49 protein-coding genes are annotated in these 47,992 nt (G+C 64.1%); 25 read left to right on the top strand and 24 right to left on the bottom strand.

Going from position 1 to position 47,992, the window contains the following annotated elements; genetic code table 11:
- Positions 1-45 precede the first annotated feature (45 nt).
- The 3 genes from AC22G6_RS20065 to flgA all read right to left on the bottom strand — a co-directional run bounded on the left by AC22G6_RS20065 (position 46) and on the right by flgA (position 1,693).
- On the bottom strand, positions 46-525 hold the full coding sequence (locus AC22G6_RS20065) for a flagella synthesis protein FlgN (protein ID WP_487368233.1): 480 nt from the start codon (positions 523-525) through the stop codon (positions 46-48).
- 24 nt (positions 526-549) lie between these two features.
- Positions 550-849, bottom strand: coding sequence for a flagellar biosynthesis anti-sigma factor FlgM (gene flgM, locus AC22G6_RS20060; protein ID WP_487368232.1), 300 nt, complete (start codon positions 847-849; stop codon positions 550-552).
- Between the two features lie 124 nt (positions 850-973).
- Positions 974-1,693 (bottom strand): flagellar basal body P-ring formation chaperone FlgA, encoded by a 720-nt coding sequence (gene flgA / locus AC22G6_RS20055; RefSeq protein WP_487368231.1) that lies wholly within the window; start codon positions 1,691-1,693, stop codon positions 974-976.
- A 235-nt stretch (positions 1,694-1,928) separates the two neighbouring features.
- On the opposite strand from flgA, the gene flgB reads away from it, so the two are divergent.
- The 12 genes from flgB (at position 1,929) to AC22G6_RS19995 (ending at position 13,171) form a co-directional block, all read left to right on the top strand.
- On the top strand, positions 1,929-2,333 hold the full coding sequence (flgB, locus tag AC22G6_RS20050) for a flagellar basal body rod protein FlgB (RefSeq protein ID WP_487368230.1): 405 nt from the start codon (positions 1,929-1,931) through the stop codon (positions 2,331-2,333).
- A gap of 23 nt (positions 2,334-2,356) precedes the next feature.
- Positions 2,357-2,761, top strand: a complete 405-nt coding sequence (flgC, locus tag AC22G6_RS20045; protein ID WP_487368229.1) for a flagellar basal body rod protein FlgC — start codon at positions 2,357-2,359, stop codon at positions 2,759-2,761.
- Between the two features lie 42 nt (positions 2,762-2,803).
- Positions 2,804-3,478 (top strand): flagellar hook assembly protein FlgD, encoded by a 675-nt coding sequence (locus AC22G6_RS20040; RefSeq protein ID WP_487368228.1) that lies wholly within the window; start codon positions 2,804-2,806, stop codon positions 3,476-3,478.
- A 15-nt stretch (positions 3,479-3,493) separates the two neighbouring features.
- Complete coding sequence (gene flgE / locus AC22G6_RS20035) at positions 3,494-4,828, top strand: flagellar hook protein FlgE (RefSeq protein WP_487368227.1); 1,335 nt, start codon at positions 3,494-3,496, stop codon at positions 4,826-4,828.
- Between the two features lie 28 nt (positions 4,829-4,856).
- Positions 4,857-5,591 carry a flagellar basal-body rod protein FlgF gene (gene flgF, locus AC22G6_RS20030; protein WP_487368226.1) on the top strand — a complete coding sequence of 245 codons (735 nt, stop codon included), beginning with the start codon at positions 4,857-4,859 and terminating at the stop codon, positions 5,589-5,591.
- A gap of 159 nt (positions 5,592-5,750) precedes the next feature.
- Positions 5,751-6,533: a flagellar basal-body rod protein FlgG gene (flgG, locus tag AC22G6_RS20025; RefSeq protein ID WP_487368225.1), complete on the top strand. Its 783-nt coding sequence runs from the start codon at positions 5,751-5,753 to the stop codon at positions 6,531-6,533.
- Between the two features lie 10 nt (positions 6,534-6,543).
- The gene (locus AC22G6_RS20020; protein WP_487368224.1) at positions 6,544-7,221 is read left to right on the top strand and encodes a flagellar basal body L-ring protein FlgH; all 678 of its coding nucleotides are present in this window, start codon (positions 6,544-6,546) and stop codon (positions 7,219-7,221) included.
- Positions 7,222-7,279: 58 nt separating this feature from the next.
- Entirely contained in the window at positions 7,280-8,350 is a 1,071-nt protein-coding gene (locus AC22G6_RS20015; RefSeq protein WP_487368235.1) for a flagellar basal body P-ring protein FlgI, read from the top strand.
- A 13-nt stretch (positions 8,351-8,363) separates the two neighbouring features.
- On the top strand, positions 8,364-9,389 hold the full coding sequence (gene flgJ, locus AC22G6_RS20010; protein WP_487368223.1) for a flagellar assembly peptidoglycan hydrolase FlgJ: 1,026 nt from the start codon (positions 8,364-8,366) through the stop codon (positions 9,387-9,389).
- Positions 9,390-9,476: 87 nt separating this feature from the next.
- Entirely contained in the window at positions 9,477-11,465 is a 1,989-nt protein-coding gene (gene flgK / locus AC22G6_RS20005) for a flagellar hook-associated protein FlgK (RefSeq protein ID WP_487368222.1), read from the top strand.
- Positions 11,466-11,475: 10 nt separating this feature from the next.
- Positions 11,476-12,711, top strand: coding sequence for a flagellar hook-associated protein FlgL (gene flgL / locus AC22G6_RS20000; RefSeq protein ID WP_487368221.1), 1,236 nt, complete (start codon positions 11,476-11,478; stop codon positions 12,709-12,711).
- Positions 12,712-12,718: 7 nt separating this feature from the next.
- Complete coding sequence (locus AC22G6_RS19995) at positions 12,719-13,171, top strand: hypothetical protein (RefSeq protein WP_487368220.1); 453 nt, start codon at positions 12,719-12,721, stop codon at positions 13,169-13,171.
- A 97-nt stretch (positions 13,172-13,268) separates the two neighbouring features.
- On the opposite strand, the gene fliR is transcribed toward AC22G6_RS19995, so the two are convergent.
- The 12 genes from fliR to AC22G6_RS19935 form a co-directional block, all read right to left on the bottom strand.
- A complete protein-coding gene (fliR, locus tag AC22G6_RS19990; RefSeq protein WP_108951115.1) occupies positions 13,269-14,060 on the bottom strand; it encodes a flagellar biosynthetic protein FliR in 792 nt (263 codons plus the stop codon).
- A 13-nt stretch (positions 14,061-14,073) separates the two neighbouring features.
- Positions 14,074-14,343, bottom strand: a complete 270-nt coding sequence (gene fliQ / locus AC22G6_RS19985; RefSeq protein WP_108947694.1) for a flagellar biosynthesis protein FliQ — start codon at positions 14,341-14,343, stop codon at positions 14,074-14,076.
- Positions 14,344-14,367: 24 nt separating this feature from the next.
- Positions 14,368-15,117, bottom strand: coding sequence for a flagellar type III secretion system pore protein FliP (gene fliP / locus AC22G6_RS19980; RefSeq protein ID WP_108947695.1), 750 nt, complete (start codon positions 15,115-15,117; stop codon positions 14,368-14,370).
- The gene (fliO, locus tag AC22G6_RS19975) at positions 15,107-15,544 is read right to left on the bottom strand and encodes a flagellar biosynthetic protein FliO (RefSeq protein WP_487368219.1); all 438 of its coding nucleotides are present in this window, start codon (positions 15,542-15,544) and stop codon (positions 15,107-15,109) included. Before fliO ends, fliP begins: the two co-directional genes overlap by 11 nt.
- Positions 15,545-15,593: 49 nt before the next feature.
- The gene (fliN, locus tag AC22G6_RS19970; RefSeq protein WP_108947697.1) at positions 15,594-16,067 is read right to left on the bottom strand and encodes a flagellar motor switch protein FliN; all 474 of its coding nucleotides are present in this window, start codon (positions 16,065-16,067) and stop codon (positions 15,594-15,596) included.
- The gene (gene fliM / locus AC22G6_RS19965; protein WP_487368218.1) at positions 16,060-17,070 is read right to left on the bottom strand and encodes a flagellar motor switch protein FliM; all 1,011 of its coding nucleotides are present in this window, start codon (positions 17,068-17,070) and stop codon (positions 16,060-16,062) included. Before fliM ends, fliN begins: the two co-directional genes overlap by 8 nt.
- A 10-nt stretch (positions 17,071-17,080) precedes the next feature.
- A complete protein-coding gene (locus AC22G6_RS19960; protein WP_487368217.1) occupies positions 17,081-17,644 on the bottom strand; it encodes a flagellar basal body-associated FliL family protein in 564 nt (187 codons plus the stop codon).
- Positions 17,645-17,737: 93 nt separating this feature from the next.
- Positions 17,738-18,955: a flagellar hook-length control protein FliK gene (locus tag AC22G6_RS19955; RefSeq protein ID WP_487368216.1), complete on the bottom strand. Its 1,218-nt coding sequence runs from the start codon at positions 18,953-18,955 to the stop codon at positions 17,738-17,740.
- Between the two features lie 63 nt (positions 18,956-19,018).
- The gene (fliJ, locus tag AC22G6_RS19950) at positions 19,019-19,465 is read right to left on the bottom strand and encodes a flagellar export protein FliJ (RefSeq protein WP_487368215.1); all 447 of its coding nucleotides are present in this window, start codon (positions 19,463-19,465) and stop codon (positions 19,019-19,021) included.
- A 69-nt stretch (positions 19,466-19,534) separates the two neighbouring features.
- Positions 19,535-21,379 carry a GGDEF domain-containing protein gene (locus AC22G6_RS19945; protein ID WP_487368214.1) on the bottom strand — a complete coding sequence of 615 codons (1,845 nt, stop codon included), beginning with the start codon at positions 21,377-21,379 and terminating at the stop codon, positions 19,535-19,537.
- Positions 21,380-21,455: 76 nt separating this feature from the next.
- Positions 21,456-23,255: a GGDEF domain-containing protein gene (locus AC22G6_RS19940; RefSeq protein ID WP_487368213.1), complete on the bottom strand. Its 1,800-nt coding sequence runs from the start codon at positions 23,253-23,255 to the stop codon at positions 21,456-21,458.
- 148 nt (positions 23,256-23,403) lie between these two features.
- Complete coding sequence (locus AC22G6_RS19935) at positions 23,404-24,291, bottom strand: cobalamin-binding protein (RefSeq protein WP_487368212.1); 888 nt, start codon at positions 24,289-24,291, stop codon at positions 23,404-23,406.
- Positions 24,292-24,503: 212 nt separating this feature from the next.
- Here AC22G6_RS19935 and AC22G6_RS19930 point away from each other — a divergent pair, with 212 nt between their 5' ends.
- From AC22G6_RS19930 to AC22G6_RS19910, 5 genes are all read left to right on the top strand, one after another.
- Complete coding sequence (locus tag AC22G6_RS19930; RefSeq protein ID WP_487368211.1) at positions 24,504-25,418, top strand: ATP-grasp domain-containing protein; 915 nt, start codon at positions 24,504-24,506, stop codon at positions 25,416-25,418.
- A gap of 232 nt (positions 25,419-25,650) precedes the next feature.
- Positions 25,651-26,439 carry an ABC transporter substrate-binding protein gene (locus AC22G6_RS19925; protein ID WP_487368234.1) on the top strand — a complete coding sequence of 263 codons (789 nt, stop codon included), beginning with the start codon at positions 25,651-25,653 and terminating at the stop codon, positions 26,437-26,439.
- A 24-nt stretch (positions 26,440-26,463) separates the two neighbouring features.
- Positions 26,464-27,150 carry an ABC transporter permease gene (locus tag AC22G6_RS19920; protein ID WP_487368210.1) on the top strand — a complete coding sequence of 229 codons (687 nt, stop codon included), beginning with the start codon at positions 26,464-26,466 and terminating at the stop codon, positions 27,148-27,150.
- Complete coding sequence (locus tag AC22G6_RS19915) at positions 27,147-27,872, top strand: ABC transporter permease (RefSeq protein ID WP_487368209.1); 726 nt, start codon at positions 27,147-27,149, stop codon at positions 27,870-27,872. The genes AC22G6_RS19920 and AC22G6_RS19915 overlap by 4 nt, the downstream gene beginning before the upstream one ends.
- A gap of 27 nt (positions 27,873-27,899) precedes the next feature.
- Positions 27,900-28,664 (top strand): ABC transporter ATP-binding protein, encoded by a 765-nt coding sequence (locus tag AC22G6_RS19910; RefSeq protein WP_487368208.1) that lies wholly within the window; start codon positions 27,900-27,902, stop codon positions 28,662-28,664.
- 19 nt (positions 28,665-28,683) lie between these two features.
- Here the strand turns inward: AC22G6_RS19910 and AC22G6_RS19905 are convergent, their stop codons facing one another.
- From AC22G6_RS19905 to AC22G6_RS19875, 7 genes are all read right to left on the bottom strand, one after another.
- Positions 28,684-29,466, bottom strand: coding sequence for a DUF2894 domain-containing protein (locus AC22G6_RS19905; protein WP_487368207.1), 783 nt, complete (start codon positions 29,464-29,466; stop codon positions 28,684-28,686).
- Positions 29,459-30,115, bottom strand: a complete 657-nt coding sequence (locus AC22G6_RS19900; protein WP_487368206.1) for an OmpA family protein — start codon at positions 30,113-30,115, stop codon at positions 29,459-29,461. Before AC22G6_RS19900 ends, AC22G6_RS19905 begins: the two co-directional genes overlap by 8 nt.
- A gap of 2 nt (positions 30,116-30,117) precedes the next feature.
- On the bottom strand, positions 30,118-32,328 hold the full coding sequence (locus tag AC22G6_RS19895) for a DUF802 domain-containing protein (RefSeq protein ID WP_487368205.1): 2,211 nt from the start codon (positions 32,326-32,328) through the stop codon (positions 30,118-30,120).
- Between the two features lie 2 nt (positions 32,329-32,330).
- Complete coding sequence (locus AC22G6_RS19890; RefSeq protein WP_487368204.1) at positions 32,331-33,098, bottom strand: DUF3348 domain-containing protein; 768 nt, start codon at positions 33,096-33,098, stop codon at positions 32,331-32,333.
- A gap of 185 nt (positions 33,099-33,283) precedes the next feature.
- Complete coding sequence (locus AC22G6_RS19885) at positions 33,284-34,462, bottom strand: MFS transporter (RefSeq protein WP_487368203.1); 1,179 nt, start codon at positions 34,460-34,462, stop codon at positions 33,284-33,286.
- 151 nt (positions 34,463-34,613) lie between these two features.
- Positions 34,614-35,606, bottom strand: coding sequence for an endonuclease/exonuclease/phosphatase family protein (locus AC22G6_RS19880; protein ID WP_108947714.1), 993 nt, complete (start codon positions 35,604-35,606; stop codon positions 34,614-34,616).
- A gap of 24 nt (positions 35,607-35,630) precedes the next feature.
- On the bottom strand, positions 35,631-36,491 hold the full coding sequence (locus tag AC22G6_RS19875; RefSeq protein ID WP_487368202.1) for an SIR2 family NAD-dependent protein deacylase: 861 nt from the start codon (positions 36,489-36,491) through the stop codon (positions 35,631-35,633).
- A gap of 372 nt (positions 36,492-36,863) precedes the next feature.
- Here AC22G6_RS19875 and AC22G6_RS19870 point away from each other — a divergent pair, with 372 nt between their 5' ends.
- The 5 genes from AC22G6_RS19870 to AC22G6_RS19850 all read left to right on the top strand — a co-directional run bounded on the left by AC22G6_RS19870 (position 36,864) and on the right by AC22G6_RS19850 (position 43,798).
- Positions 36,864-38,411: an SLC13 family permease gene (locus AC22G6_RS19870; RefSeq protein ID WP_487368201.1), complete on the top strand. Its 1,548-nt coding sequence runs from the start codon at positions 36,864-36,866 to the stop codon at positions 38,409-38,411.
- A 77-nt stretch (positions 38,412-38,488) separates the two neighbouring features.
- Positions 38,489-39,277, top strand: a complete 789-nt coding sequence (locus AC22G6_RS19865; RefSeq protein ID WP_487368200.1) for an ABC transporter ATP-binding protein — start codon at positions 38,489-38,491, stop codon at positions 39,275-39,277.
- Complete coding sequence (locus AC22G6_RS19860; protein WP_487368199.1) at positions 39,261-41,774, top strand: ABC transporter permease; 2,514 nt, start codon at positions 39,261-39,263, stop codon at positions 41,772-41,774. The genes AC22G6_RS19865 and AC22G6_RS19860 overlap by 17 nt, the downstream gene beginning before the upstream one ends.
- Positions 41,775-42,208: 434 nt before the next feature.
- The gene (locus AC22G6_RS19855) at positions 42,209-43,528 is read left to right on the top strand and encodes a permease (protein WP_487368198.1); all 1,320 of its coding nucleotides are present in this window, start codon (positions 42,209-42,211) and stop codon (positions 43,526-43,528) included.
- Positions 43,529-43,567: 39 nt separating this feature from the next.
- A complete protein-coding gene (locus AC22G6_RS19850; protein WP_487368197.1) occupies positions 43,568-43,798 on the top strand; it encodes a thioredoxin family protein in 231 nt (76 codons plus the stop codon).
- A 242-nt stretch (positions 43,799-44,040) separates the two neighbouring features.
- Here AC22G6_RS19850 and AC22G6_RS19845 read toward each other — a convergent pair whose 3' ends face one another.
- The gene (locus AC22G6_RS19845; protein ID WP_487368196.1) at positions 44,041-44,187 is read right to left on the bottom strand and encodes a hypothetical protein; all 147 of its coding nucleotides are present in this window, start codon (positions 44,185-44,187) and stop codon (positions 44,041-44,043) included.
- A 328-nt stretch (positions 44,188-44,515) separates the two neighbouring features.
- Positions 44,516-45,442, bottom strand: a complete 927-nt coding sequence (locus AC22G6_RS19840) for a LysR family transcriptional regulator (protein WP_487368195.1) — start codon at positions 45,440-45,442, stop codon at positions 44,516-44,518.
- 143 nt (positions 45,443-45,585) lie between these two features.
- On the opposite strand from AC22G6_RS19840, the gene AC22G6_RS19835 reads away from it, so the two are divergent.
- The 3 genes from AC22G6_RS19835 to maiA are packed head-to-tail and all read left to right on the top strand — an operon-like array spanning position 45,586 to position 47,793.
- The gene (locus tag AC22G6_RS19835) at positions 45,586-46,137 is read left to right on the top strand and encodes a VOC family protein (RefSeq protein WP_487368194.1); all 552 of its coding nucleotides are present in this window, start codon (positions 45,586-45,588) and stop codon (positions 46,135-46,137) included.
- Complete coding sequence (locus tag AC22G6_RS19830) at positions 46,134-47,144, top strand: fumarylacetoacetate hydrolase family protein (protein WP_487368193.1); 1,011 nt, start codon at positions 46,134-46,136, stop codon at positions 47,142-47,144. The genes AC22G6_RS19835 and AC22G6_RS19830 overlap by 4 nt, the downstream gene beginning before the upstream one ends.
- A 4-nt stretch (positions 47,145-47,148) precedes the next feature.
- Entirely contained in the window at positions 47,149-47,793 is a 645-nt protein-coding gene (gene maiA / locus AC22G6_RS19825; protein WP_487368192.1) for a maleylacetoacetate isomerase, read from the top strand.
- Positions 47,794-47,992 lie beyond the last annotated feature (199 nt).

Raw genomic sequence — 47,992 nt, 5'->3', positions numbered from 1 at the left:
CCCGAACACACGACTCTGACCCCTTTGAAAGGCTTCTCGGAGCTGTCAGGCGCTGCCGAGGATGCGGCCGCCGCCGGAGGGGCGTGACTGGCCGTCGGCGTCGTACAGTTGCGGATGGTTTGCGGCGGAGAGCAGGACCGAGAGTGCGGCCTGGTTGTGCTGCATGCGTTCGTTGATGAGCTTGCCGTTGAGCTCGTTGCGTGTGCGGGCCTGGCGGGCGAGTTCGATGACTTCGTCCCATCGCTTCAGTACGCGCGGAAGCTGGGCGCACACCTGCCGGATCGACGCATCCTTGTTGGGCAGGCCGAGGCGGCCGAGCAGCAGGGCACGGTCGTCGTGCAGACGCTGGAGCTGCCGGTAGCGCTCGGTCTTGGCGGTCGTGAGCGCCAGCAGCCCCTCGGTGTCGCCGCTGACGAGCAGGGCTTCTTCGCGCTGGAGATGGTCGACGAATTCCCTCAGCTGAATCGCTTCAGCTTCGATCAGGAGCGCGATGCGCTGTATTTCGGCGGGTCCGGGTGTCTGCATTCGCGAAGTCTAGCGCGAAACCGCTCAGCTGCGTGCCTGCCCGTCGAGGAGGTCGCGCACGCTGTCGATCAGGCCATCGGCGATACGGTTGGCGTCGATCGTGAACCGGCCTTCACTGATGGCGAGCTTGATCTCTTCCACGCGGCTCTTGTCCGAGACCGGGGTGTTGGCCATCGCGGTTTCGGCCTTCTGCATGCTCGAGGACAGCGACGAAAGTTCGACCTTGTCGCCCCCGGCTGGCGGCGGTGTGCCCGCTGCGGGTTTGGGCCTTGCGTCCGCTGTCTGTACCGACCCAAGCGGCTTGCCCGTGCTTTCGATCTTCATGGTGAAGCTCCAGATGAAACTTGTCTGAGTGTTAGATCGGCAGCTTTGCCGAAAACTTTAGGGTATTTAACACATCGTCAGTGCGACGGATCCGCACGCGAGGCTGCCTTGTCGCGCTTCCGGTTCAAAAGCCGACCTCGACGTTGCCATCGGTCGTGGCGGTGCCGGTGATCACCTGGTTGTTGGGCATGCGCACGCGCACGCTCTCGCCCGGCGCGGCGGTGTTCATGGCGCGGCCTTCGCTGGAAACCTGAAAGCCTTCCCCGCGGCTGATGACCTTCACGTTCTGTCCCTGCTTGACTGCAGCCGGGATGCGCAACATGTCGCCGCGAATCGGATTGCCGCTGGTGAGCGCATAGCGGGTGCGATGGCCGACCACCTGCGCCGGGTCGGTCAGGGTGTTGTCGGGCAGGGCGGTCAGGTCGCCGTTCCGTCGCGCGATATCTGCCGGGCCGACAATCTGGCCGGCGCGCAGTGGGCGGGCGGTGACCAGGTAGTCGTTGATCACCGCGACACGTGCCTGCAGGTACACCTGCCACGTTACCGGCGATTCGCAACGCACGCCGACGCTGATCGCCCCCCAGGGGCGTGTGCCACCCGGGATGAAGGCTTCGAGCTGGGCGCAAGGCGGCAGCTGGTTGCGCGCATCGAGTGCGCTGATCTGCAGCTCGACGCGACCGGGCAGGCCGCGTGTCTCGAGTTCGAGCAGTTGCTGTGCCACGGCAGTCACCGGTGCAGGCGGCTGCTGAGCGTGCAGGGGCGATGCGGTCAGCACGAGGCCGGATGCGGCCAGCGCGAGGAGGAGGCTTCGGCTTGAGCGCAGGGCGGGAGGTGGAATCTTCATGTCGCGATTGCAGCACGTCGCTTGCACGCAGGCAACTGCAATCGCCGGCAAGTTCTGCCGTGTGCCGGCAGCATGCGCCGGATAGCGGTGAAATTGGCCGGACTTTTCCGGTCTTATCTGCGCCAGGGCCTTGATTGCAGGGGGCTACCATCGGTGGCATGGAAGGTGCAATGCAGGCAGTGAACGCATTTTTCCGTTGCGCTTGCAGCGACAACCCAGTTTCCGAGGTGATGAGATGAGAACCCAGCTAGATCGGCAGATGCAGATTCACCAGTCCGCACTGAATCTTCAGGCCCAGCGTCAGCAACTGCTGGCATCCAACATCGCCAATGCGGATACCCCGAACTACAAGGCGCGCGACATCGACTTTCGCGAGGCGCTCAAAGGCGCTGTAGGCGGCCGTCTGGGCCCGCTGGCGCTGAGTACGACGAGCAGCGGGCACATTTCCGCCAGCAGCGGGAGCGCACTCGACGGACTGGCCAAGTACCGCACCGAGCTTCAGTCCAGCGTCGATGGCAACACGGTGAACATGGACGTGGAGCGCGCGGCTTTCGCCGAGAACGCCATTCACTACGAAGCAAGCATCACCTTCATCAACGGCTTGTTGCGCTCGATGCAGACGGCCATCAGCGGCCAGTAAGTACACGCTAAGGGAGGCGGATCATGAGCATTTTCAACGTATTTTCGATCGCAGGTTCGGCGCTCAGCGCACAGTCGATGCGGCTCAATACCACCGCCTCCAACCTTGCCAACGCCGACAGCGTCGTGGGCGAGGATGGTCAGCCCTACCGCGCCAAGCAGGTTGTCTTTGCCGCACGGCCGGTGGCCGGAGAAGGTTCGGTGGGCGTGCAGGTGACCGGCGTGGTCGAGAGCGCAGCGCCGATGCGTCTGGTGTATGAACCTGCCAACCCCGCAGCCAACGCGGAGGGCTATGTCGAGATGCCCAATGTGAACGTGGTCGAGGAGATGGTGAACATGATTTCAGCATCACGCTCCTACCAGAACAACGCCGAAGTGATGAACACGGCACGAACCTTGCTGCAGCGTACCTTGCAGATTGGTCAGTAAGCGCTGACCGGCAATCTATGCCGCAACAGGCAGGAGAATGAAATGAGCACCGTCACTTCAAGCACACAGACCGCACAGGACATCCTGAGCAACCTCGCGCGCACGGATAGTTCTGCTGACAGCGTGGCGGCAGACAGTCGGCTGCAATTCCTCACGCTGCTGACGACCCAGTTGCAGAACCAGGATCCGATGAATCCGATGGAGAACGCCGAGCTTACGTCGCAACTGGCGCAGCTGAGCACGGTCGAGGGCATTGAGAAGCTCAACACTCTGATGACGCAGTTGCTGGATTCGCAGTCTTCCGGCGAAAGCCTGCAGGCGGCATCGCTGGTGGGACGTGGCGTGCTGGTCGAGGGCAAGGGTCTGCAGCTCACCGAGGCGGGTGCTGTAGGCGGCTTTGAGCTTGATGGCCCTGCGGATACTGTCGTGCTCTCCATCAAGGATTCGTCCGGTCTCGAGGTTGCGTCCGTCACTGTCAACGATGTGGCGGCAGGCAGCCAGAACTTCATCTGGGACGGTACGGCGACCGATGGCAGTCGCGCAGCGGATGGCAAATACACGGTGAGCGTCACCGCGACGCAGGGCGAAAGTAGCGTCGTTGCACGCACGCTCGAATTCGGCTCCGTCAGCAGCGTGATTCGTGGCTCCAGCAGCACCGACCTTCAGGTCGGGTCACTGGGCATCTTCAAGGTTTCCGACATCAAGCAGATTCTCTGATCCGGAGTAACGATCATGGCATTCCAGCAAGGTTTGAGCGGGTTGAACGCGTCCTCCAAGGCGCTTGACGTAATTTCCAACAACATTGCAAACAGCAGCACGGTGGGCTTCAAGTCGAGCAGGACGATCTTCGCCGATGCCTATGCGTCGGCAATGGCGGGCGGCACATCGTCCCAGCAGATCGGTATCGGTACCTATGTGGGTGCGGTGTCGCAATCCTTCACCCAGGGTGGTCTGACTTCAACCAGCAACCCGCTCGATATCGCCATCAGTGGCAACGGCTTTTTCCGGCTCGAACGGACGGACGGCTCGATTGCCTATTCGCGTAACGGTCAGTTCGACGTCGACAAGAACGGCTACATCGTCAATGCAGGCGGCGACATGGTGACCGGGTATGCGGGCACGACCACGGGTGGAACGACGGTCTTTGCAGGTGTGCCGTCGGTGCTGCAGATCGATACCTCGAACGTCAGTCCGAACGAGACCACCACGGCGTCCGTCGGGCTCAACCTTGATTCCACGGCCCATAACCCGCTGAATCAGAACCCCGTCGGCAGCGATATCAACAGTTTTCTCAGCGCCACAACCATTCCGGTTGACAGCTACAACTACACGACCTCGATGACCGTGTACGACAGTCTGGGCAATGGCTCCCTGATGAGCCTGTTCTTCGTCCGCGATCCGGACGTGGGCGGCGTGGCGCCGAATACCTGGAATGTCTATGGCCGCTTGAGCAACGATGTCGTTCCCGATACGACCAATCCGGCGCTCTCGACGGGCAAGCCGCTCGAGAATCTCGGGTCGATTGCCTTCACGGCTTTCGGCGTACCCGATACGACGGTGACCGGTAACGGTGTGTTCTCAGTGACCCGGACGGCGGCTGAGCTTGCGACCGGCGCGGACAGTCTGACTTTCTCGCTTGATCTCAGTAAGTCCACGCAGTGGAACACGAGTTCGGCGGTGACCACCTCGCCCAGGCAGGATGGCTACACCACAGGCAGCCTGACCGGCGTATCGGTGAGCAGCACCGGCGTGCTGCAGGGCACCTATTCGAACGGGCAGATCAAGGATCTGGGGTTGTTTGCGCTGGCAAACTTTTCCAGCCCGCAGGGCCTGACCTCGCTGGGTGACAACCTCTGGGCAGAGTCCTACGACTCTGGTCAGCCGACGATCGGGGCACCGGGCACCGGGGTGCTCGGCTCGCTGAGTGCGGGGCAGGTCGAGGAGTCCAACGTCGACCTCACCGAACAGCTGGTTCAGCTGATCGTCCAGCAGCGCAACTACCAGGCCAACGCGCAGTCGATCCAGGCTCAGGACCAGATCCTGCAGACCCTTGTGAACCTGCGTTAATCGAATTTCGAACTAAGGGGAGCGCGACATGGACCGCCTGATCTATACCGCCATGACGGGTGCAAAGGGCACGCTCGACCAGCAGGCCGCGGTGTCGCACAACCTCGCGAATGCGACCTCGACCGGTTTTCGCACCGAGATGCACAAGCTGCGCGCAGTCGAGGTTCAGACCGAGGCGATGCACACGCGCGCATTCACGACCGATGCCAGCGTCGCAACCGATTTCAGCTCGGGGCCCATGCAGGCCACCGGCCGGGCCTACGATGTCGCGGTTCAGGGCAAGGGCTGGCTGACGGTGCAGATGCCCGACGGCTCAGAGGCCTACACCCGGGACGGCAGTCTGGAGGTGAGCCCCAACGGCATCCTGCAAACCCGCAGCGGCTTGCCGGTTATCGGCGGCGGTGGTCCGATCACCTTGCCGCCCGATTCCGAGATCGTGATCGGCAGTGATGGAACGATTTCCGCGTTGCAGGCCGGGCAGGGGGTGGTGAATGCCGTCGACCGGCTGAAGCTGGTCAACCCGCCCGAGGCGACGCTGGTGCGTGGCGACGACGGCCTGTTTCGCTCCAGCGACGGTTTGCCGCAACCGGCAGACGAGGCGGTGAAAACTGCCGGTGGCTACCTCGAGGGCAGCAATGTGAACGTGGTGGACCAGATGGTGACCATGATCTCGCTGGGCCGTCAGTTCGAGATGCAGACGCGCATGCTCAGTACGGCCGAGGAGAACGACCGTGCGGCGACCCAGCTGCTCGCGAGCAGCTGATTTCGCGGCACGGGCCGTGGGTAAGGCTGGGATTAGCACGGTTTTTGCATTGTTAATCCCGAGATGGCCGGCAACGCTGCCGGCCTAAACTGAAACCTGGCCGATCCCCAGCCGAAGCGCGGCACCTGCCGACGCCGGCACCGTCAAGAGGAACCCATCATGATCCGCTCACTGTGGACCGCCCGTACCGGGCTGGATGCCCAGCAAACTTCGCTGGACGTGATCTCCAACAACCTTGCCAACGTCTCCACCAATGGCTTCAAGCGCCAGCGCGCGGTGTTCGAGGATCTGCTGTATCAGACCGTTCGCCAGCCGGGCGCGCAATCCACCCAGCAGACCCAGGTCGGCTCGGGCCTGCAGATCGGTACTGGCGTGAAGCCGGTGGCCACCGAGCGCATTTTTACCCAGGGCAATCTGCAGCAGACGGGGGGCTCGCTCGATATCGCGATCCAGGGTAACGGCTTCTTCCAGATCACGATGTCGGACGGCACGACGGCTTATACCCGCGACGGCGCCTTCCAGATCGACAGCAACGGCAACATGGTGACTGCGAGCGGCTATCCGCTCGCCGACAACATCAACATCCCCTCGGATACGGTGACCGTGACGATCGGCAAGGACGGCACCGTCAGCGCGCTGCAGTCCGGGCAGACGACGCCGACCCAGCTCGGTTCGATTCAGCTTGCCACCTTCATTGCGCCGAGTGGACTGCAGAGCGCGGGCGAGAACCTTTTTCTTGAGACCGCGTCGAGCGGGGTGGCAACGACCAACCAGCCGGGGCTCAACGGTGCCGGCGTGCTCAACCAGGGCTACGTCGAGACCTCGAACGTGAACGTGGCCGAGGAACTGGTGAACATGATCGTCACCCAGCGCGCCTACGAGATGAACTCGCGCGCCATCCAGACTTCCGACTCCATGCTCGGCCGTCTGACCCAGCTCTAAGAGGTCTGTCATGAAAGCGATCGCGCTCGTCCTGGTCCTGCTGCTGAGCGGCTGTGCGTCGATCTATTCGACGCCGCCGACTTCGGTGCACCAGCCCATGAGTGCCCGCCCCGAGATGCGGCCTCAGGCAGTACCCGCGACCGGCGGCATCTATCAGCCCGGCGGCCTGCGGCCCCTGTTCGAGGACCGGCGCGCGCGCAATGTCGGCGACATCATCACCATCAACCTGGTCGAGCGCAACACCGCGGAGAAGAGCGCCAATGCGTCCGCGACCCGGGGCTCCAGCCTGACCGGTGGCATCAGCCTGACCGCACCCAATCTGCTGGCACTGCAGAACGCGAAGCTCAATGGGCTCGATGCCAGCGTGACTGCAGATTCGGACTTTTCCGGCGAGGGTGAGGCGGCCGCGAACAACGTGTTCAGCGGCACGATCTCGGTGACGGTGATCGAGGTGTTTCCGAACGGAAACCTGCTGGTCTCCGGTGAGAAGCAGGTCGCGATCAATCAGGGCAACGAGTACATCCGCTTTTCCGGGGTGATCAATCCCACCACGGTAAGCTCGAGCAATACCGTGCAATCGACTCAGGTCGCGGATGCGAGGATGGAGTACCGCGGCAGCGGCTTCATCGATGAGTCGAACACCATGGGGTGGCTGCAGCGCTTCTTCGTTGCCATCCTGCCGTTCTGAGGAGGCCGCCATGCGAGCCCTGCGCTTTCGCTTCATTCCGATACTCGTGAGCTGTGTGATGCTGTCAGGCATCTTCGCGGCCCCGGCAGCGGCCGAGCGCATCAAGGACCTGGCATCGATCGCGGGTGTGCGTGACAACCAGCTGGTCGGCTACGGCATCGTCGTGGGCCTCGACGGGTCGGGCGACCAGACCACCCAGACACCGTTCACGGTGCAGAGCATCATCAGCATGCTTGGCAACATGGGGGTGACGCTGCCTGCGGGTACGAGCCTCCAGCTCAAGAACGTGGCGGCGGTCATGGTAACGGCGACGCTGCCACCCTTTGCGCGACCGGGACAGGCGATCGACATCACGGTGTCGTCGATGGGCAATGCCAAGAGCCTGCGTGGCGGCACGCTGGTGATGACGCCGCTCAAGGGCGCGGACGGACAGGTATACGCGTTGGCCCAGGGCAACATGGTGGTCGGCGGCGCGGGCGGGCAGGCTGGCGGTGCGGCGCAGACCATCAATCATCTTTCGGCCGGACGGATTCCCGGCGGCGCAACCGTGGAGCGCGCAGTGCCTGCAATGCTGGGGCAGGGCGAGTACGTCTTCTTTGAACTCAACGACACCGATTTCGGTACCGCACGCCGGGTGGTCGATGCGATCAACATGGTTGCACCGGGTTCGGCCGAGGCAATCAACGGCCGCAGCATCCAGGTTCGGGCACCGCTCGACGTCAATACCCGGGTTGCCTTCCTCGGCCGGATCGAAAATCTCGACGTAACGCCGATGCAGCAAGCGGCAAAGGTGATCGTGAACTCGCGGACCGGTTCGGTGGTGATGAATCAGACCGTGGCCTTGCAGAACTGCGCCGTCGCCCATGGCAACCTGACCGTCACCGTGAATGCGCAGCCGCAGGTGTCGCAGCCTGAACCCCTGTCGCGCGGGCGAACGGTGGTCACCCAGTCCGGGCTGGTGAATATCGATCAGGAGGGCGGCGCGCTGATGAACGTCCGTGGCGGCACCAGTCTTGCCGACGTGGTGAAGGCACTCAACGCGCTCGGTGCCAAGCCGATGGATCTGGTCAGCATCCTGCAGGCAATGAAATCCGCCGGCGCCTTGCGCGCCGAACTCGAGATCATCTGAGGGAGGGACTGACATGACTTCCGGCATCCAGATGAACGCCTTCGACCCGGGCTCGCTGGGCGACCTGAAGCGCCTCGCCCGCACCAGTCCCGACGATCCGGAAACCCTGCGCGCGGCCTCCAAGCAGTTCGAGGCGATGTTCCTGCAGATGGCGCTCAAGGCGATGCGTGCGGCGACGCCGACCAACAGCATGTTCGACAGCGAGCAGTCGCGCACCTACCAGTCGCTGCTCGACCAGCAGCTGGCGCTGAACATGGCGCAAAGCAAGAACAACGGCATGAGCGAGGCGCTCTTTCGGCAGCTCGGCGGCATTACGGGCAATGCCTCGACGAGTGCAATCAGCGCGCTGACCATGCCCGGAAGCACGGACAACAAAGGCTTCGACATCTCAAACGTGATTCGTCAGGCGGCAAATCCTGCCGCCATGATGCGCGAGGCGCAGGCGATTGCCGCCGGCGCGACCGGTGCCGACAGCAGCGCCGACGCCGACCCGCTGGGCGACCTGATCTTCCGCCTCGACGCCGCGGCAAGAGCGGCACGCAGCACCGACGGCGACGGCTCGATCTCGTCCTCGGCACGCGATTTCGTCAATGAAGTATGGCCGCACGCCCAGACCGCCAGCGGTCAGACCGGCATTCCCGCACAGTTCATGGTTGCCCAGGCTGCGCTCGAGACCGGCTGGGGCGACAAGGTCATGCGCCATGCCGACGGTCGCTCGAGCTACAATCTGTTCAACATCAAGGCCGGTTCAAGCTGGACGGGCGAGACCGTGACGCGCAACGTCACCGAGTATGCCGGCTCGACCGCCTACACCGAGAAGGCGCGCTTCCGCAGCTACGGCTCGTATGCCGAGGCCTTCCAGGACTACGCCCGCCTGTTGTCGAACAGTTCGCGTTATTCGGAGGTGCTTGGCCAGACCAGTCCCGCTGGCTTTGCCGGCAGCCTGCAGAAGGCAGGCTATGCCACCGACCCGATGTACGCCGACAAGCTCACCCGCATCATCGCCGGCAACACCCTGCGTACCGCCCTTTCGGGCTGAGGGCAGTTAGCGGCCGAATTTGCCGGTTCTGACCTGGCAAGCATCTTGCTGATAAGGCTCAGGACTTAGCAATTCAGGGGAATGATCATGGCAGGCTTGCTCAATATCGGTTTGACCGGTTTGAACGCCGCGCAAGCGCAGTTGCTGACGACGAGTCACAACATCACCAACGCGAACGTCGATGGCTATCATCGGCAGTCGGTGATTCAGAGCAATGCCACCCCCCAGTTCTCCGGTTCCGGCTTCTTCGGGCAAGGCACGCAGATTGCGTCAGTCACCCGCTCGTACAACCAGTACCTTGAAAACCAGGTGCTCAACAGCAGCGCCAGCCTGGCCTCCTACAGCAGCTACAGCAGCCAGATCAGCCAGATCAACAACCTGCTTGGCGATTCGACCACCGGTGTGTCCTCTGCGCTGGAGAGCTTCTTCGCCGGTGTGCAGGAGGTTGCGTCCAACCCCACCAGCGTGGCGTCGCGCCAGTCCCTGATCTCCAGCGCCGAGGCAATGGTGTCGCGCTTCCAGTCGATGGATGCCCGTTTGAGTGAGATCAGGTCGGGCGTCGAGGGCGAGATCGCGTCGACCGTTTCGCAGATCAACACCTACGCCGGCGCGATTGCCGAGATGAACCAGCAGATCGCGACCGCGCAGGTGGCTGGCCCGAGCGTGGCCGCAAACGATCTGCTCGATCAGCGCGAGCAGTTGGTCAGTGAACTGAACAAGCTGGTCAAGGTGAGCACGGTGACCGAGAGCAACGGCTCGGTCAGCGTATTCATGGGCTCCGGGCAGTCGCTGGTCGTGGGCAGTACGGTGAACAGTCTGACGACGGTGCAGGATCCGAGCGATCCGCAGCGCAGCATGATCGCGATCACGTCGGATAGCGGTGCGTCGAATACCTTGCCGGAGAGCCTCATTACCGGCGGCGCCCTGAGTGGCTTGCTCGCATTCCGTAGCGAGTCGCTCGACCCCGCCCAGAATACGCTCGGCCTCGTTGCGCTCGGCATCGCCGAGACCTTCAATGCCCAGCATCAGCTCGGTACCGATCTCGACGGCGTGCTCGGCGGCACATTCTTCAACAGCCCCGCACCCACCGTGATGCCCGCGATCTCCTCTGCCACTGTGGCGATCGAAGATGTCTCGCAACTCTCGTCCAGCGACTATCTGCTGACCTGGGACGGGACCAGCTATTCGATGAAGGCGGTGGGCGGGAGCGCCATTGCGCTGACACTGCAGGCCGATGGCAGCTACAGCGGCGGTGGAATCAATTTTTCGATCAGCAACCCGAGCCAGATTCCCACGACCGGTCTGCTGATCCAGCCCACGCGCTATGCCGCAAGCAACCTGAGCGTGGCAATCTCCGATCCGCGCAAGGTCGCGGTGGGTGATCCGGTCAGCGTGGCGCCCGGCAACTACAGTGGCGCAGTGAGCGATCGGATCGAGGGGGTGAAGACCCTGTCCGTGGATGGCATCGATGCCAACAACGACGGGCTCGCGGACTTTTCGCCGATTACGCTGAGTTTCAGCGCAAACGCATTCACCGCATCGAGCGGAACGCTTGAGCGTTACGATACGTCGACTTCAAGCTGGGTTGCGAGCAGCGCCTATAATCCTGCAACCGACAGCGCGGGCGCACGCTTCAGGGTGACCGACTCGCAGGGTGGCGTCGATTATTCGTTCGAGTTCACGGCAGTCGGCGCATGGACCAGCGGCGAGAGCCTGGTATTCAGCCCGACCGCTGCCGGCGTGGCCGACAACCGCAATGCGGTGGCCCTGGGTGCGCTGCAGACTTCGAAGCTGATGCTCGCCGGCAGCAGTGGTTCGCCGACGGCGACCTTCCAGTCGGTGTATGCACAGATGGTGACGCAGGTCGGCAACAAGACCCGTGAGGTCCAGGTAAACGAAGCTGCGCAGGAGACGCTGCTGACCCAAGCGACCGACGCCCGGGACAGTCTCTCAGGGGTCAACCTGGACGAGGAGGCGGCCAACCTCGTGCGCTACCAGATGGCTTATCAGAGTGCTGCCAAGGTGATGTCGGTGGCGCAAACGCTGTTCGACGAAATTCTGGCGATCAGTCGTTAAGGAGATCGTGATGCGTATTTCGACCAGCATGATTTACGACAAAGGGGTCAGTTCGCTGCAGTCGCAGTGGAGTGATCTCCTGCACACGCAGCAGCAGCTGTCGACCGGGCGGCGGGTGCTGACCCCCGCGGACGACCCGATTGCCGCGTCGCGGGCGCTCGAACTGGGGCAGTCCAAGGGCGTGAACGCGCAGTTCATGACCAATACGGGTTATGCCGAGGACCGCCTGAACCTGCTCGAGAACAAGCTCACCAGCGTTGGCGACACCCTGCAGTACATTCGCGAGAAAACGGTCGCCGCCGGCAACGCGGCCTATTCCGACGAGGAGCTCGGTTATCTCGCCACCGACCTGCGTGCGCAGTTTGACGGCCTGCTGGCCTTGGCCAACAGCCAGGATGGTACCGGCGACTACCTGTTTTCCGGCTACCGTGCCAACGACAAGCCTTTTACGGGCAATCTGGCCGACGTGAGCTACAACGGCGACTACGGCACACAGACGGTGCAGGTATCGGCATCGCGCTTCATGCCGGTCAGTCTGCCTGGGTCGGACATTTTCGGCGCGACGCGCACGATCGATGATTCGCTGGTGCAGGCCTCGACCGGCACCCATACCGATGGCTCGGCGAATACCGGTGGCACTACGCTCAGCGGTACGCTGAGTTCGACGGTGAGCACCAGCCAGCTCGGTCACCGCTACGAGATCATCTACGATGCGACGACCCCGGGCTATGACGTCTATGAGTACCAGCCGGGGAACCCGTCCAAGGTGACCGTTGCCACTGGCGCGGCCACGCTGGCGTCGCTTTCGGCGACGCTGGGTATCGATCTGCAGATGACGGACAGCAGCGGGGCTGCGGCCACGCCGGGCGACGGCGACCGCTTCGAACTCTTCGTCGGCTCTCCCGACATGTTCAAGAACCTTGGTCTGCTGATCGACTCGATGGAGCGGCCGGGGCCGTCTGGCATGGCAGGGGGCGCAGTGGCCTTCGGTCTGAACAGCATGGACGGTGCGATCGACAATGTGCTGACAACCCGTGCCCAGATCGGCTCACAGCTGGTGGAAACCGAGAGTCTGCAGTCGATTGGCAGCGATCTCGACCTGCAGTATGCGACGGTGATCTCCGAGCTGATGGATGTCGATTACGTCGAAGCCATCTCCAACCTGACCCAGCAGCAGACCTATCTGGAGGCGGCACAGCAGTCCTTCCTGAAAGTGTCCGGCCTGTCCCTGTTCAACTACCTCTGAGCTTGCCATGCGTGCCCGTCGCTTCCTTCTCGCTCTGAGCATTCCCGTGCTCGTCGGTTGCAGCCAAATGGAAACCTATGGCGGACCCGTGGCGGGCGTCGTCGGGACGCGCGCGCTGCTGAACAGTCTCGACCTGTGGTCGACGACATATCTTTCCAACGGTCTGATTGCCTATGCGATCTACGATCCGCTCCAGCCGACCTGGACCATCGAGGCCAGCGTGACGGGCGAGGATCGCGTTCAGATGGATCTGCAGATGAAGCGCCTGGTGACGGGCGGCGAGGGCGAGGCGCGTCAGGTGTTCATGCGCACGGCGCGCAGACTGGTCGAAGAGGGCGGCTACGCCGGTTTCGACGTGCTGCGCTTCGAAGAAGGTGTGGAGGCAACCCGGCCGTTTGCACGCCGCACCGCAAACGGCGAGATCCGCCTGGTGAAGTCCCGCCAGTTCCCGACGCTGTAGGGCCCGCAGCAAAAAAGCCTGCAACTCAGAGCAGGCCTCCGCGCCTTCGCGCTTCCGCGTGAAATCCCGCCCTGAAGTGATGGCCACGCACGGGTGCTCAAGGTCGCGGTGAAAGTGCTTCCAGCAGGATCGGCACGGTGTCGAAACTGCGCTCGAACAGGCTCTGCACCACCGGACCGAAGTTGGTCATGATCAGCATCAGTGCGAAGAAACCCATCGCCAGCGTGAGCGGGAAGCCGATCGCGAACAGGTTGAGCTGCGGCGCGGCGCGGGTGAGGATGCCGAGTGCGATGTTGGTGACCAGCAGCACTGCCACCACCGGCAGCGACAGCAACAGCCCGGTTGCGAACACCGTGGTGCCGGCGCGCGCGATATAGCCCCAGCCATCGGCGCTTAAACTCGCCGTGCCGACCGGCAGCCACTCGAAGCTTCGCACCAGCAGGTCGATCATGATCAGATGGCCGTTGATGGCGAGAAAGAGCAGCGTGGCGACCAGCCCAGCAAAATCCGAGAGCACCGCGGTCTGTCCGCCGGCATCGGGGTCGAAGAAGATCGCGAAAGACAGGCCCATCTGCATGCCGATCAGGGAGCCGGCCATGTCGATGGCTGCAAACACCAGTCTCAGCATGAAGCCGATGGCCACGCCGATGAACATCTGCTGCACCATGATCATGAGCCCGATGCCTGAGCCCGGCGGCACGGCCGGCATGGCCGGCATCACTGGCAGCAGGGCGATGCCGATCCCGAGCGCGATGGCCAGCCGCGCGCGTGCCGACACGCCGCGGTTGGAGAAGATGGGGGCACTTGCGAACAGCCCGAACAGGCGCGCCAGTGGAAACATCAGGGCGGCGAGCCAGGCATCGAGCTGTGTCGCGGTCACGCTGAGCATCGTGCCTGTGCCTTCAGCCAATCATGATCGGGATGTTTTCGAACAGGCGGCGCATGAAGTCGGTCAGTACGGTGATCATCCACGGGCCGGCCAGCACCAGGGTGACGAAGATGGCGATCAGCTTGGGAACGAAAGACAGGGTCATTTCGTTGATCTGGGTCGCGGCCTGAAAGATGCTGATGACCAGGCCGGTCACCAGTGCGGCGAGAAACAGCGGCGCCGACACCATCAGGGTGACTTCGATCGCCTGGCGTCCGAGATCGATGACTGCGGTGGGGGTCATGGCCGGGCTCCCATGTTTGCGCGCCTAAACCGCAAAGCTCTGAACCAGCGAGCCGATGAGCAGGGTCCAGCCGTCGACCAGGACGAAGAGCATGATCTTGAACGGGAGGGAGACGATCACCGGGGACATCATCATCATACCCATCGACATCAGCACCGAAGCGACCACCATGTCGATGATGATGAAGGGAATGAAGACGATGAAGCCGATCTGAAAAGCTGTTTTCAGCTCCGAGGTGACGAAGGCCGGAATCACGACCCGCATCGGCAGATCTTCGGCCTTCTCCACCGGTGGCACCTTGGCAAGGCCGGCAAACAGGGTCAGATCGGGTTCGCGGACCTGCTTGAGCATGAAGGTCTTGACCGGCACCGAGGCGCGCTCCAGAGCCTGCTCGAAGCCGATCGTGCCTTCGGACATCGGCACATAGGCGTCGGTATAGACGCGGTCGGCGACCGGCGCCATGATGAAAAAGGTCAGGAACAGCGCGAGGCCGAGCAGGACCTGGTTCGGCGGCGATGTCTGCGTGCCCATGGCCTGACGCAGGAGCGAAAACACGATGATGATGCGGGTGAAGCTCGTCATCATCAGCACCATCGCCGGCACGAAGCTGAGCATCGTCAGCAGCAGCAGGGTCTGGATCGTGAGGCTGTAGGTCGTGCCGCCATTGGCGGCCGGTACGGTGGTCAGGGCGGGCAGCGCCTGGGCCAGCGCAAGGACAGGTGCGCTGCCGAGGACAAGCCCGACCGTGGCCTGCAGCAGGTGCTTACGCGCCATGGCGGCGCTCCAGTGCTTTCCTGAACCACCCGGCGAAGTCGCCGCCGGCGACGGTGCCCGTGTCGTTGGTGGCGGCGTCGGTCGGAAAATCGGAGGCTTCCATGATGTGCAGGGTGCGAACGCTGCCCGGCGCCACCCCGAGCACCAGCACCTTGGGGCCGGTCTCGACCAGCACGACACGCTCGCGCGGGCCCACTGCGGTCGCGCCCAAGACCTTGAGCACGCCTGCGGCGTTGCGCGGCTGGGACAGACGCTTGATGGCCCAGAGGCAGGCAACCAGCAGCGCGATCACCACGACCAGTCCGAACAGCATCTGGCCGAGGCTGCCCGCGAGATCGGTGGCAGGGCTCGGGACGGGGTCGGCTGCCCGCGCAAGCGCAGGCAGCAGGAGCATCAGGAATGGCGTCAGTTTGAAGGCGGGTTTCACTGCGTCTTGTCGATGTTGGCTGCGGGGGGGATGTCCCCCTGCACGCGAGTCAGCTGCGAATCTTCCGCATGCGCTCTGCGGGGGTGATGATATCGGTGAGCCGGATGCCGAACTTGTCGTTGACGACCACGACTTCGCCCTGGGCGATGAGCGTACCGTTGACCAGCACGTCCATGGGCTCGCCGGCGAGTCCGTCGAGTTCGACGACCGAACCGTGCGCGAGCTGGAGCAGGTTACGGATCGACAGCTTGGTGCGGCCGAGCTCGACCGTGAGCTGGACCGGAATGTCCAGAATCATGTCGAAATCGTTGATCGCGCCCGGTTTGCTGCCGCTCGAGCCGAAATCCTCGAACAGCTGGCTGGCCGGCTTGGCCTGGTAGGGCGATTCGTCCATCGCGGCGGCAGCGAGGTCGGCCGCAACCTGTGCGGCCTCGCTGTCCACGCCGGACTCGGTCGCGGCCTGCTCCTGCATCGCAGCAGCCCAGTCGTCTTCGCTGATCTGATTGTCTGTGTCGTCAGCCATTCTGGCCTCCCGCTGGCTTGTTGATGTCCTGCTCTTCGCTACCGATGAAGCGTTCGACCTTGATTGCGTACTGTCCGCTCTGTGTTCCGTGCCTGCACTCGATGATGGGCACGCCGTCGACTTCGGCCTGGAGCAGATCGTTGACGTGCAGAGGGATGACGTCGCCGACCCGCATGTTGACGATGTCGCGCAGGCTCACCTTGGCTGTGCCAAGGTTGCAGGTCAGCTCGACCTCGGCCGTTTGCAGCTGCCGTGACAGCAGGTTCTCCCAGCGCCGGTCCTGCGTCAGGTGGTCGCTCTGCATGGTGGAGTAGAGCAGATCGCGAATCGGCTCGACCATGGAGTAGGGGAAACAGAAGTGCATATCCGCCTGCGCACCGCCAAGTTCGAGCGAGAAGCTGGTCGCGAGCACGATCTCGGACGGCGTCGCGATGTTTGCAAACTGCGAATTCATTTCCGAGCGGACGTATTCCAGTTCTAGCTTGAAGACCGGTGCCCAGGCTTTGCTGTACTCCGCAAAGACCACGTTCAGCATGCCCTGGATGATGCGTTGCTCGGTGGGGGTGAAATCCCGCCCCTCGACCCGGGTGTGAAAGCGTCCGTCGCCGCCGAACATGTTGTCGACGACGAGAAAGACCAGGTTGGGATCGAATACCACCAGCCCTGTGCCGCGCAGGGGTTTGGCAACAACCAGGTTCAGGTTGGTCGGGACCACCAGGTTGCGCACGAATTCGGCGTACTTCTGCACCCTGATCGGACCGACGGAGACCTCGGCATTGCGATGCATGTAGTTGAACAGGCCGATCCGCAGGTAACGGGCAAAGCGCTCGTTGATGAGCTCCATGGTGGGCATGCGCCCACGCACGATGCGTTCCTGCGTGGCCATGTTGTAGGGGCGCACGCCCCCGTCGTCGACCTGTTCTTCGGCCGGCTCGTCGGACTCCCCGCTGACGCCGCGGAGCAGCGCATCAACTTCTTCCTGGGAGAGAAAGTCCGAAGACATGGCGGCCTCGTTACTGAATGATGAACGAGTTGAACAGAACCGACTGGACCGGTGTCGCCACCGTCATCCTCTGGCCGGGGGGCGGAGGGGGGAAGCCCAGCGCACTGTTGACCTGGTCGAGAATCTCCAGTGCGAGTGCCTCGCGTCCCTCGATGGTCTGCACCTCGGACGGAAGCTTGCTCGACAGCAGCAGGTTGATGCGATGCCGGATCTCGGGCATGAAGCCCTTGAGTGCATCGGCCGTCTTCTGGTCGGTCACACGCAGCGCGATGATGGCCTGAAGGTAGTGGTCGCCCTCTTCCCGGCGCAGGTTCACGGTGAATGCGTCGAGCGCGGCAAAGACCGGCGGCCGGCTCAGATCCACAGCACTTGGCGGGGCCACGGCTGCCGGGGCTTCCGCATGATCGCCGTTTTCGCCGCCACCTTTCTTGAGCAGGATGAGCGCGCCGATTGCGCCGGCGACAACGATCAGCAGAACCAGCACCACGATGATGATGATCATCAGCATCTTGCCACCCTTCTTGGGTGGTGCATCACCTGCGGGTGCTTCCGGCTTGTTTGGGGCTTTCGCCATGAAACTCTCCTTTTCCTACGCCTGGATTATGGCTCATCGCCATCTCGGCCCAAGCGCGGAAAAGTGGGGCAGAGTGCCCCTTATTCATGCGCTTCAGGCGAAGGTGTCGACCAGCCCTTCAATTTGTCTGACCCAGCGCGTGGCCGGTGCGGCCCCACCTGCGTCCATGTCGCTCTGTCCGATGCCGCCGCGACCGCTACGTTGACCGCGATCGTCACCCGAGGCCTGCTGCTCGCCCGACGTGCTCACATTGGCCTGCCCGAGGCTGATGCCCGACTGCGCCAGAATCTCGCGCAGCTTGGGCATGGCCTGCTCCAGGGCGTCGCGCGCCGCTTGGGTCGCAGCGACAAACTGGGCGGTGGTCTGATCGCCGTTCAGGTTGATCGAGACCTCGACCTTGCCCAGATGCGGCGGCGTGAGTACCAGTTCTGCCTTGCTCTCCGCTCGGCCGACCATCCACATGACCCGGCTGCCGACCTCGTCTGCCCAGGCGGCCTGGCCTGCGGGCGTGGCAACGGCCAGTTGCGGCGCCGACGTCGTGATCTGGCCCGGCTGGCGCAGCGAGTGCATGAACGAGGCCTGCGCGCCATCTGGCATGTCTGCGCTGACCGTCTGCAAGGCCGTTGCTGCGCGCTCTGCGAAGCCGGACAGTGCTTCGGGTCTGAGCTGCAGCGGGATCGCACTTTGCCCCTGCTGGCCGGCCTGAGCGAAGTTCGGGGCTGGCTTCGGGAGCGGATCGGCGGAATTCTGAAGTGATTTCCCTTGGGTGTCACCCGCCAGGGCGATACTCGCGGCAAGGCCGGCCTTGTTTGACCCGTCTGCAGCGACCGCAGTCGTGCCCGCACGCTCCCTGGCGCCGGGCAGCAGGGCGGCAATCGCTGCCGGCAGACCGGCAATTGCCATTGCCGGCTCGGTGGGCTCGTTTGCCGCTTCGGCCGTCGCAGGGGCCTCCGTCGTCACTTCACTTTCGGTCTGTGTGTCTGAAGCAGCCGTGTCGCGCTGGGCGGGTTCGTTGTGTGCCGCATCGGCGCGGTCCGACGCTCGAGACTCGCGCTCTCTCTCGGATTTCGAGGCGGATTCGGACCGCGATTCGGATCTGGAGTCGGGCCGGGACTGCGCGTCCTGAATGCGGTCCGTGCTCGAAGTTGCCTCTTGGCGGGCGCTGGTGTCCTTGCTCCGTAGCTGTCCGCGCAGCACGTCGGAGAAGCCTGACGAAGCGGCGTCTCGGGAATAGGCGCTGCTGTTCGCCATGCTTCCGGCGGTCGACAGGAAGGGAAAGGTCTGCGAACTGGATGCAATCTGGGATGCCATGGTCTTGCCCTCTTCAGCGTGTGTCACGCTTGGTATTAGCAGAAAGCGTGCCAACTCTGGCGCTCAGTCGCCGTCGCGCTCAAGGTGCTGACGCGCCGCGTGTTCGTCACTGGTGCGTTGCTCCTGGCGGGACTCATGGCGCGATTGCTGGTCCTGGTGGCGCTGGGACAGGGTGTCGAAGGCTCGCACCTTGTTGCGCTGTGCCATCCAGACCTTCTGGCCCTGACTGGTATGATTTCGCGACTGTTCGACAACCACGTGCTGTGCAGCGATGGCGTCGTCGATGCGGTTGATGAAGGCGGTGTAATTGCGCAGTTCGTCCGGCCCGATGCCGGCGCGGGCTGCATCGACAAAGCGCTCCCGGTACTCGGCTCGATAGTTCTCAAGCATTTCGAGTTTCTGCTGGCCACTGCGTTCGGATGCGATCAGCTCACCAAGGCGACGCGCAGCGTCATCCATGCGGGTATTGGCCAGATCGAGCAGCGGTTGCAGCGGAAATTTGCCTGTCATGAGTGCGCAGCGAATATTGACGAAGCGTATTGTAGTCGACCCTCGCGCTCTGGCGCCAAGCACGGCTTCTCAGAGCGCCTCATTGCCTGCTTCCTGGGCAATCCTGCATCTCACGACACGGTTCTTTCCGCTCTGCTTGGCTTCGTACATGGCCGCATCGGCGCGTGCCAGCACCACGTCGATTGTTTCCCCGTGTGCGCGTGCGGTCACGCCGGCACTGAAGGTGATGACGACCCGCTGTTCGCCGGCCATGAAGAACACGCGGGTGAGCTCGCGCTGCAGGCGCACCAGCGTCTGCTCGGCCTGCTCCAGGGTGGTCTCGGGCAGGATGATGACGAACTCTTCGCCGCCATAGCGGGCGAGCGTGTCCTGCGGACGGAGGTTCTCGCGCACGACCCGCGACAGATGCACGAGGGCGTCGTCGCCCGTCTGGTGGCCGAGCGTGTCGTTAAGCTTCTTGAAGTTGTCGATGTCGAGCAGGGCGACGCACAGCGGGACCTCATGCCGCTGTGCCCGCGCCGCTTCGCGGATGAAGACTTCTTCGAGGCCGCGGCGGTTGAGGCTGCCGGTGAGCTGGTCGTGACGCACCAGGTGGCTGGCTTCTTCGAGTTCCTTGTGCAGGCTGTCGATCCGCTGCTCTGCATCGAGGGCACGTTGCCGCGCGGCTGAAAGGTCATCGCGCGAGCGCTCGGCCTGGATCTGGATGCTGCGGGTCTCGGTCATGACCTCGTCGAGCAGATGACCGATCTCGGAGATGTCGCGTGCTGCGGCAATCTTCCGTGCGCAGCTTCCCATGCGGTCGTGATAGCTGCCGGTTGACTCGGCGAAGCTGGCAAGCTGGTCCACGAAGCCGGCAAGCATCTCCTTGAGCATGCGCTGGGCTTGCGAGAGATTGTGCTTGAGCTGGCTCTGCTTGTAGATGACCTCCTTCAGGCGCCGGCTGGCGTCGTCGATCAGGCGGGGGGTCGCGGGTTTGTCGACGATGTCCCGCAGCATCTCGATCTGGCCGCCGAGCCACTGGTCGTCGATGACCAGCTGGTCGATGTTCTCCAGCAGCAGCTTGAGCAGGTCGAGCAGGCCGGCGCGGACCTCGGAATCGTCTGCAGCGGTGAGTTCGAGGCGGTGAGCGAACTTGCGCAGCTGTTTGCCGACAACGGCAAGCGCACGCGCGTCGGTGGCGCTTCGCGTTGCATTTGCGATGAGCCTGGCGTCGCTGATCAGCTCGGGGTGCTCGGCCAGGAAGGCGGGCAGTACCGACTCCATGGTCAGCGCGAGCAACTCGCGCAAGGCTTCGATCAGTTCGGCTGCGTCGGCGTCCGCGGCAATCAGTGAGCCCGTCGTGGGGGCCGCCGGCGCCGCTCTGGCTGTCGCCTGCAGGGGCTGTTCGGTCTGATCGGGCAGTTCCGGCGTATCGCAGGGCGCAGGGCGCTCGGGGTCGACCGGCGCCTGCCCCCATGCCCTCAGCAGGGCCTGAAGGCGCGTGTGCAGGGTATTGGGATCGCTCGCGCCGAGCACGCGTTCGAGCGATTCGCGTTTGCGTGCCGAGGTCCATCCGAGCTGCCTTCCTTCCCATTGGCGCAGCAAGGTGGCGATGAGCTCATTCCATGCCTGCGGCTTCTCCGCACTCTGGCTCGCCAGGTACTGGTCGAGCGCGCGCTCTGCAGCGCCTGTGTCGGCTTCGTTCAGTGCCTGGTCGAGCTGTCGCGCGAGACGCTGTCGCTCTGCCGTGTCTCGCGGCAACTGCTGGGCGATACGGCGCATGAAACGCTCGGGAACCGGCGCGGCGGCTGGCTTGGTGCCGGCGATCTCGTGATACAGGCGCAGGTAGTTCTCCGGGGTCGGCGGGGTGCGTCGCATCGCGAGCTGGCGCAGTGTCTCGCGCGCAATCTCGGAGGGGTTCGTAGGCTCTGCCATATGGCTCTGGAATGGGGGACTGAGTACGGGGGGCTGAGTACGGGGGGCTGAGTACGGGGTGCGCAGTACGCGCGTATCAGGCCGAGTTCATCACCCGGTTCTTGCCCGCGCGTTTTGCGGCATACATGGCCTTGTCGGCGCGTTCGATCGCCTTCATCGGATCTTCGGTGTCACCAAGGCAGGCAATGCCCGCGCTGAAGGTGATCAGCAGATGCTCATGCTGGGCGAGGAAATAACGGCGCGTGAGCTCGCGCTGGAGTCGAATCAGGATGATCTGTGCCTGTTCAGGCTCGGTTTCCGGCAGCAGGATGAGGAATTCCTCGCCGCCATAACGCGCGATCGAATCCTGCGGGCGCAGCGTGTCCTTCACCACGCGGGCGAGGTGCCGGAGCGCGTTATCGCCCACCACATGGCCGTGTGCGTCATTGATCTGCTTGAAGTTGTCGACGTCCAGCAGGGCGAGGCTCAGCGATGTGCCGAACCGGCGCATGCGTGCAATCTCGCGCTCGAGCGCTTCATCCAGACCCTTGCGGTTCAGCGCGCCGGTCAGCGGGTCGTGGCGTACAAGCTCGCTGGTTTCGTCGAGTTCGCGCTGCAGCTGGACGATCTGCTGATTTGCCGACTCAACCTGTTCGCGCAGGCGCGAGAGCTCCTCGCCCGAGCGGTGTGCGGATTCCTGCGTGCTCTGCGTCTCGCGCAGCACTTCTTCGACGACGTCCGAAAGCTCCTTGATGTCGTGCGCTTCACTGATCCGGCGCGCGCTTTCGGTGAGCACGACCTCGTAGTGCTCGGTGGACGTGGAGAAGGCCGACAGCTGGTCGATGAAGCCCGTCAGCATCGACTTGAGCTTCTGCTGTGCGTCGGTCAGCTGGTGTTTCAGCTGACTCTGCTTGTCGATGACCGTGCGCAGCCTGCGTTCGACGTCGTCGAGCAGTCGCAGGTCCAGGGGCTGGTTGAAAGTGTCCGCAATCAACGACAGCTGCCCGTGCAGCCAGCTGTCATCGACGATCAGTTCGCGGATATTGTCGACGATCAGCCTCAGCAGGTTGAGCAGTGCCTGCCGAATCTCCCGCTGTTCGTCGCCAGACCACGTAACGCGCGCAATCAGGCGGTCGACGCGCGCAGTGAGGTCCGCGACCTGTTCGGGGCTTGCCGGCGCCACAACCAGGGCGGCGATGGCTTTGGCTTCGGAGGTGAGCGCCTCGTCGCCTGAGAGTGGCGCAACGCAACCCGTCAGGAGCTTGGCGAGCAGTGGCCCGAGTGCGTCAGGGGGGGGCGGAGGCGTGTTTTCCTTTGGCGCGATGGCGGCATGCTGCTCACTGCCTGCCTGTTCGTGCCAGTTCCGTACAAGGGCGTGAAGTCGCTGGTGAAGCTGCTCGGGGTCGGCACCGGCCGCCAGCACATGTTCGAGCGAGTCGCGCTTGCGTCCCAACGTGATGTGTTGGTGATGACGCTCAAGTTCGCGGATGAGGTCCCGTATCAGCTGTGCCCATGGCCTGGGCTCGCTCGCCTGCATGCCACTGATGGTGAGCATCGACTGGCGCAGGACGGACCACTGCCCGCTGGAGACGGCTTTGTCGAAGATCCGGGCAAGTCGCAATGCCTGCGGTGTGGATCGCGGCAGGGCTTCTGCAATGGCTTTCAGTGTTCGTACGGGAAAGGCATCCTCAGCCGCTGTGCCCGCGATCTGAAAGTACTGCTCGCGGAAGTTGTCAGGCGTCGGGGGGATTCTTTGCGTCGCCAGTCGCAACAAGGCTTCCCGCGCAATCTCGGACGGGGTGGGCGCGTGACTGCCTACCGCCTTCCCGTGGGCGCGGGCAGTCGAAGCTCGATCGTCCGTATTCGGTTGCGCGGAGGGCGGCCCTGCTTGCGTCATTCAGTTGATCCGTTTGGTGTCGGATAGCGGCGGTAAAACGAACTGCGACTGGCGGTGTGCAATGATTATGCCTATGTCTCGTTCGGATAACCACTGTCCTGCGAAGGCAGCACGGCCGTGGTGGACTTTGCAGGTGGCGTGTCTGCGCTCATGTCCGGGAAGTCCGCGCTGTCGTTTCTGCCTGGCCGGGTTCCCCGGGCGTCTCCGTGGCGCAGGTCGTGGGTTTGGCATCGGGTGGGGCTGCGGTTTCCGACCATTCGGCGATGTACTGCGCAAGCGCGGGCAGGCCTTCACGGATCGCAACCGGCCCGGGAGACAGAATGACCGCGGATTTGATCTCGTGGATTCGTCCGTTGCGTACGGCAGGCACGTCTGCCCAGCCAGGGCGGGCCGCGACCCGTTCCGGGCGAAAGCGCTTTCCGCACCACGAGCCGATGATGATGTCGGGTGCCCTGCGGGCCGCCTCCATCGGGTCGGCGAGAGTGCGGTCCCGGGCAGCGGGGCAGGCAGCCAGTTCGCCAAATACATCATCCCCGCCGGCAATGCCGATCAGCTCCGATACCCAGCGAATGCCGGAAATGGCCGGGTCGTCCCATTCCTCGAAGTACACCCGCGGGCGTCGCGTGTTGGCGGCGGCGCGTTTGCGGGTGGTCTCGATCAGCCACTCAAGTTCTTCAACCAGTGCGCTGGCCCGGTCTGTCGCGCCCACCAGCCGGCCCACGGTTTCGATCATTGCAAGAATGTCATCGACGCTGCGCTGGTTGAACACGTGCACCGCCACACCCGCCCTGATCAGCCCGCTCGCGATGTCTGCCTGCAGATCGGAGAAGCACAGCACGAGATCGGGTGAGACCGCCAGAATCCGTTCCAGGTCGCCGCTGGTGAAGGCAAACACCTTGGGCTTCTCCTTGCGCGCCTGGGGCGGGATCACGGTGTAGCCGGAAATGCCGACGATGCGGTCGGCTTCGCCGAGGGCGTACAGGACTTCTACGGTCTCGGTGCTCAGGCATACGATTCGCGCAGGCAATCTGCTCATGGGACTCCGGTGGCGTTCGTGGTCGGTGCGTCATTGTGAGGCATCGGCAAGCATGTTTCATCGATGACGGGCGCACTCGGGCGCGGGCGTGATCCGGGGGCGGCCTGCGACACACGGACCCGGGCGCTTTCTGCGCAGCGCACGCCGCCGGCCGCGCCGCGCTGCTGCGATACAATCCGCGCAAACGACGCCACACGGGCCCTTCTGACGACATGAACAATCACGCTCTCGACGTGGTGATCCTTACCGAGGACCGCTACCTGAAGCTCGATACATCCAGCTGGTATGAAGCGCAGATCGCGACCGAGGACGGTCTCGTCGCGCAGGCACTCGCCGCACGCGGGCTCACGGTCGGACGCGTGAGCTGGTCGGATCCGGACTTTTGCTGGCGCGACACCCGCGCCGCGCTGTTTCGCAGCACCTGGGACTACTTCCATCGTTTTGCCGAGTTTTCGCCGTGGCTCGACGCCGCTGCGATGCAGACCAGGCTGCAGAACCCGGCGGAACTGGTGCGCTGGAATCTCGACAAGCGCTACCTGCGGGACCTGTCCCGTGCAGGCGTGAGCGTGGTCCCGACCCGCTATGCAGATGTTGGCGAGCAGCACGCGCTTGCGGCGATCATGGACGCAGAAGGCTGGGACGAGGTCGTGTTCAAGCCCGTGGTGTCGGGTGCGGCGCGGCTGACTTATCGTGTCGGTCGCGATGCCCTGGACGCGCATGAAGCGGTGTTTGCACGCTGCCTGGCTGCCGAAGCGATGATGGTGCAGCGCTTTGAGCCTGCCGTGCTGGGCGAGGGCGAGCTGTCGCTGATCGTGATTGAGGGACGCACCACCCACGCCATCCGCAAGACGGCCGCAGCCGGGGATTTCAGGGTTCAGGACGATCATGGCGGCACCGTACATGCGCATCAGCCGCGCGCCGAAGAGTGCGCCTTTGCCGAGGCGGCAGTCGCGGCGTGCCCGAGTCTGCCGCTCTATGCACGGGTGGATTTCGTGCGTGCGGGTGACGGTGGTTTCCGTCTGATGGAGCTCGAGCTGGTCGAGCCTGAGCTGTTCTTCCGCTTCCATCCGCCCGCCGCCGACGCGCTCGCCGACGCCCTGGCGCAGCGCCTGAAGTCAGGGGGCTGACATCAAGGGGCTGAGTTGTCCTGTCCGATGATGAGGTCGGCAAACTGTTTCTCCCTGCGGGCGAACAGGGGAAGTTCTTTCGGTGATGGCGGCCTGCACGCGGAATTTCTTTCTCCGGGCGGACTATCGTTGAGCTCGGGGCGCGATCCTGCGATCATGCGGGCATTGCGCCGCAGCCCGCGCAGTGTCCTTTTGCGCATCGAGCCGGCGCCCCAAACAGGAGAGTGACGTGATGAAGAGAAGCTTGCTGCTGGCGGCGCTGCTGCTGGCCAGCCACACCGTGATGGCCAAGGACTGGGATCAGATCCGCTTCGCCACCGAGGGCGCCTACCCTCCGTTCAACACCACTGCGCCGGACGGCTCCGTACAAGGCTTTGACGTCGACATCGCCAACGCGCTGTGCGCCGAGATGAGGGCAAAATGCACCTGGGTGAAGCAGGAGTGGGACGGCATGATCCCCGCGCTCATGAGCCGAAAGTTCGATGCGATCTCGGCCTCGATGTCGATCACCGCGGAGCGCAAGAAGAAGGTCGATTTCACCGACAAGTATTACGCCACCCCGCTCGCGCTGGTGGCGAAGAAGGGCTCGGCCCTGAAGCCGGATCTGGACAGTCTCAAGGGCAAGCGCATCGGTGTGCAGCGCGGCACTGTCGCCGACAATTTCGCCGGACGCTTCTGGGCCGATCACGGCGTGGACCTGGTGCGCTATGCCAAGCAGGAAGAGGTCTACCTCGACCTCGGTGCGGGACGCATCGACGCGACCTGGGTGGACGCGCTGGAGGCCGACGGCGGCTTCCTCACCAAACCCGCCGGCGCGGAGTACGATTTTGCCGGCAGCCAGATTTTCGGGCGTAACGCCGAAGAGAAGGCGGTGATCGGCGAAGGCGTTGGCATTGCCATCCGCAAGCGCGATACCGAGCTGCGCGACAAGCTCAACACGGCGCTGAAGGCGATCCGGGCCAACGGCACCTACGATGAGATCCGCAAGAAGTATTTCCCGCACGACATCTACGGCGAGTAAGGCGTCCTCGTCCCGATCTCATTGATGCTGCACGGCTACTCTTCCTCGCTGCTCGACGGTGCCTGGCTCACACTGCAGGTTGCCGTGCTGTCGCTCGTGCTGGCGCTGGTGCTCGGGCTTGCGGGGGCGTCCGCCAAGCTGTCCCGGATCAGGATGCTGCGCGCGCCGGCCGTGCTGTACACGACCGTGGTGCGGGGCATTCCCGATCTGGTGATGATGCTGCTGGTGTTCTATGGCGGGCAGATTGGCATCAACCAGATTACCGACTGGCTGGGCTGGGACTACGTTGACGTCAACCCGTTTGCAGCCGGGGTAGCCACCCTCGGCTTCATCTTCGGCGCCTATTTCACCGAGACCTTTCGCGGTGCCTTCCTCGCGGTGCCGGCGGGTCAGCTCGAGGCCGGCTACGCGTACGGGATGAGCCGCTGGCAGGTGTTCAGGCGCATCCTGTGTCCGCAGATGCTGCGCCACGCGCTGCCCGGCCTCGGAAACAACTGGCAGGTCATGCAGAAGAGCACCGCGCTGGTGTCGATCATTGGCCTCTCGGATCTCACCTGGCTCGCCGACCAGGCGGGCCGCAGCACGCAGCAACCCTTCCTGTTCTATGCGGTGGTGTGTGTCTTCTACCTGGCGATGACGGCGGCCTCGGGCGTGCTCTTCCGTTCGCTCGAGCGGCGTTACAGCGTTGGCGTGAGGCGGGTGGCGGCATGATCGAATGGGCTGTCATCACGGAGAATCTGCCGGAGTACGGCGCGGGCCTGTGGCTCACGCTGCAACTCACGGTGCTCTCGCTCGTGGCCGGCCTGCTGCTGGCCATCCCGCTGGCGGTATTGCGCACCTCGGGTCCGTCTGTCGTTTCCCGCCTGGTGTGGGCCTACAGCTATTTCTTCCGCGGCACGCCGATGCTGGTGCAGCTCCTGCTGATCTATTACGGCCTCGGCCAGTTCGAATGGGTTCAGGCGCGCTGGGCCGAGGGGAACGCCTTCTGGCTGATATTCCGCGAGCCCTATGGTTGCGCGCTGGTGACATTCGCGCTCAACACCTGTGCCTATACCACCGAGATTCTCGCGGGTGCGCTGCGTGCGACCCCGCACGGCGAGATCGAGGCGGCACAGGCCTGCGGCATGAGCCGGCTGACGATGATTCGCCGCATTCTCGTTCCGGGCGCCTTGCGCCGGGCGATACCGGCCTACAGCAACGAGGCCATCTTCATGCTGCACGGTACGGCCATCGCTTCCACCATCACCCTGGTCGACCTCACGGGTGCGGCGCGCAACGCCTATTCGCAGCACTTCGCTCCCTTCGAGGCCTTCATCTTCGCCGGCGTGGTCTACATGTGCGTGACCTTCGCCCTGGTCGGCCTGTTCCGGCTTGCCGAGCGGCGCTGGCTGGGTCATCTGCAGCCGCGCAAGGCCGGGTCGGTCAAGGCCTGACCGGCGCCTTTATTCAGGATTCATTTCATGACCCAGCTTTCGGTCGAAGATCTTCACAAGCGTTACGGCGACCACGAGGTGCTCAAGGGCGTGTCGCTCGAGACTGAGGCGGGCGATGTCGTGAGCATCATCGGCTCCTCCGGCTCGGGCAAGAGCACCTTCCTGCGCTGCATCAACTTTCTCGAACAGCCTGACGCCGGGCGCATCACCGTCGGCGGCGAGGAGATCCGTCTGGTGCCCGACCGCAACGGTCACCTCAAGGTGGCTGACGCCAGACAGCTGCAGCGCCTGCGCACGCGGCTGGCAATGGTGTTCCAGCATTTCAACCTGTGGGCGCACATGACGGTGCTCGAGAATGTCACCGAAGCCCCGGTGCATGTCCTCGGCCTCACCCGGGCGGAAGCGCGCGAGCGCGCCGAAGCCTATCTGGAGAAGGTCGGTATTGCCCGCTTCAGGGACAGCTATCCGGCCCATCTGTCGGGCGGTCAGCAGCAACGCGTGGCGATTGCCCGTGCACTGGCCATGGAGCCCGCCGTGCTGCTGTTCGACGAGCCCACCTCGGCGCTCGATCCCGAACTCGTGGGCGAGGTGCTGAAGGTCATGCGCGGCCTTGCCGAAGAAGGTCGCACGATGGTGGTGGTGACCCACGAAATGGGGTTTGCGCGCGAGGTTTCGAGCAAGGTGATGTTCCTCCATCAGGGGCTCGCCGAAGAGTACGGCCCGCCGTCCGAGGTGTTCGACAACACGCGCAGCGAACGCCTGCGTCAGTTCCTGTCGGGCAATCTCAAGTAGGGCGTCAGCGCGCGCCGTTTCAGGCTGTCTTGCCGCGGGCAGGTTTGCGCTTCTTCTCACGTTCGCCGCGGGCAGGGCCCTTGGGCGCCGGGTTGCGGCAGCTATCCGCCTGATCGAGCCAGAGCAGGGCGTCGACGTAGGACATGAACTGCTTGAGGTAGTCCGGTGCGATGTCACGCATCAGGGTCAGCGACTGCAGCACGAGGAAATGCGAGTTCAGCGGGCCGGCGTTCTCGGGCGCCTGCGCCAGCGAGTGCGACAATTGCTTGTCGACGCTGAGTTTCGACCAGGTGCTGCGGAAGTAGCGCATCGACTTCAGTTCGCCTTGCGCGCTGGTCGCTACCGGGTTGCCAGGCACGAGGTCGCTGGTCTGCCCGCCTGCAGCTTGCGCACCGATATGGTCGAGGAGGGCTGTCAGCGGCCCCGCGATGTCCCTTGTCTGCAGGCTTGCGAGCGCACGATGCAGGCCCGCGAAGTCGCCGGCGTCGGCGTACTGTTGCAGCGCATCCGCGTGCTGCGGAAACGCTTCCTTGCCACGGGTGAGGGCGTCCTGTGCCGACGCGCTGGCACGCTCAAAGCGTTCGCCGAATGCGGACACGATCTCCGTCAGCCTGCGCTCAAGGATGCGACGGGGAGCGCCGCGATGGTCTGCCATCCGTCGCGCCATGGCCTCGATGAAGCGCCAGCCGACGGGGTCGAAGCCCTCCGCGCCGCGCGCACGCAAGGCGTCGATCAGTGCATCGGCGGCGGTGTTTGGGGGTGGATGATTCGCCCCCGCCCCGGCGTGCCCGGGCTCAACCATTGGGGGCCGTGCTCCCGGCAGTGGATTCTTTTCCCGACTTCGGCACCGGCGCCATCTCTACCCGCCGGTTCCGTGAACGGCCCTCGGGGTCGGCGTTGGAGGCCACCGGCTGCTCCGGGCCGAAGGCCGCGGCGAAGATCGCCGAGGACGGAAGTCCTTCTTCGATCAGCGCGCGCGTCACGGTCAGCGCGCGCTGGGCCGAGAGCTCCAGATTGTCTGCAAACTGGCGATTGCTCTCGCGCACTGGTTGGTCGTCGGTGAAGCCGCTCACCATCAGCATTTCGTCGCGGACACCGAGGTAGGCCGCAAGCGGGGGAGCGAGACTCTTGAGCAGCTGGCGTCCTTCCGGCTGCAGTTCATCGGAGTTCAGCGCAAACAGCACACTGCCGCTGATACCGATACGTCCGTTGTTGAGGGTGACCCGGCCGGCAGCGAGCGGGACGGCCAGCGCCTGCTCCAGCGCTTCGCGGCGCTGCTCTTCGATCTGGCGCTTCTGCACTTCGGTTTCCAGGCTGCTCATCAGCTCGAGCTGCACGCCGAGCACCCCGACCAGGATCAGCACGAAGGCACCCAGCAGGCCTGACATCAGGTCGCCGAAGACGGCCCAGACCGGCGCGGACTGCTCGATGCCGGCGTCGATATCGTCCATCGTCAGCCCTCTGCCGCGAGCGAGGGCTGCTTGCCGGACAGCTGTTGCAGGTCGTCGACGATCTGCTTCTGCGACATGATGCTCAGGTCGATGATCTCCCGCGCCTGGGCGACGTAATAGGCAAGCTGCTCGTCACTTCGGGCCACGGACTTGTTGAGCGAGCCCTCGATGCGCTGCAGCGTTGTCATCAGCTTGTCGTTGGATTCGCTGAACAGCTGGACCGCGAGCCCGAAGGCTTCGCTCAGGCTTGCGACCTCGACCGCACCACCGGTGATCTGGCTGGCGACCTCACCCATCTTCGCCGACTCCGTTTCGATGCTTTCGGTGAGCCGGGCGCCGACGCGCTCCAGCATGGCGGCGGACGTGCCCACCAGGGCGTCGATCGCGGTGCGCTGTTCGGTGGAGGCGTGGTTGATGGCGTCGAGCAGGCCGCCCAGGGTTTCCATGATGCGGCTGCGTTCGGCCAGCAGCGCGTTGTCGCGCGCCATGCTGGCGGAGAGTTCCTGCCGCAGTTCGCCGATGACTTCGGCGGCGACGCGCGGGGCTTCTGCTGCGGTATGCATCAGGCGCGCGACTTCATCGATGGTGCCGGTCGCCTGCGCTTTTGCTTCGGCGCTGATGTTGCGGGCGGTTTCGCCCAGGGTGGTGCAGATCTGTTCCTGCTGGGCGAGTGTCCGCTCGCCTGCCTGCCGCCATTCCTGCTGCAGCGCGGCCGCCATGGTCTCCATTGCGCGGGTCTGTGCTGCCAGCCGGGCATCGTCTTTTGCGGCCAGATCCGCCTGCAGCGCCGAGGCGCTTTCGCCGAGTGAGGCGAGCAGGGTGGACGAGCGACTGGCGAAGGTGTCGGCGAAGGCTTCCAGCGCAGTGTGCATTGTTGCGGTGAGCTTCTCGCTGGCGTCTTCATGGCGCGAGAGTGCCGTCGTCCAGGTGTCGGCCACGGTTGTCACGGTGGCGTCGAACCGGCTCGAGAGTCCGTCGAGCTGGGTCTCGACTGCGGTGGCCAGTCGGGCGTGCAGGGCGCCTGTTTCCTGTGCCATCGCGGCCGTCGTGGTGGCGAGCTCGCTGCGCAGCCCGGTGTGGGCCTGTTCCACCGATTCGAGCATGGCGCCCGAGCGCTGGGCGAAGGTGTCGGTATAGGCTGTCAGCGCCTGTTGCAGGCTGGCGCTGAAGCGCTCGCTGCTGCGTTCATGCTGGGCCAGTGCCGCCGTCCAGGTATCGGTCACGGTGCTCACCGTGGTGTCGAAACGCGCTGAAATGCCCTCCAGCTGCGTCCTGACCGCTTCGGCCACGCGTTCCTGCAGCGCGCTCGTTTCGCGCGCGATGCCGTCCATCGTTGCGGTGACGACCGGCTGGATGGTCTCGCCTGCAAGCCGGGCGCTCTCGGTCAGGCTGTGCTTGAGCGAGGTATCGACCGATGCGGCCAGGTCCGTGTACAGGCCCTTGGTCTCGATGTGGAAACGGGTCTGCTCGGCGAGCAGACGTTCGTTCGATGCGCTGCTGTTGCGCTCCATCTGCGTCATCATCGCCTGCAGCTTGTCTACAAGCTCAGGCAGAACCTCGGCCTGGCGTTGCATGGCCTTGAAGGTTTCCTGACGCTGGTGGGTAAGGGAGAAACCGCGCAGGACGGTGGCGATGCGGGTGTCGAGCAGTTGCGCCGCGTTAAGGCGCGCGCGCCGGCACAGCGCGGAGATCAGGCCCAGCATGGCCGACGCCGCGACACCGGCAACCGAGGTGCCGAACGCGATGCCGAGCCCCTTGACCGGCGCGGCGAGGGCGCTGCGGATGGTGTGCAGGTCGGTCGTGCTTTCGAGTGCGATCACCGCGCCGTTGAGGGTGACCACCATGCCGAGAAAGGTGCCGAGCATGCCCAGCAGGACGAGCAGACCCACCAGATAGGGGGCGATGGCCGGGCCGGGCATGCCGGCACGCTCACCTTCGATGCGCAGGCGCACCGGATTGCGCAGGGCGGCAGGCAGGCGGCCGATCCATTCATCGGGATGCGAGAGGTCCCCGGGAATGGCGTTCAATGCCTGTGTCAGCGCGGTCGTGGCGCGATGGAAGCGAAACAGCTCCAGGGCGCCAATCGCGTAGACAACACCGATCAGGGCCGTCATGGTCAGCGCCAGGGGACTGGAGCCGATGTATCCGGCACCGACCCAGGACACGGCGAGCAGGCCCACGACAAAGGCCGCCACGCAGATGGTTCTATTCATTGCTATCCCGTTACTTCGTTATGGAGTGCCTCGATCAGGCCGGAAACCGGCTGCAGTCGAGTGTCCAGTTCTGCCAGCAGTACGGCCTGCATTTCCCTGCAGAACACCGCAAGCCACTCGCCGGCTTCCATCCAGCGCGAGGGGTCGTCCTCCGCCTGCGCTTCGGCCTGTGCCGCCTGATGGGCCGCGTACAAGTGCTCGAAGCGCTTTGCCAGCAGGGAGGACACCGTCGACAGCAGGGTGCGTTCGCGCGTCGCCAGCGCCTGGTCGAGCACCGCATCCAGTGCGGCAAGGTGCTGGAGCGCGGGCGAGTGGCGCGACAGTGCCGCCCGGGCGCTGGTGCGCAAAGGGGCAATGCCTGCCTGCATGTCGCGCTGGTGCGCGAGGTAGTAGCGCCTGTAGGGCGAAAACTCGGCCGCACTTTCCACCGGTGCATTTGGCACCGGGGTCGGCAATTCTATGCGAGCCTTGCCTGGCCTGAACACGCCATCGGCGACAATCGAATCTGCCAGCGCGGCGCGCACGCGATCGAACTCTTCCCGCAGTGCGGCATACTCAGGCGACGCCGTGCCCGACCCTTGCACCGCGGCCCCCGACGTTCCGGGGTTGAGCACCGAGTACAGGGGAAGGGCGTCCTTGAAGTCCAGCCACTGGCCGACTCGTTCGGCGAAGGACTGCCGGGACTCCGGAACGTCCTCTGCGGCCAGGTCCGCAAGCGCACGAACCAGCCCTGAGCGAGTGAAACTTGTACGCGGCAACGCTTGCGTCATACCGGAAACCGACGCCAGACTGGCGAAAAAGGGGCAAGGCTACTACAAAGCGACGGGCAGGTGAGTGCCGGAGCCGGCGCACTTGCGACAGGTAACATCTCGCAAGCCCGGGTGCGCGGGCGTTGCGGCGGGTTCAGCGCGTGCGCATCAGCCGGCTGCCGCCGCGCGGTATCGCCGCGACATGCTCATGCTGGCTGTCGTGCCTCGCTGCGCTGGCGCAGTGCCAGCCATACGAGGGCTGCGCCGGTCAGTGCCACCGGAATCAGCGAGCCGACGTTCAGCAGGGTCCAGCCCTGGGTGGTGACCAGTGCGCCCGAGGCGAAGGAGGTCAGCGCCATCGTGGCGAACACGGCAAAGTTGATCGCGGCCTGTGCGCGGTCTTTTTCCTCGGGACGGTAGGCCTGCATTGCCAGGGTCGTGCCGCCTGTAAACAGGAAGTTCCATCCCACGCCGAGCATGAAGAGGCCGATGAGGAACTGATGCAGGTCCTGCCCGGACAGTGCGACGGCGATACATGCCGCGTTGAGCAGCACGCCCACCCCCATGATCTGCAGCACGCCAAAGCGCTTGATCAGGTGGCCGGTGAAAAAGCCGGGGGCGAACATGCCGATGACGTGCCATTCCAGCACCAGTGCGGCATCCGAGAATGGCATGCCGCACACGTCCATGGCGAGCGGCGTCGCTGCCATCAGCAGGTTCATCACCCCATATCCGAGCGCTGCACCGATCGTCGATACGATGAACACCGGCTGGCGGATGATCTCGCGCAGCGGGCGCCCCTGGTCGCTGCCGGCGACCTTCACCGGCTCTGCCGGAAACCGGATCCGGGACATCACCGCCATCGAGATCACCGCGACAATCGCCAGCGCGAGGTAGGAGCCGAGAAAGGGCGTGTCCATGGTTTCACGTGTCTGACTGGCCAGATTGGGTCCGGCCACCGCACCGATCAGCCCGCCTGCCAGCACGAGCGACACGGCTTTCTCGCGAAACGACGGCGGCGCCAGTTCGGCGGCGGCAAAGCGGTAGAGCTGGCCATTGGCGCTGTAATAGCCGGCAATCACCGTTCCCGCCACCAGCAGCCAGAAACTGCGCATGTACAAGGCCACGGCGCACAGCAGCACGGTGAGCAGGGCTACCACGAGTCCGAGCTGGAACGACGCCTTGCGTCCCCAGCGCCGCTGGCTGCGCGCGACCAGCCCGGTCGACAGCGCAGCACCAACCACATAGCCCATTACCGGCAGTGTCGCCATCCACGCCAGCGGCGCCAGCGTCAGGCCAACTAGGCCGTTGATGGCAATGAAGACCACGTTGTTGGTCAGGAACAGGCCCTGGGCGATGGCCAGCAGCCAGAGATTCTTGTTCATCAGGAAACACTGTTGGAGATGCGGAAGCCGCGACTCTACCTCTTTATGGGCAACATGAGCGTCGCGGTGACGGTGGAGGCCTGCTGGTCTGCGTCAGGGGCTGAGTCAGTAATCGAGTCAGTCCAAGGTGGCCGCGTGTGCCGAGATCACGCTATTCCGCGTGTATTGCCTGCGCCCTGAGGCTCAGCACGGCGAATGCCGGCCGGTGGTCCGATCCGATGTCGGGACCCACGCCAGACTCGACGACCTGCCATGCGTCGTTGATCAGGATGTGGTCGATCGGGATCACCGGGAACACTGCAGGCCATGTTGGCCGCAGCCCTGTTGCACGCAGCAGCCCGGCGGGTTCGACCGCAGCCAATGCAGAGGACCACGGCGTTGAATTGAGATCGCCTGCGACAATGCTCGGGGCCGAGACATGCTGCGACCACTGGGCTTCTTCTGTCAGCATCTCCACGCGCCGCTGATGGTAGGTCGGACTGATGGGCGGCATGGGATGGATGGCCGAAATTCCGATGCGATGGCCCTGCCAAGAGATGAAGCTGCGATAGCGCAGCGGTTGCTGCAGGGATTCCAGCGCCTCGCTGCCCGTCAGCGGCGTTCGGGAGAGGATGGCGAGGCCGAACGGACCCTCGTCGGCGGTGACCAGCTGGTGCGGGTAGTCCTGCCATTGAGCGATCCGCCGGGCGCTCTCCTTGCTGACCTCCTGCAGCACGACCAAGTCAGCGCCGAGGTCGCCGATCCAGTGAGCGAGGTCATCGAGACGGGCCTGTCCGAGCTTGAGGTTTGCGGTGGCAATCGTCAGGGCCGGAGCTGAGCCGGGCATTGCGCTGTCGGCGCGTGTGGTCGCGCCAGACCATCCAATGCCGATCAGTCCGCTCGCCAGCAATACGAGCACGCCCGGTCGCCTTCGCAGCAGGATGGCCGCACAAACGCCTCCCGCGACGACATACAGCCATTGCCAGTGGGCAATGAGATCGACAAGCCATGCCAAGTAGCCGGACTCATCAGAGAGCAATCGGGTCAGCGGAGCGGATAACGCCCCCACGCTGCTCGCACCCAGTCCGAATGCCGCGGCGTCGAATCGCATCCGCATGCTGGCGCGAAGCCCGTGTCCGAGTCTGTTCAGTAGCGCAGCCATCATCGTGAGTTCGTCATGGTGAAGCCGTCATTGCGAATCGTCAGCGCAGGCGGGCAGGCCGCCGGGGTGGTACTGCGCACGGGTCGATCCCCATGCGGCAGCAACAAGTGCGGGCAGAATCTGGCCCGCAGCCCCAACGACGTTCCATGTTGCGTGTCCATCGAGATTCGTCGGCTGGGGATTGATCTGGATGAGCTGCGACCCGTGCGCCTTGGCAAGGTGGGGCAGGCCGGCGGCGGGGTAGACGAGTGACGATGTCCCGACGCTGATCAAGAGGTCGCAATTCTCTGCGGCCTCTTGGGCCTGGTAGAAAGCGCCCTCGGGCAGCGACTCTCCAAACCAGACCACGCCGGGTCTGATCAGCCCGCGGCAGCGGGTGCAGCGCGGTGGCGGAAGGCGCCGTCCGCCTTCGGGTTCGTTCGGCATTTCGTCGGGAAATGCATGCGATCGACCACATGTGGCGCAGCGGGGCTGATGAAGGCTGCCGTGGAGGTGAATCACCGTGTCGCTGCCCGCGCGCTCGTGCAGGTCATCCACGTTCTGCGTCACCAGGGTAAGTTGCGGCAGATGATCCGACATCCCGGCAATCGCCAGGTGCGCAGGATTCGGCTGTGCCTGAAGTGCGCGCATCCGCCGCCATTCGTACCAGCCCCATACCAACTCAGGGTCGCGCTCGAACGCTTCGGGCGTGGCGAGTTCTGCAGGATCGAATCTGGACCAGAGTCCCGTCATCGCATCGCGAAAAGTGGGGACACCACTTTCCGCGGAAACGCCCGCACCGGAGAGGAGGACGACGTGTCTTGCCTCACGCAGCGCGGCCACGAGCGCAGCCGGAAAGGCGTGCGCCGGGGGGTTGTCGATACCGGGCGTCGAGGAAAGGGGATTCACGCCATGCTCCGCTGTTTGCGAAGCCGAATTCTGACATTCGTTGTGGGTACATGACACCCGTCTGCGTGAGAATCGGGACGTCATTGGTGGTGCGCCCCGTTGCTGAGCTTGGCGGGAGTCTTTGAGCCGCGGGGCAACTCAGGCGTGCTGACCCCAAAGGTCTGTGTTTCACCATGGTTGATATCCGTCGAATGCAGAAGTCGCCGAGGGTCGGCAGAACGGCGCGGCCGATCGGCGCATATGGGGCTAACATGAAAGATCCACTGTTTTCGTGATCGCCGCTCTTGCCTTGTCTGCAGTCGATAGCCCCTGTTTCGCTGCGGGGCATGCGATTCGAAAGAATCGAAGATCGCACAGAAAGGAGAAATCGAAATGGCCACCGAGAAACCGGGCGTTCACGCCCATGACGAGGACGTCCTCGCACCGGGAGATCAGCGCAACCCCGAGTACAAGGAGCGTCCGCCGGTTTCGAACCATCCGCTGAACGGACTGCGCCTGGCGGGCCTGCTGGCCGGGCCGATCGTCGCCATCCTGCTGCTGCTCACTCCGGAACCCGAAGGCATGCCGGTCGAGGCATGGCGCCTGGTGGCGATGGCGGTGTGGATGGTGATCTGGTGGCTCAGCGAGTCGGTACCGATCCCGGCGACTGCGCTGCTCCCCATCGTGCTGATGCCACTGCTGGGCATCGACAAGATCGGCCCGGTGGCAGCCAATTACGGACACCCCCTGATCTACCTGTTCCTGGGCGGCTTTCTGCTTGCCGCGGGGATGCAGCGGGTGGGTCTGCACCGCAGAATCGCACTGAGGATCGTCGGCGTGGTCGGCTCGTCGCCGTCGCGAATCATCCTCGGCTTCATGATCGCGACGGCGTTTCTTTCGATGTGGATCTCGAATACCGCAACCACCATCATGATGTACGCCGTCGGCCTCTCGGTGATCGATTTCGTTGCCCGCAAGACCGATGATGAGGCCATGGTCCGCAACTTCGGCGTCGCGCTGATGCTCGCCATCGCCTACAGCGCCTCCATCGGCGGGGTGGGCACGCTGATCGGCACGCCCCCCAACGCGCTGCTGGCGAGCTTTCTGCAGAACACGTATAAGATCGAGATCAGCTTCTTCAGCTGGATGCTGATTGGTGTGCCGGTCGTGGCGGTGATGTTGCCGTTTGCGTGGCTCATCCTGACCCGTCTGCTGTTTCCCGCTCACCGTATCGCCATCGATGACCCCGGAAGCGTGGTCGAGAAGGAGCTTGCTGCGCTGGGCAGCATGTCGCGTGGCGAGAAGCTGGTCGGCATTGTCTTCCTGGGGGCGGCGGCCAGCTGGATACTCCGCGGCCCGCTGGCAAAGCTGACCGGCCTGCCGCTGGACGACACGATCATCGCGCTCACCGCCGCGCTGCTGCTCTTTGCGGTGCCGATTTCGCGCGCGCGGGGCGAGTTTGCGCTCGACTGGGAGGCGGCGCGAAACGTGCCATGGGGTGTCCTGCTGCTGTTCGGCGGCGGTCTGGCGCTGGCCAGCGGATTCGGCTCCACCGGGCTGGCAAAGTGGATCGGTGGTGCGGTGGCGGGGGTCGAGATCAGCACGATCATGCTCGTCCTGCTGGTGACGGTGGCCATCGTGTATCTGACGGAGATCACCTCCAATACCGCGTCGACGGCAACCTTCCTCCCGATCCTCGGCGCGGTGGCGGTGGGGCTCGGGCTCGATCCCCGGATCCTCACCGTTCCGGTGGCGCTGGCGGCGTCGATGGCCTTCATGATGCCGGTTGCCACACCGCCCAATGCGATCGTGTTCTCCTACGAGAAAATGAAGCTGAGCGATATGGTGCGGGCGGGCTTCCTGCTGAACCTGGTGGCCATCGCTGCGTCTTTCGGGCTCTTCGTTCTGCTGGGCGGCTTCGTTTTCGGCCTGAAATTCTGATCGTTGATGCCGCTGCCGGAGGCGCCGTCTGCAGCGGGCGCTCCGGCAGCGGCCGGCGAGCGCGGTGGGGCGGGGTGATGAACTTCGCACGCGCCGGTTTTGCTGCGCTGCCGAACTTCCTTGGCGTCCCGCAGTCATCCCACTTCAACGGCAACAAGGGTCGCCTCATGATTCGTCTGAACCGGCTCAGCATGCACTACGCGCTGGGCAGCACGCGCATCGACATTCTTCGTGATGTCGATCTCCACATCCGTGCCGGTGAGCGGGTCGCGATCGCAGGTCCGTCCGGCACCGGCAAGACCTCGCTGCTGCTCCTGCTCGCCGGCCTGGAGCGACCGGCTTCGGGCTCGGTCGTCTTCGACGGCCGATCGCTCGACGGTCTCGATCGCGATCAGCTCGCCGACCTGCGCCGGGATCACCTGGGCATCGTGTTCCAGTCCTTCCATCTGGTGCCCAGCCTCACGGCGCTCGACAATGCCGCCCTGCCGCTGGAGATCGCCGGGCGGCGCGACGCACGCGAGCGCGCGCGGGCGATGCTCGACAAGGTCGGCCTGGGTGCGCGGCTGGACCATTACCCGGGACAGCTCTCCGGTGGTGAGCAGCAGCGGGTGGCCATCGCCCGCGCCCTGGTGCATGAACCCAAGCTGGTGCTGGCAGACGAGCCGACGGGCAATCTCGATGGCCGCACCGGTGCGGACATTGGCGAGCTGCTCCTTAATCTGAACGCCGAAACCAACACCACGCTGGTGCTGGTAACCCACGACATGAGCTTTGCCTCCCGTTGCGACCGCCTGCTGCGACTTTCCGGCGGCCGCCTCAGCGAGGGCAACGCGGCCCCGGAGACCGGCGATGCGCAGCCTGCTTAGTCTTGCCTGGCGTGATCTGCGCGGCGGGGGGCGCACGCTGTGGGTGTTCTGTGCCTGCCTGAGCCTGGGCGTGGCCTTGATTGCCGCCAGCGGCGGCCTGTACCGGCAGGTCAGCGCGAGCCTTCTTGCCGACACGCGGGCGCTGTTCGGGGGGGACCTCGAGGTGCGTGTGCGCGCCCCGCTCGACGACGACATGCTCGAATGGATGCGGGCGCGCGGGGCGGTCTCGCGCCTGATCGAATTCCGCACCATGCTGATCACCGGGAATGGTGACGCCCAACTCGTCGAACTGCAGAGCGTTGATGATGCCTACCCCTTGTACGGCACGCTGCGCTTCGCCCCCGAGCGTTCGCTGGAGGAGGCGACTGCTGAACGCGACGGGCACCACGGCGTGGTGCTCGACCGTGTGCTGGCGGACCGGCTTGGCCTGGCGCCGGGAGACCGGATCGAGCTCGGCAATGCGAGCCTGGACGTGCGCGCCCTGATCGTGCGCCAACCCGACCGCAGTCTGCGTGCGGACTGGAGTGGGCCGCCGGTGCTGATCTCTGCCGCAGCCCTGGATGCCACCGGTCTGCTGCAGCCTGGAAGCAGGCCCGCCTATCGCTACCGTGTGCGCACGGACGAGGTGCCGGACACGTGGCGGATCGCCTTTCTCGACGCCTTCCCGGACAGTGAGGCCGAAGTGCGCACCTTCATCGAGCGCAATGCGCGCCTGGGCGAAGTTCTCGGTCAGATTGGTTCGGGCGTGCTGCTGATCGGCTTCAGCGCGCTGTTCATTGGTGGGCTGGGCGTGTTCAACAGCGTGCAGGCCTACCTGCAGGGCAAGCTCGGCACCCTGGCCACGCTGCGTGCGCTCGGCCTGCGCGATGGCCGGCTCGCGGCGGTCTATCTGCTGCAGGTCCTGATTCTGGGTGGCGCTTCTGCCGTGATCGGGGCACTGCTTGGCGGCGTCCTCGCGCTTGTCGGCACCGGCGTGGTGGCCGAGCGCCTGCCGCTGGCCGATGACTGGACCATGCTCATCGGTTCGTCGCTGATGGCCGTGCTGTTCGGTGTGGTCATCGCGCTGTTGTTCGCCTTGCCCGCGCTTGGGCGCGCGCTCACGGTGAATCCGGCTGCGCTCTTTCGCGGCGTACTCGGCGTGGTCACCCACACGCCTGCGCGCGCATGGTGGCTGACGGCGGGCTGTGCGCTGGTCGCCGCCGCGCTGCTGCTGGTGGCGATGCCCGACCCTTTGCTCGGCGTCGCCTTCATCGCTGCGCTCTTGCTGGTCCTGGCGCTGCTCGAGGGCGGGGTGCGTCTGCTGCGCATGCTCGCACGGCGCCTGGCCGGGCATCCGGCGCTGGCTGGCCGCTTTACGTTGCGCATCGCGCTGTCCGGCCTGTACCGGCCGGACTCTCCGCTTCGCCCCACGCTGCTGTCGCTTGGGTCGGCATTGACCTTGCTCGTGGCCTCCACGCTGGTCGTCCATGCCTTGCTGCTGACCATCGAGGAGACCGTGCCCGAGCGGGCCCCGGCGCTGGTGTTCTACGACATCGGCGCGGCACAGAAGGACGAGTTCCGCGCGCTCGTCGAAGCCTCGCCCAGTCTGAGTCAGCTAGACCTCGCCCCGCTGGTGCTGGGTCGTCTGGCCGGCGTCGGCGACGAGGCGCTGCGCGACAGCACGGACGCCCGGCGCCGCCTCGAAGCCAGCGACGAGCAGAAGATGAGTACGCTGCAGAACAACTTCGACCAGGTCGTCGTCACGCGCGGCAACTGGTGGCCGGACGACTATCGCGGACCCGCCCTGGTCGCCATGGAGGACCGCGAGGCCGACCAGCTCGGGCTGAAGGTCGGCGACACGCTGCAGTTCGACATCATGGGCGAGCGCGTGAGCGCGAAGCTGGCCGCGATCTATGCGCAGAAGCGCTTCCAGTCGCGCCTGTGGCTGGAGGCGATCTTCTCCGACGGTGTGCTGGACCCCTTCATCACGCGTTACGTGGGCATGGCCTACATGGACGCGGGCGAGGCGGTCGCCGCCCAGAACCGGATTGCCGCAGCAGAGCCGAGCGTCGTTACGGTGCGCACCGCGATGCTGCTCGATGAGGCGCGCGCCATCCTCACCCGGGCCGCCGCGGCCCTGAGCGCGGTCGGCGGCGTCACCTTGCTGGCAAGCCTGCTGGTGCTGGTCAGTGTGGTTGCGGCGAGCCGGGTACGGCAGATCTACCTGGCGACCCTGCTGCATACCTTGGGCGCCCGCGTCGGCGCGATCCGTGCTGCGCTGCATCTGGAGTACCTGCTGCTGGCGCTCGTGACCACGGTGTTTGCGACCGCCGTCGGCAGTGCGTTGGCGGGGCTGTTGCTGCACTACCGACTGCAACTCGATACCGCGCTCGGCTGGTGGATCGGGGGGCTGGTGGCCGCTGTGGTCAGCACCGCCGCCCTGAGCCTGGGGGCGCATCACCTCATGCGGCAACTTCGCCTGTCGCCGGCGGTGCTTCTGCGCGGCTTCGGCGCGTAGGGGAGGGCGCTGTCGCGCTCGAGGGGGGCGGGCGCGGCACTGAAAGGTGGGCGCTGCGCAACGCACCCGGCTCCGATGCGTCAGTCACCCCCCCGCAGATGTCATCTCATGCGGTCCAACGCATTGCCTCTACCGCTCAAACTGTCCGGCGCCCCTGGCGCGAACAAGGGGGCTGCACGAAGCCGATCCTGAAGGGTTATGCATTATGCAATGCGTGCAATCTCAAGGTCCGGTTGTTCAGTGCTGCCTGCAGGATCGAACGTGACGCCTGCATGATGAGGATTCTCCCGTCGTGCACCTGGACAAGTGACTGAGGATGATCGGGCAGTGCGGTCTGGCAGCTCGACCCGAAAATTTGCTGCATCCTTTGGCGAGTGTGTTCGTCTCCATCAGTGAGACGATTCAAACTGATGGCCCAGTCAAGGAGTTCTGAGATGACCACGCGATTGCGAGAGCTGTACGCCAGCAATACTCGTGAAGGCAACCTGCTTTTTTTCATGCTGGCGGCTTTTCTGCTGATCTACTTTGTTCCCGCCGGAACGACCCGCTTCGACAATGCTGTCCTTGAGGCGGTTCGACTTACAAACTGGTACGCCAGAGAGCACGTCATTCTGTGCTTGCTGCCTGCCTTCCTGATTGCCGGTGCGATGTCGGCGTATATCAGTCAGGGGGCGGTCATGCGTTACCTGGGGCCCGAGGCCTCGAAGCCGGTGGCGTTTGGCGTGGCATCGGTTTCGGGCACGCTGCTTGCGGTCTGTTCGTGCACGGTCCTGCCCCTGTTCGGTGGCATCTACAAGCGTGGCGCGGGGTTGGGGGCGGCGATTGCATTCCTTTATTCAGGACCCGCCATCAATATCATGGCTGTCGTCGTCACCGCCAAGGTGTTGGGGGCAGAGATGGGTATTGCCCGTGCGGTCGGGGCCATCCTGTTTGCACTGGTCATTGGCACGATCATGCACCTGATCTATCGCAAGGAAGAGGCGCAGCGAACGGTCAAGAACGGTCGCGGATTTGGTGGCGATGAAGCAGACAAGCCCATGAGTGTGATTGCGATCTTTTTCGCACTGATGGTCGGGGTGCTGGTCTTTGCCAACTGGGCCGCTGCCGACAGCGAAACCTGGATGCAGATTTACGCATGGAAGTGGGAGATTACGGCACTGCTCTCCGCGGCCCTCGCCGGTCTGCTGATCTGGCGCTGGCACTGGCCTGTCAATCAGTTGCTGATGCTCACTGCCGCAGTGGTGATTGCGGCTGTGATCGTGCCGAGCGCACCAGAGCTGCCCTTTGCCATCGGTATTGCGGGTCTGATGATCATTTCGGCACTGCGCGAGCAGGATCGCGAGTGGTCGGTACAGAGCTGGGACTTTGCCAAGCAGATTCTGCCGCTGCTGCTGGGCGGGGTATTCGTTGCCGGTTTCGCGCTCGGCCGTCCCGGTCACGAGGGCATCATCCCTTCGGAATGGGTCGCGGCGGCAGTGGGCGACAACACACTGAGTTCCACCATCATCGCCTCGGTCCTGGGCGCGCTGATGTACTTCTCGACCCTGACCGAAGTCCCTATTGTTGACGCACTGATGGGGTCGGGCATGGGCAAGGGGCCGGCGCTGGCGCTCCTGCTGGCAGGGCCCGCGCTGTCTTTGCCGAACATGCTGGTGATCCGCACCATTCTTGGTACGGAGAAAACAGCAGTCTATTGTGCGTTGGTCGTGGTGATGGCCACCATCACCGGCTTCGTTTATGGCAACTGGTCCTGACTCCTTCAACCAGATGTATGGCAACAGTGAGGAAATGAAATGAAATTCACGATCTACGGCAGCGGCTGTGCCAAATGCAAACAGCTGACGGCAAATGCAGAAGAAGCGGCAAATGCGGAAGGGCTTGAATACGAGGTCGAGAAAGTGACCGATACCAATGCCATCATCGATGCCGGCATCATGCGCACTCCGGCACTGGCGATCGATGGCGAGATCGTCATTGAGGGCAAGGTCGCCACTGCAGCCGAGGTCCAGCAGTTACTGGCTTGAGCTTCAAGGGCCGGGTACAAGTCTGATTTGAGTGTGCCCCTGTCGTTGCTCTCTGTTTGGTGCAACGACAGGGGCACACCGCGTCTTCGCCACAGCACCGGGGTGGAATTCATCAACCTCATCCAATGAAGCGATCCCGGCGGAGGTGAACACCGCCCCGATGGAGTGGCCGTGCAGGAGAGAGCCTGCCTTGTGGCAGGCGGCCGGAATCAATCAGCTGTACCCCCCTTGTCGAGGGCATCTCATTCGGGTTTGCCGACCAGGCGCTTACGCTCGGCAAACGGCGTGACCAGGCCGCTGGTTTCGAGGAGCTGTTTCTCGTCGAGCAGCACGGTCAGTGCCTTCCGCATGCCGATCACGGCACCCTGCAGCGCTGCCGGAGCACCCATTCGCCACCCTGGAACCGTGGATGGGTACCATCCCCTTACTGAGCACGGGCCTTGAATGCGTCAGGACGGAGCCGACCCCGCACGTCCTTGCGTCAAGCCTGAAGCGGGTAATGCATCTGATGAGCAGCGGGAGCAGGCATTGCCTGAAAGTACAGCATGGGTCTGTGCATGTCGTTTCCATGCTCCCAGGAGCTCATTGATCTTTGCCAGTAAATTCATGCTTAGCATGAAGGCATGTTGAGTCCATTTGGATGGCGCATATGGACTTCCAGGCAAGGAGCCGCATCTGATTTTTCAAGGGCGTGGCGTTCGTACGCATGCACGGTGACTATGCGCTGTTCGATTTCGTTGCAGCGAGGCTTTCGTGCTCTTCGACATATCGTGACAGATGATCCCGAAAAGCCTCTGCTGCGGGCGATAGCGAACGGCCGTTGCGGGTGAATATGTAGAAACGCCGGAAGACTTCTGGTGCGACGAGCGGACACATGCTCAAGTCATAGAGTCGTACAAGCGAAGCTGCGTAGGGGATGCAGATTGTCGCGCCGAGCCCGACCGATACCATGCTGAGCGCGGTCGACATGAAGGTCACGGTCGCGTTCGGGTTGAGATCGAGTTCGCGCATTGCGTTGTGAAGATCGATCGAAAGCCGCTCGGTGAACTGGCCCTGCAGTGTTATCAGCGGGGTGTTGGCAAGTTCGGCCCACCTCACCGACTCGGCGTTCGCCAATGGATGCTCGCGGTGGAAAACCGCATGGAACGGCAACTCGAAGAGTAGCGCTGCGTCGATATCGGAATTCTGGTCCCGCTCCGGGCCGACACCCAGGTCCACTTCCCCCGAAAAGACCCGCGAGCTCACGCTCTCGACCGCACAGTCGGTGAGTCGGATCGTGATGTTCGGAAAATCGCGCTCAAACGCAGCGATTACTTCCGGCAGCAGGGTGCAGGCCATCAACTGTGGCGCCGCGATACGCACAACGCCCCGTTTCAGCGCCTTCATGTTTGCGACCTCGTCGAGCGCGCCGTCGAGGTCTACGAGGATCTTCTCGATGAGCGGGTAGATTCCGCGGCCGACCTCTGACAGCTGGATGCGCCGTGTACTGCGATCGAACAGACGAACGCCAAGCACCTGCTCCAGTTCCTTGATGAGCCCGCTGAGGGCCGACTGGGTGATGAAGAGGGTCTCAGCCGCGAGCGTGAAGCTTCCGGTCCGGGTGACGGCGAGGAAGGCGCGGAGCTGCCGCAAGGTTACATTCATTCGATCATCCGATAAGTCGATCTGAAAAAGCTGTTGGAATGATAAAGCGTTTTCCCATCTAATAGCGCTAAGACTTATGCGGCAATAAACGCAACGCATCGGCCCCTTGCTGTGGGGCGGTTTACAAGAGAGAGGAGGCTGGAATGACCCCGATCGTGAAGAAGGTCCACCACGTGGCGTATCGCTGCAAGGATGCGCTCGAGACCGCACGCTGGTACGAGAAGCACCTGTACATGAAGCTGGTCCTGGCCATCGCCGAAGATGCCGTGCCCTCAACCGGCGAGACGGATCCCTACATGCACATTTTCATGGACGCAGGCATGGGCAACGTGCTTGCTTTCTTCGAGCTGCCCACCCGTGCGCCAATGGGGCGGGACGAGAACACGCCGGCGTGGACACAACACCTCGCCCTGGAGGTGGACTCGATGGAGACGCTGCTCGCCACCAAGGCGCGCCTTGAGTCCGAGGGTATCAAGGTCATCGGCCCCACCGACCACGCGCTGTTCAAGTCGATCTACTTCTTCGACCCCAGTGGTCACCGCCTTGAGCTGGCCTGCAATACCAACCTCCCCGGGATGCTGGAGGCGCTCGACAAGGTCAAGTGGGACATGCTTGAAGAATGGGCGCAGACCAAGAAGGCGCCCAAGCACGCAGCCTGGATGCACGACGGTAGCTATAAGGAGATGTTCAAATGAAACTCGCCACTCTCAAGCAAGGCGGCCGCGACGGCACGCTGGTCGTTGTCAGCCGTGACCTCGCCCGTTGCCTTCCGGTGCCGGCGGTTGCCCGCACGCTGCAGGCCGCACTCGACGACTGGCAGTCCTGCGAGCCGCAGCTGCGCGAGGTCTACGAGGCCTTGAACAGCGGCTCCGTCGAATCTCAACCCTTCGACCAGACCGCCTGCCATTCGCCGTTGCCGCGCGCCTACCAATGGGCCGACGGTTCTGCCTACATCAACCACGTCGAACTGGTGCGCAAGGCGCGCAACGCCGAGGTGCCTGCCTCGTTCTACTCGGATCCGCTGATGTACCAGGGTGGCTCGGACAGCTTCATCGGGCCGCGCGATGCGGTGGTGGCTGACGAGAGCTGGGGCATCGACTTCGAGGCCGAAGTGACCGTGGTTACAGGCGACGTACCGATGGGTGCCACGCCCGCGGAAGCCGCGAAGTCGATCCGCCTCGTGATGCTGGTGAACGACGTCAGCCTGCGTAACCTCATCCCCAACGAGCTCGCCAAGGGCTTTGGCTTTTTCCAGTCCAAGCCGGCTTCGGCCTTCAGCCCGGTGGCGGTCACGCCCGACGAGCTAGGTGAGGCCTGGAAGGACGCCAAGGTCCACCTTCCGCTGGTGGTGCACCTCAACGACAAGCTGTTCGGCAAGCCGGAAGCGGGCGTTGACATGACATTCGACTTCGGGCAACTCGTCGCCCATGTGGCGAAGACGCGTGAGCTTGAGGCTGGCTCGGTTATCGGCTCGGGCACGGTCTCGAACAAGCAGGGCGATCTGTGGGGCTCGTCGATCGAGCACGGTGGCGTGGGCTACTGCTGCCTTGCTGAGGTACGCACCTACGAGACGATCGAGCAGGGCAAGCCGGACACCCCCTTCATGCGCGGTGGCGACGTGGTGCGCATCGAGATGTTCGATCGCGAAGGCAACAACGTGTTCGGCACAATCGAGAACCAGGTGGCGGCATTCAAGGGCTGAAAGGATGAGGCTCTACACCTACTTCCGCAGTTCTGCGGCCTACCGTGTGCGGATCGCTCTCAATCTTAAGGGGCTGGCGTATGAGGCGGCACCGGTTCATCTGGTGCGCGATGGCGGGGAACATCGTCATCCCGAATATCTCGCGCTGAATCCGGCCGGGCTGGTGCCTGCGCTGGAGGATGCGGGGCAGGTGCTGACTCAGTCGCTCGCGATCATCGAGTATCTGGACGAGACCCATCCCGAGGTGCCGCTATTGCCCGCAGGCGCGCTCGATCGGGCGCGCGTGCGCGAGATCGCCCAGGCGATCGCATGCGATATCCACCCGGTCAACAACCTGAGGGTGCTGCAGTACCTTGGGCGGACGCTCGGCGCGACCGAAGCGCAACGTAATGCGTGGTACCGGCACTGGGTGGAGCTTGGCCTGAGCGCCGTTGAGGCCAGGCTCGCGCGCGACGAAGCCACCGCTGCGTTCTGTCATGGTGATCGACCGGGGCTCGCCGACTGTTGCCTGGTGCCCCAGGTATTCAATGCCCGGCGCTTCGACTGTGATCTCTCGGCGATGCCGACAGTGTGCGCCATCGTCGACCGGTGCGAGGCGCTGGAGGCGTTTCAGCGCGCGGCACCAATGGCGCAGGCCGACGCAGAGTGACGCCTGTCCGGACGTTCCTGTAACGGCAAGGTTCGGGGGGCGGCGAGGCAGCGCCTGCCCCGAATGGATTGCCATACAACAATGAGTCGCATACATGAAGATTGATCAACCCCTGTGGGTGCCTTCCGCCGAGCGCGTGTCGAACTCGAACGTGACCGCCTTCCGTCGAACAGCAGAAAAGCGCTGGAGCGTGTCGCTT

Source organism: Parazoarcus sp. PS-13 R2A (assembly GCF_057621855.1).
Note: the sequence above shows the minus strand (reverse complement) of the source record. Positions and strands in the feature narration are given on the sequence as shown.

What these genes read in the sequence shown, in the direction of transcription:
- AC22G6_RS19910 (WP_487368208.1), top strand. Translation starts at nt 27,900, where the DNA reads ATGACCCAGCTTTCGGTCGAAGATCTTCACAAGCGTTACGGCGACCAC.
- AC22G6_RS19960 (WP_487368217.1), bottom strand. Translation starts at nt 17,644, where the DNA reads ATGGCGAAAGCCCCAAACAAGCCGGAAGCACCCGCAGGTGATGCACCA.
- AC22G6_RS19830 (WP_487368193.1), top strand. Translation starts at nt 46,134, where the DNA reads ATGAAACTCGCCACTCTCAAGCAAGGCGGCCGCGACGGCACGCTGGTC.
- fliR (WP_108951115.1), bottom strand. Translation starts at nt 14,060, where the DNA reads ATGCTCAGCGTGACCGCGACACAGCTCGATGCCTGGCTCGCCGCCCTG.
- AC22G6_RS20015 (WP_487368235.1), top strand. Translation starts at nt 7,280, where the DNA reads ATGCTGTCAGGCATCTTCGCGGCCCCGGCAGCGGCCGAGCGCATCAAG.
- fliP (WP_108947695.1), bottom strand. Translation starts at nt 15,117, where the DNA reads ATGGCGCGTAAGCACCTGCTGCAGGCCACGGTCGGGCTTGTCCTCGGC.
- AC22G6_RS19885 (WP_487368203.1), bottom strand. Translation starts at nt 34,462, where the DNA reads ATGAACAAGAATCTCTGGCTGCTGGCCATCGCCCAGGGCCTGTTCCTG.
- AC22G6_RS19915 (WP_487368209.1), top strand. Translation starts at nt 27,147, where the DNA reads ATGATCGAATGGGCTGTCATCACGGAGAATCTGCCGGAGTACGGCGCG.
- flgC (WP_487368229.1), top strand. Translation starts at nt 2,357, where the DNA reads ATGAGCATTTTCAACGTATTTTCGATCGCAGGTTCGGCGCTCAGCGCA.
- flgF (WP_487368226.1), top strand. Translation starts at nt 4,857, where the DNA reads ATGGACCGCCTGATCTATACCGCCATGACGGGTGCAAAGGGCACGCTC.
- AC22G6_RS19840 (WP_487368195.1), bottom strand. Translation starts at nt 45,442, where the DNA reads ATGAATGTAACCTTGCGGCAGCTCCGCGCCTTCCTCGCCGTCACCCGG.
- flgA (WP_487368231.1), bottom strand. Translation starts at nt 1,693, where the DNA reads ATGAAGATTCCACCTCCCGCCCTGCGCTCAAGCCGAAGCCTCCTCCTC.
- AC22G6_RS19900 (WP_487368206.1), bottom strand. Translation starts at nt 30,115, where the DNA reads ATGGACGATATCGACGCCGGCATCGAGCAGTCCGCGCCGGTCTGGGCC.
- fliM (WP_487368218.1), bottom strand. Translation starts at nt 17,070, where the DNA reads ATGTCTTCGGACTTTCTCTCCCAGGAAGAAGTTGATGCGCTGCTCCGC.
- flgL (WP_487368221.1), top strand. Translation starts at nt 11,476, where the DNA reads ATGCGTATTTCGACCAGCATGATTTACGACAAAGGGGTCAGTTCGCTG.
- flgM (WP_487368232.1), bottom strand. Translation starts at nt 849, where the DNA reads ATGAAGATCGAAAGCACGGGCAAGCCGCTTGGGTCGGTACAGACAGCG.
- AC22G6_RS19845 (WP_487368196.1), bottom strand. Translation starts at nt 44,187, where the DNA reads ATGGGTGCTCCGGCAGCGCTGCAGGGTGCCGTGATCGGCATGCGGAAG.
- AC22G6_RS20065 (WP_487368233.1), bottom strand. Translation starts at nt 525, where the DNA reads ATGCAGACACCCGGACCCGCCGAAATACAGCGCATCGCGCTCCTGATC.
- AC22G6_RS19945 (WP_487368214.1), bottom strand. Translation starts at nt 21,379, where the DNA reads ATGGCAGAGCCTACGAACCCCTCCGAGATTGCGCGCGAGACACTGCGC.
- flgG (WP_487368225.1), top strand. Translation starts at nt 5,751, where the DNA reads ATGATCCGCTCACTGTGGACCGCCCGTACCGGGCTGGATGCCCAGCAA.
- AC22G6_RS19850 (WP_487368197.1), top strand. Translation starts at nt 43,568, where the DNA reads ATGAAATTCACGATCTACGGCAGCGGCTGTGCCAAATGCAAACAGCTG.
- AC22G6_RS19835 (WP_487368194.1), top strand. Translation starts at nt 45,586, where the DNA reads ATGACCCCGATCGTGAAGAAGGTCCACCACGTGGCGTATCGCTGCAAG.
- AC22G6_RS19905 (WP_487368207.1), bottom strand. Translation starts at nt 29,466, where the DNA reads ATGGTTGAGCCCGGGCACGCCGGGGCGGGGGCGAATCATCCACCCCCA.
- fliQ (WP_108947694.1), bottom strand. Translation starts at nt 14,343, where the DNA reads ATGACCCCCACCGCAGTCATCGATCTCGGACGCCAGGCGATCGAAGTC.
- flgJ (WP_487368223.1), top strand. Translation starts at nt 8,364, where the DNA reads ATGACTTCCGGCATCCAGATGAACGCCTTCGACCCGGGCTCGCTGGGC.
- AC22G6_RS20040 (WP_487368228.1), top strand. Translation starts at nt 2,804, where the DNA reads ATGAGCACCGTCACTTCAAGCACACAGACCGCACAGGACATCCTGAGC.
- AC22G6_RS19865 (WP_487368200.1), top strand. Translation starts at nt 38,489, where the DNA reads ATGAACTTCGCACGCGCCGGTTTTGCTGCGCTGCCGAACTTCCTTGGC.
- AC22G6_RS19890 (WP_487368204.1), bottom strand. Translation starts at nt 33,098, where the DNA reads ATGACGCAAGCGTTGCCGCGTACAAGTTTCACTCGCTCAGGGCTGGTT.
- AC22G6_RS19930 (WP_487368211.1), top strand. Translation starts at nt 24,504, where the DNA reads ATGAACAATCACGCTCTCGACGTGGTGATCCTTACCGAGGACCGCTAC.
- AC22G6_RS19955 (WP_487368216.1), bottom strand. Translation starts at nt 18,955, where the DNA reads ATGGCATCCCAGATTGCATCCAGTTCGCAGACCTTTCCCTTCCTGTCG.
- AC22G6_RS19935 (WP_487368212.1), bottom strand. Translation starts at nt 24,291, where the DNA reads ATGAGCAGATTGCCTGCGCGAATCGTATGCCTGAGCACCGAGACCGTA.
- fliJ (WP_487368215.1), bottom strand. Translation starts at nt 19,465, where the DNA reads ATGACAGGCAAATTTCCGCTGCAACCGCTGCTCGATCTGGCCAATACC.
- flgE (WP_487368227.1), top strand. Translation starts at nt 3,494, where the DNA reads ATGGCATTCCAGCAAGGTTTGAGCGGGTTGAACGCGTCCTCCAAGGCG.
- AC22G6_RS19880 (WP_108947714.1), bottom strand. Translation starts at nt 35,606, where the DNA reads ATGATGGCTGCGCTACTGAACAGACTCGGACACGGGCTTCGCGCCAGC.
- AC22G6_RS19855 (WP_487368198.1), top strand. Translation starts at nt 42,209, where the DNA reads ATGACCACGCGATTGCGAGAGCTGTACGCCAGCAATACTCGTGAAGGC.
- AC22G6_RS20020 (WP_487368224.1), top strand. Translation starts at nt 6,544, where the DNA reads ATGAAAGCGATCGCGCTCGTCCTGGTCCTGCTGCTGAGCGGCTGTGCG.
- fliN (WP_108947697.1), bottom strand. Translation starts at nt 16,067, where the DNA reads ATGGCTGACGACACAGACAATCAGATCAGCGAAGACGACTGGGCTGCT.
- AC22G6_RS19925 (WP_487368234.1), top strand. Translation starts at nt 25,651, where the DNA reads ATGAAGAGAAGCTTGCTGCTGGCGGCGCTGCTGCTGGCCAGCCACACC.
- AC22G6_RS19895 (WP_487368205.1), bottom strand. Translation starts at nt 32,328, where the DNA reads ATGAATAGAACCATCTGCGTGGCGGCCTTTGTCGTGGGCCTGCTCGCC.
- AC22G6_RS19860 (WP_487368199.1), top strand. Translation starts at nt 39,261, where the DNA reads ATGCGCAGCCTGCTTAGTCTTGCCTGGCGTGATCTGCGCGGCGGGGGG.
- AC22G6_RS19995 (WP_487368220.1), top strand. Translation starts at nt 12,719, where the DNA reads ATGCGTGCCCGTCGCTTCCTTCTCGCTCTGAGCATTCCCGTGCTCGTC.
- maiA (WP_487368192.1), top strand. Translation starts at nt 47,149, where the DNA reads ATGAGGCTCTACACCTACTTCCGCAGTTCTGCGGCCTACCGTGTGCGG.
- AC22G6_RS19920 (WP_487368210.1), top strand. Translation starts at nt 26,464, where the DNA reads ATGCTGCACGGCTACTCTTCCTCGCTGCTCGACGGTGCCTGGCTCACA.
- flgB (WP_487368230.1), top strand. Translation starts at nt 1,929, where the DNA reads ATGAGAACCCAGCTAGATCGGCAGATGCAGATTCACCAGTCCGCACTG.
- AC22G6_RS19870 (WP_487368201.1), top strand. Translation starts at nt 36,864, where the DNA reads ATGGCCACCGAGAAACCGGGCGTTCACGCCCATGACGAGGACGTCCTC.
- flgK (WP_487368222.1), top strand. Translation starts at nt 9,477, where the DNA reads ATGGCAGGCTTGCTCAATATCGGTTTGACCGGTTTGAACGCCGCGCAA.
- AC22G6_RS19940 (WP_487368213.1), bottom strand. Translation starts at nt 23,255, where the DNA reads ATGACGCAAGCAGGGCCGCCCTCCGCGCAACCGAATACGGACGATCGA.